This window comes from Streptomyces sp. NPDC002588 (genome assembly GCF_040295925.1).
In the GTDB taxonomy this organism is placed as follows: Bacteria; Actinomycetota; Actinomycetes; order Streptomycetales; family Streptomycetaceae; genus Streptomyces.
This window is the reverse complement of record NZ_JBEOWF010000004.1, coordinates 173,015-229,335: the sequence shown is the minus strand read 5'-3', so window position 1 is coordinate 229,335 and position 56,321 is coordinate 173,015. Positions and strand designations below refer to the sequence as shown.

Here is a 56,321-nt window from a genome sequence, read left to right as displayed (position 1 = left end):
CCTCCAGGCGAAGACCACCTTCTCCTGGCCGCCCACCATGGACCTGCCCGGCTACCGCCCGGTGACCAAGCCGCACGCCAAGCAGATCCGCGAGGCCGCCAAGCTGATCACCGCCGCCAAGCGGCCGATCCTGTACGTCGGCGGCGGTGTCCTCAAGGCCGGCGCCACCGCCGAGCTGAAGGTCCTCGCCGAGCTGACCGGAGCGCCCGTCACCACCACGCTGATGGCGCTGGGCGCGTTCCCCGACAGCCACCCGCAGCACCTGGGCATGCCCGGCATGCACGGCTCGGTGGCCGCCGTCACCGGTCTGCAGAAGGCCGACCTGATCGTCGCCCTCGGCGCCCGCTTCGACGACCGCGTCACCGGCAAGCTCGACAGCTTCGCGCCGTACGCCAAGGTCGTCCACGCGGACATCGACCCGGCGGAGATCGGCAAGAACCGCGTCGCGGACGTGCCGATCGTGGGGGACGCCCGAGAGGTCATCGCCGACCTGATCCAGGCCGTGCAGAAGGAGCACAGCGAGGGCCAGCCCGGCGACTACACCGCTTGGTGGAAGGACCTCGACCGCTGGCGCGAGACCTACCCGCTCGGCTACGACCAGCCCGCCGACGGCTCGCTCTCCCCGCAGCACGTCATCGAGCGCATCGGACAGCTCGCCCCCGAGGGCACGATCTTCGCCGCGGGCGTCGGCCAGCACCAGATGTGGGCCGCCCACTTCATCCAGTACGAGAAGCCCGCCACCTGGCTGAACTCCGGCGGCGCGGGCACCATGGGCTACGCCGTCCCGGCCGCGATGGGCGCCAAGGCCGGCGCGCCCGCGCGGACCGTCTGGGCGATCGACGGCGACGGCTGCTTCCAGATGACCAACCAGGAACTCACCACCTGCGCCCTGAACGGCATCCCGATCAAGGTCGCGGTCATCAACAACGGCGCCCTCGGCATGGTCCGCCAGTGGCAGACGCTGTTCTACAACCAGCGCTACTCCAACACCGTGCTGCACTCCGGCCCGAACGACGTCAACCCGGAGGCCCGCGGCACCCGCGTCCCCGACTTCGTGAAGCTGTCGGAGGCCATGGGCTGCTACGCGATCCGCTGCGAGTCGCCGGACGACCTCGACAAGGTCATCGAGGAGGCGAACTCGATCAACGACCGCCCCGTCGTCGTCGACTTCATCGTCCACGGGGACGCGATGGTGTGGCCTATGGTCGCCGCGGGCACCTCCAACGACGAGATCATGGCCGCGCGCGACGTCCGCCCGGACTTCGGCGACAACGAAGACGACTGAGCGAGAGAGACCACACAGACATGTCCAAGCACACGCTCTCCGTCCTGGTGGAGAACAAGCCGGGCATCCTGGCCCGGATCGCCGCCCTGTTCTCCCGCCGCGGCTTCAACATCGACTCGCTCGCCGTCGGCGTCACCGAGCACGCCGACATCTCCCGCATCACGATCGTGGTGAGCGTCGACGCCCTGCCGCTGGAGCAGGTCACCAAGCAGCTCAACAAGCTCGTCGAGGTGCTGAAGATCGTCGAACTGGAGCCGTCGCAGGCCGTCCACCGTGAACTCGTTCTGGTGAAGGTGCGCGCCGACAACGAGACGCGCTCCCAGATCGTCGAGATCGTCCAGCTGTTCCGCGCCAAGACGGTGGACGTCTCCCCGGAGGCCGTGACCATCGAGGCCACCGGCGGCAGCGACAAGCTGTCCGCGATGCTCAAGATGCTGGAACCGTACGGCATCAAGGAACTTGTCCAGTCCGGCACCATCGCCATCGGCCGCGGCGCCCGCTCCATCACGGACCGCTCGCTGCGCGCGCTGGACCGTTCCGCGTAAGGCTGGAAACGGGCGGCCGACGTCTGCCGGCCGCCCGTATACCGAGACCCCGAAACTTCTCGTCGTCCCGCCGTCATACGGTGGGACGCAAAACCTGCACCCAAGGAGAGAAACCAAAGTGGCCGAGCTGTTCTACGACGCCGACGCCGACCTGTCCATCATCCAGGGCCGCAAGGTCGCGGTCATCGGTTACGGCAGCCAGGGCCACGCCCACGCGCTGTCGCTCCGTGACTCGGGTGTCGACGTCCGCGTCGGTCTGCACGAGGGCTCCAAGTCCAAGGCGAAGGCCGAGGAGCAGGGCCTGCGCGTGGTGACGCCCGCCGAGGCCGCCGCCGAGGCCGACCTCATCATGATCCTGATCCCGGACCCGATCCAGGCCCAGGTCTACGAGGAGTCCATCGCCCCGAACCTGAACGACGGCGACGCGCTGTTCTTCGCGCACGGCTTCAACGTCCGCTTCGGCTTCATCAAGGCCCCGGCCGGCGTCGACGTCGCCCTGGTCGCCCCGAAGGGCCCGGGCCACCTGGTCCGCCGCCAGTACGAGGAGGGCCGCGGCGTCCCCGCGATCGCCGCCGTCGAGCAGGACTCGACCGGCAGCGCCTTCGCGCTGGCCCTGTCGTACGCCAAGGCCATCGGCGGCACCCGCGCCGGTGTCATCAAGACGACCTTCACCGAGGAGACCGAGACCGACCTGTTCGGTGAGCAGGCCGTCCTGTGCGGTGGCACCTCGGCCCTGGTCAAGGCGGGCTTCGAGACCCTGGTCGAGGCCGGCTACCAGCCGGAGATCGCCTACTTCGAGTGCCTGCACGAGCTGAAGCTGATCGTCGACCTCATGTACGAGGGCGGCCTGGAGAAGATGCGCTGGTCGGTCTCCGAGACCGCCGAGTGGGGCGACTACGTCACCGGCCCGCGCATCATCACCGACGCCACCAAGGCCGAGATGAAGCAGGTCCTCGCCGAGATCCAGGACGGCACCTTCGCCCAGAACTGGATGGACGAGTACCACGGCGGTCTGAAGAAGTACAACGAGTACAAGACGGCCGACTCGGAGCACCTGCTGGAGACCACCGGCAAGCAGCTCCGCAAGCTGATGAGCTGGGTGAACGAGGAGGCGTAAGCCTCAGGTGATGGGGCCGGAGCGGTTCGCTCCGGCCCCATCGGCCATCCCGTCCGGTCACGGACGGGTGATCCTTTCGCGGAGGCGCGAGACGGTCTCCGTCGCGGCACTACACTGCTGTTACATACGCGTTCAGGCCCACAGCGTCGTGCGTCTTCCACGCGGCTAGCCCCTCCTCCGCATGCGGCCGTCGGGACGGCCGTCCGCACGCTATGGACTTGTGAGGACTCACGTGAGCTCGAAACCTGTCGTACTCATCGCTGAAGAGCTGTCGCCCGCGACCGTGGACGCGCTCGGGCCGGACTTCGAGATCCGGCACTGCAACGGCGCGGACCGGGCCGAGCTGCTCCCCGCCATCGCCGATGTCGACGCGATCCTGATCCGCTCGGCCACCAAGGTCGACGCGGAGGCCATCGCGGCGAGCCGTCGTCTGAAGGTCGTCGCACGAGCCGGCGTCGGCCTGGACAACGTCGACGTCTCCGCCGCCACCAAGGCCGGCGTGATGGTCGTCAACGCCCCCACCTCCAACATCGTCACCGCCGCCGAGCTGGCCTGCGGTCTCCTCCTCGCCACCGCCCGTCACATCCCGCAGGCCAACGCCGCGCTGAAGAACGGCGAGTGGAAGCGCAGCAAGTACACGGGCGTCGAGCTGGCCGAGAAGACCCTCGGTGTCGTCGGTCTCGGCCGCATCGGCGCGCTCGTCGCGCAGCGCATGTCCGCGTTCGGCATGAAGGTCGTCGCCTACGACCCCTACATCCAGCCCGCCCGCGCCGCCCAGATGGGCGTGAAGGTGCTCTCGCTGGACGAGCTGCTCGAGGTCTCCGACTTCATCACCGTGCACCTGCCCAAGACCCCGGAGACCGTCGGCCTGATCGGTGACGAGGCGCTGCGCAAGGTCAAGCCGACCGTGCGGATCGTCAACGCCGCGCGCGGCGGGATCGTCGACGAGGAGGCGCTGTACTCGGCGCTGAAGGAGGGCCGCGTCGCCGGCGCCGGTCTCGACGTGTACGCGAAGGAGCCCTGCACGGACTCCCCGCTGTTCGAGTTCGACCAGGTGGTCTCCACCCCGCACCTCGGCGCCTCCACCGACGAGGCCCAGGAGAAGGCCGGTATCGCCGTCGCGCGGTCGGTGCGGCTCGCCCTCGCCGGTGAGCTGGTCCCCGACGCGGTGAACGTGCAGGGCGGTGTCATCGCCGAGGACGTCAAGCCGGGCCTGCCGCTGGCCGAGCGCCTCGGCCGGATCTTCACCGCGCTCGCCGGCGAGGTCGCGGTCCGCCTCGACGTCGAGGTCTACGGCGAGATCACCCAGCACGACGTGAAGGTGCTGGAGCTGTCGGCGCTGAAGGGTGTCTTCGAGGACGTCGTCGACGAGACGGTGTCGTACGTCAACGCGCCGCTGTTCGCGCAGGAGCGCGGTGTCGAGGTGCGCCTCACCACCAGCTCCGAGTCCGCCGACCACCGCAACGTCGTCACCGTGCGCGGCACGCTCTCGGACGGCGAGGAGGTGTCGGTCTCCGGCACGCTGGCCGGTCCGAAGCACATCCAGAAGATCGTCGCGGTCGGCGAGTACGACGTCGACCTCGCCCTCGCCGACCACATGGTCGTCCTCAAGTACGAGGACCGTCCCGGTGTCGTCGGCACGGTCGGCCGGATCTTCGGCGAGGCGGGCATCAACATCGCCGGCATGCAGGTCGCCCGCGCGGCGGCCGGCGGCGAGGCGCTGGCCGTTCTGACGGTGGACGACACGGTGTCCTCCGGGGTGCTGGCCGAGGTCGCCACGGAGATCGGGGCCACGTCGGCCCGTGCGGTGAACTTGGTCTGACCGTTCGTTTCCGGTGACCGTCGGCTGCGGTTGCCGTCCCTGGGGGCTGCCGCCCCCAGGCCCCCGCTTCGGCCCTGAAAGGGCCTCGTCCTCAAACGCCGGACGGGCTGAGATGATCAGCTCGTCCGGCGTTTCAGGGTTGCCGCCACCGCCGCCGCCCCTGCCAGCACCACCGCCCCCGCGATCGCCGCTCCCTGCATACCGCTGGTGAACGCCTCCCGCGCCGCCGTGGCGAGGCCGGGGACCCGGTCGGCCACCGCCAGCGCGCCGCCCAGGGTCTCCCGGGCCGGAGCGGGGGCCGAGGACGGGATCTCGTGGCGGTAGATCGCCGTGCCGATGGATCCGAGGACCGCCATTCCCAGGGCGCCGCCGAACTCCGCGCCGGTCTCGAGGAGGGAGGAGGCGGAGCCCGCCCGCTCGGCCGGGGCCGCGCCCATCGCCAGGTCCGTCATCTGGGAGATGACCATGACGATCCCGGAGGCGAGGACCCCGCAGGCGATCAGCACGAGCCACATGGAGTCGGTGCCGGCGAGGGCGAGCAGGCCGTAGCCGGCCGCGGCGATCGCGAAGCCCGCCGTGACGACGTAGGCCCGGTTGACGCCCTTCTGGACCAGGGAGGTCGCCAGCGGCGCCGCCATGCCGATCGGCACCGAGGGCAGCAGCGCCCACAGGGCCGCCTCCAGTGCGCTCTTGCCGAGGACCGACTGCAGGTACTGCGTGGTGAAGAAGGCCGAGCCCATCATCCCGAACGAGGAGACGAGGTTCAGGACGACCGCGGGGGCGAAGCCGGGGCCGCGGAACAGGGCGGGGGAGATCATCGGGTTCGCGGCCGTGCGCTGGCGGTGGACGAAGAGGGCCGCGAAGAGCAGGCCGACGGTGATCGAGACGACGTACCGGGTGTGCCAGCCCTCGGAGGGGATCTCCTTCAGGCCGTAGATCACGGGGAGCACGGCGGCCATCGAGAGCGGGACGCTCGGCCAGTCGAAGCGGCCGGGGGCCGGGTCGCGCGACTCCGGCAGCAGGACCGGGCCGAGGACCAGCAGCAGGGCCATCGCGGGCAGGTTGACCAGGAAGACCGAGCCCCACCAGAAGTACTCGACCAGGACCCCGCTCATCACCGAGCCGAGTGCGACGCCGGCCGTCATCACCCCGGACCACAGGCCGATCGCCTTCGCCCGCTGGGCGGGGTCGGTGAACATCGTGCGGACCAGGGCCATCGTCGAGGGCATCAGGGTCGCCCCGCCGACGCCGAGGAGCGCGCGGGCCGCGATCAGGGTCTCGGCGCTGTTCGCGTACGCCGCGAGGAGCGAGGCGGCGCCGAAGGCCAGGGCTCCCGCGAGCAGCAGCCGGCGGCGGCCGATGCGGTCGCCGAGCGAGCCCATCGTCATCAGCAGTCCGGCCAGGACGAACGCGTAGATGTCGAAGATCCACAGCTGTTGGGTGCCGCTCGGTTCCAGGTCCGCGCTGATCGCCGGGATCGCGAAGTACAGGACCGAGACGTCCATCGAGACCAGCAGCAGCGGCAGCATCAGCACGCCGAGGGCGGTCCTCCCCCAGAGGGGGGACCCCCAGCGGCGCCCGGCCCGGGCGGCCGGGGGTGTGGTGGTGCTCGTCGGGTTGCTCGTCGGGTTCGTCATGACGGTGACTGTACGAGCGTATTAAACGATTGTCTAGAACGAACGTGTAATTCGGTTGTCTGGGACGGTTGTATGGATCCTGGGGTACGCTGAAGGGCATGGGACACCGAGAAGACCTGCTGGAAGGCGCCAAGCGCTGCCTGATGGAGAAGGGGTTCGTGCGCACGACGGCACGCGACATCGTGAAGGAGTCGGGTACCAACCTCGCCTCGATCGGCTACCACTACGGCTCGAAGGACGCGCTCATGGCGCAGGCGTTCGTGGAGCTGGTGCAGGAGTGGGGCGAGAAGTTCGACCCGGCCGACCGGCGTGACACGGAGGACGGCGGCTCGGTGGAGCGGTTCCGGGACGTGTGGGCCCGGATGCTGGAAACCCTGGACGAGTCCAGGCCCGTCTGGGCGGCCAGTCTGGAGGTCGCCACCCAGGGCGAGCGCCTCGCCGAGCTGCGGAAGCTGATGGCGGCCGCCCAGATCGAGGGGCGATCCGGGCTCGTCGCCATGTTCACCGGCCGGGACGAGGCCACGCTCGACGAACACACCGTCCGCACCCTCGGCGGCTTCTATCAGGCCCTGCTCAACGGCCTGATGGTGCAGTGGCTGTTCGACCCGGCGAGCGCGTCCACGGCCGACGACCTGACAGCGGGCCTGCGCCAGGTCATCGAGGCGGCCGCACCCGAAAAGTGAACCCCCCGGGCACCGCCCTGATTTGGGGACTCGGGGGTGCGCGCGGGAAGATCGGCGGATGGGCGGGGACACGCGACTTCGCATCACGCTGCTCGGCGACTTCCAGGCGTCTCGCGGTGACACCGCCCTGCCCGTTCCGGGTGCGCGGTTGCAGGGTCTGGTCGTACGGCTCGCGCTCGCCGGCGGTCGCGCGGTCGCGCAGGACGTTCTGATCGACGCGATCTGGGCCGAGGACCCTCCGGCCGGTCCCGCCCACGCCCTGCAAGCCCTCGTCTCGCGGGTGCGCCGGGCTTTCGGCTCGGCCGGCGACGTCGCGCAGACGGCGGGCGGCTACCGGCTGGACGTGGACGCGCCCGACGTGGACGCGCTGCGGTTCGAGCAGCTCGCCGCCGCCGGCCGTGACCGCCTGCGCGCCGGCGACCCGCACGCCGCGGCCGCCGTGCTCGGCGAGGCCGTGGCCCTGTGGGGCGATCACCCCGGCGCCGAGCCCACGGCCGTCGCCGCGGTGGCGCCCGCCGCCGCGACCCGGCTGGCCCACGCCTCGGCCGAGGCGGTCGCCGACCTCGCCGACGCCGAGCTGTCCCTGAACCGTGCCGACGCGGCCGCCGCCCGCCTGACCGCCCTGCTCGCCGAGCACCCCCTCCACGAGCGTGCGGCCGCGCTGCTCATGGACGCGCTCGACGCCCAGGGCCGCCAGGCCGAGGCCCTGGCCCTGTACGAGCGGGTCCGTGAAACCCTGGCCGACGACCTCGGCACCGACCCGGGCGCCGCCCTGCGCGAGCGCCACCTGCGCCTGCTGCGCGCCGAGCGGCCGGCCCCGGACCCGGCACGGACCGGACCGGGCAACCTGCCCGCGCCGCTGACCAGCTTCATCGGGCGCGACGACGACCTCGTCCGGATCGGCACCCTGCTCGCCGCCGGGCGCCTGGTCACCGTGCTCGGTCCCGGCGGCGCCGGCAAGACCCGGCTCGCGGTCGAGGCCGCCCGCCGCCACCGCCACGAGTACCGCGACGGCGCCTGGATGATCGACCTCGCCTCCGTCACCGAGCCGGCCAAGGTCGGCGGGGCCCTGCTCGCCGGGACCGGGCTGCGCGGCGGCGCGATGTTCGAGGCCCGGACGCGGGTCGAGGGCGACGAGCTGGACATACTCGTCGACCGGCTCGGCGGCCGGGAGAGCCTGCTGCTCGTCGACAACTGCGAGCACCTGATCGACTCCGTGGCCCACCTCGTCACGGCACTGCTGTCCCGCTGCTCCGGGCTGCGCGTGCTCGCCACCAGCCGCGAACCCCTCGCGGTCGACGGCGAGACGCTCGTGCCGCTCGGTCCGCTCGCGCTGCCCGGACCGGACGACGGCGTCGAGCGGGCCCGGCGGGCGGCGTCGGTACGCCTGTTCACCGAGCGGGCCGCGGCCGTGCGCCCCGGCTTCGAGGTCGACGAGACAACACTGCCCGAGGTCCGGCAGGTGGTCCGCGGCCTGGACGGGATGCCGCTGGCCCTCGAACTGGCCGCGGCCCGGCTGCGGACGCTGTCGCTGCCCGAGCTGGCCGACGGGCTCTCCGACCGGTTCCGGCTGCTCACCACCGGCAGCCGCACCGCGCTGCCCCGGCACCGCACACTGCGCGCGGTCATCGCCTGGAGCTGGGAACTGCTGAGCGAGCACGAGCGAACGGTCGCCGAACGCGTCTCGATCCTGCCGGGCGGTGTCACACAGGGCTCGGCCGCCGCGGTCTGCGCGGGCACCGCGGTGCCGGCCGCCGACATCCCCGAGCTGCTCGCGGGCCTGGTCGACCGGTCGCTGCTGCAGCTCGCGCCCCACCCGGGCCGTCACCGCATGCTGGAGACGCTGCGCGAGTACGGCACCGACCGCCTCGCCGAGAGGGGCGACCTCGGCACCGCCCGCGACCTGGCCGCCGACTACTTCGCCGAGCTGACGGCCCGCCACGACCCGCAGCTGCGCGGCCCCGGCCAGCCGGCGGCCATGCGCGTGATCAGCGCCGAGTACGACAACGCACTGGCCGCCCTGCGCCGGCGATGCGACACCGGTGACGCCCCGGGCGCGCTCGCCCTCGCCCTGAATCTGGCCTGGTACTGGCAGATGTGCGGCCGGCACACCGACGCGGCCCACTGGCTGGGCGAGGCACTGGCGGTGCCCGGCGGCGGGCCGACGCCCGACCGCGACTGCGCCCACGCGATCTTCCTGTTCAACCGGGTCGCCGTCTGGCCGGGGACGACCGCGGAGGAGACCGCCGACGACCGGGCCGGGATACGCGAGCTGGCCGACCGGCTGCTCGCCTACCCGGAGCTGCCCGGCCCGTACGGCGCGCTCACCCCGGTCCTGCTCGCGATCCTGCGGGAGGAGAGGACCACGCTCGCGACCGTCGAGCACCTGGCCGACGGCGACGACGTGTGGCTGTCCGGGCTGGCCCGTATGTTCCGGGCCCAGTTCGCCGAGAACGCGGGCGAGCTCGACACGATGCGCACCGACGTGGAGGCCGCCCTGGCCTGCTTCCGGCAGGCCGGTGACCGCTGGGGCCAGGCCAACGCGCTGCCGATGCGCGCCCAGCTGCGGCAGTACGACGGCGACCTCGACGGCGCACTGGCCGACCTGCGCGAAGCCCGGTCGCTGGCGGGCGCGTTCGGCTCGCTCAGCCTCGGCGACGAGGTGTTCGCCGACCTGCGCTGGATCGACCTGCATCTGCGGCGGGGCGACACCGACCTGGCGATCGCGATGATCGACTCGGCCCGGGAGCGGGCGCGGCGCGCGAACGCGCCGGAGATGCTGTTCCTGGTCGACGGCTGGGAGGCCGTCTTCCGGGTGCGGCTCGGCGACCTGGACCGGGCGCGGGAACTGCTCGACGGAGCCGAACGGGGTCTGCACGGCGACACCTCGTTCCCCGGTGACCACGCACGGACGCTGGTGGGCAGCGCCCGGGCCTCGCTCTGCCTGGAGACGGGCGACCCGGCCGGCGCGGAGAAGGCGCTGGCGAAGGCGTACGCGGCGGCGCTGGAGACCCGGGACCTGCCGATGCTGTCGCTGGTGGCGGTGAACACGGCGGCGCTCGCCGGTGCGTACGGGCGTCATCACGAGGCCGCCTTCCTGCTCGGCGCCGCCTCCCGGCTGCGCGGCGCGGACGACCGCACCGAACGGCAGGTTCGCGACCTCACCCGCCGAGGGCGGGCCGCGCTGGGCGAGGAAGCCTTCGCCGCGGCGTACGGGAAGGGGTGGAAGCTGGACGGGAAGACGGCCATGGCCGAGGCCGATCCCGCCCGGCTGTCCCGGGAACCCGGGCCGGCCCGCCCGGATCCCGGGTGAGCCCGGGGCGCCTCAGAGCCGGGCCGTCTTGAGGGCCATGTGCAGCAGCAGGCGGTCCTCCCCGTCGTCCAGGTCGAGGCCCGTCAGCTTCTCCACCCGGGAGAGCCGGTAGTACAGGGTCTGGCGGTGGACCCCCAGCTCGGCGGCGGTGCGGCCGGCCTGGCCCGCGCAGTCGAGATAGACCTCGGCGGTGCGGGCGAGGTCCCGGTGGGCGGGGGCGAGAAGGGCCCGCACGGCCGGGTCCTGCGCGGCGGCCGGGGGCAGTGCCGTGAGCATCCGGTACGGCCCCAGGGACGCCCACCGGGCGACCGGCCCGAGCCGGGGCTCGGCGAGCGCCGCCCGCGCGGCCCCCACCGCCTCCTGCCAGGCCGCACCCAGTTCGCCCAGGCCGGGCCTGCCGTCGGCGACCCCCGCGGCCGCCCGGTCCGACCCCTCAAGCAGCCGGCCCGCCGCGGACACCGCCGGGGCCGGCACCCCGTCCGAGCGCAGCCGGACCAGGACCGCCAGACAGAAGGCCGTCGTCCCCCACGGCACAGTGCACAGCGCCGTCGCCCCCGGCAGGGTGCGCACGGACGGGGTGCCGGCCGGCCAGGGGGCCACGCAGATCACCGTGTGCGGGGCGTCCGCGCGGGGGCCGAGGGCCGTGCGCAGTTCCGCCGTCGCCATGTCCCGGGGCCAGCCGGGCTCGGCGGTCAGCACCGCCCGCAGTTCCCGGGTCAGGTCGGCGCCGTGCCGGGCCTCGTCCGCGAGGAGCGCGCCGATGCGGGCGGTCACCTCCATGGCCGCGGTCAGCTGGGCGTCCGAGGGGCCCGGGTCGCCGTCCAGCAGCCACACATAGCCGAGGACGACTCCCCGGTGCCGTACCGGAAGGCAGACCCGGCCCCGGTGGACACCCGCCTCCGGGGTGGGCGGGATACGGACCGGTCCGGTCGCGCGGGTGATGCCGAAGCCCTCGAACCAGGTACGCACGGCCGCCGTGGACCGCCGGGTCAGGATCGAGCGGGCCCGCACCGGGTCGAGGGCGGAGGCGTCGAGATCGCCCTCACTGTCGTACGCCCCGAAGGCGATCAGCTCGAAGTCCCGGTTCTCCAGGGTCGCCGGGACCCCGAGGAGCTCCGAGACCTCGTCGACCAGCTCCTGGTAGTCGCCTTCGTAATCGCCTGCCACCCGGGCATTCTCGCGCATTTCCGCAGGGCCTTCATACATCTGTCTGAGATCTGCGGCACGGATGCGTGACAGCTGTCGATGGCAGACGATCGGGGGGATTCTTAGATTTCACGGTGGTTCTGTCCGCTGTCTTAGGACTGCTGGTCTGTGGAGGTGCCCCGTGCTGGGTTCCGTGATTCTCGCCGCGTCGCGCAGCGACCGGATGCGCCGGCTGATCTCGGCGGCCCCGGTGACGAAGCAGGTCGTCGACCGCTTCATCCCGGGCGAGACGGTCGACGACATCGTGCCGGTCGTCGAGGAGCTCACGGGCCGGGGCCTGGAGCTGACGATGGACGTCGTCGGCGAGGACATCACCACCCCCGCCCAGGCCGTGGCCGCCCGGGACGCCTACCTCCGGCTCGTCGAACGGCTGAAGCCGCTGGAGCTGGGTACGCGGGCCGAGATGTCGGTGAAACTGTCGATGTTCGGCCAGGCCCTGCCCGGCGGCCACGACCTCGCGCTGGCCAACGTCCGGCCCGTCGTCGAGGCCGCCGCCGCGATCGGCACCACCGTCACCCTGGACGCCGAGGATCACACCACCCTGGACTCGATGTTCGCCGTGCACGAGGAACTGCGCCGGGACTTCCCGCAGACCGGGTGCGTCATCCAGGCCTACCTGCTGCGCACCGAGGCCGACGCCCGCCGCCTCGCCGCGGCCGGCAGCCGGGTGCGGCTGGTGAAGGGCGCGTACAACGAGCCCGCCGAGGTCGCGTACCAGCAGAAGCACGAGATCGACAAGGCGTACGTCCGGGTCCTGCGGACGCTGATGGAGGGCGAGGGGTATCCGATGATCGGGTCCCACGACCCCCGCCTCATCTCCATCGGCCAGGAACTCGCCCGCAGGGCCGGCCGCAAGCCCGACGAGTACGAGTTCCAGATGCTCTACGGGATCAGGAGCGAGGAGCACCTGCGCCTCGCCGCCGAGGGCCACCGGATGCGCGTCTACACCGCCTACGGCACCGACTGGTACGGCTACTTCATGCGGCGCCTCGCGGAGAAGCCGGCCAACCTGCTGTTCTTCGCCCGCTCGACCCTCACCAAGGGCTGAGACCCACAGACCGGAACCCAGGGCCGGAACCCAGGGCTGAAACCGAACACCCGCTCACGTACAAGGAGTTACGGACACCATGGACGCTGTGACCCAGGTCCCCGCCCCCGTCAACGAGCCGGTGCACGGCTATGCCCCCGGCTCGGCCGAGCGGGTGCGGCTCGAGGCCAAGCTGAAGGAGCTGGCCGACCACCCCATCGACCTGCCCATGACCATCGGCGGCGAGCAGCGGATGGGCGGCGGCGAGGAGTTCAAGGTCGTCCAGCCGCACAACCACCGGGCCGTCATCGGCACCCTGCGCCACGCCACCCGGCAGGACGCGCAGGACGCGATCGACGCGGCCCTCGCCGCCGCGCCCGCCTGGCGCGCGATGTCCTTCGACGACCGCGCCGCGATCATCCTGCGCGCCGCCGAACTGCTGGCCGGTCCCTGGCGGGAGACGATCGCCGCCTCCACCATGCTCGGCCAGTCGAAGACGGTCCAGCAGGCCGAGATCGACACCCCTTGCGAGCTGGTCGACTTCTGGCGCTTCAACGTCCACTACGCCCGGCAGATCCTGGCCGAGCAGCCCCCGGCCAACTCCCCGGGCGTGTGGAACCGCCTCGACCACCGCCCGCTGGAGGGCTTCGTCTACGCGATCACGCCGTTCAACTTCAGCGCCATCGCGGGCAACCTGCCAACCGCGCCCGCCCTCATGGGCAACGTGGTGGTGTGGAAGCCGTCCCCGACCCAGACCCACGCCGCCGTCCTGCTGATGCGGCTGCTGGAGGAGGCCGGACTCCCCAAGGGCGTCATCAACCTCGTCACCGGCGACGGCATCCAGGTCTCCGAGGTCGCCCTCCAGCACCGCGACCTCGCCGGCATCCACTTCACCGGCTCCACGAAGACCTTCCAGTACCTGTGGAAGACGGTCGGCGCCAACATCGAGAAGTACCGCTCCTACCCGCGCCTGGTCGGCGAGACCGGCGGCAAGGACTTCGTCGTCGCCCACCCGAGCGCCGACCGCGCGGTCCTGAAGACCGCCCTCACCCGGGGCGCCTTCGAGTACCAGGGGCAGAAGTGCTCCGCGACCTCACGCGCCTACATTCCCGCCTCCATCTGGAACTCCGGCTTCAAGGAGGAGTTCGCCGCCGAGGTCGACCACCTGGCCATGGGTGACGTCACCGACCTGTCCCACTTCGTCGGCGCCGTCATCGACGAGCGGGCGTTCGCCAAGAACAAGGCCGCCATCGACCGGGCGAAGCAGGACCCCACCTGCACGATCGTCGCCGGCGGCTCCTACGACGACTCGGTCGGCTGGTTCGTCCGCCCGACCGTGATCGAGTGCACCGACCCGGAGAACGAGGTCTTCACCACCGAGTACTTCGGCCCGATTCTCGCCGTGCACGTGTACGACGACAGCTCGGCCGAGAAGTACGACGAGATGCTGACCCAGATGGAGTCCGTGTCCGCCTACGCGCTGACCGGCTCGGTCGTCTCGGGCGACCGCGCCGCGACCGCGTACACCATGGAGAAGCTCCGCTACGCGGCCGGCAACTTCTACATCAACGACAAGTCCACCGGCGCCGTCGTCGGCCAGCAGCCCTTCGGCGGCGGCCGGGCCTCCGGCACGAACGACAAGGCCGGCGCCCCGCAGAACCTCACCCGCTGGACGCTGACCCGCGCCATCAAGGAGACCCTGGTCGCGCCGACCGACTACACCTACCCGCACATGGGCTGAAAACCGCCGGGGCCGAGCGGACCGGGTCTGACACGGGCCCGGTCCGCTCGTCATGCTGACCGCCATGACAACGGTGATCACGGACGACGGTGTACGGCTGTGGACGAGCGTGTCCGGCCGTGGTGTGCTCCTGCTGCTGTGCCACGGGGGACCGGGGCTGTGGGACATGTTCGGCGACGTGGCCCCGCTGCTGGCCGGCGCCGCCAAGGTCGTCCGCTTCGACCAGCGCGGCTGCGGCCGCTCCGAGGGGCGCGGCGGGCCGTGGACCACCAGACGGTTCGTGGCCGACCTGGACGCCGTACGACGCCACCACGGCCCCGGCCGGGTCGCGCTGCTCGGCCACTCGTGGGGCGCCCAGCTGGCCCTCTCCTACGCCCTCGCCCACCCGGAGTGGGTCCGTGCGCTGATCTACGTGGCCGGGACGGGCATCGGGCCGGACCGGGACTGGCACCCGGCATATCGCGAGAACCTCCGCGCCCGGCTCGCGGACCCGCCCGAACGGCTCGCCCGTTGGCAGGAGTTGACGGATCGCGCCGAACTCACCGACGACGAGGCCCGGGAGCGGGCCGTGCTCCAGTGGTCGGTCGAGTTCGAGGACCGGGCCCGGGCCGTGGAACTCGCCGGACGCATGGCCGGTCCCTGGTTCGGGATCAACACGGAGTGCGGCCGGGCCCTCAACGCGGAACGGAGATCGGCCTGGGGCACCCCCGCCCTGTATGCCGCCTGCCAGGCCCTCGACGTGCCCGTGCTGATCGTCGACGGCGCCCACGACATCCGCCCCCGTTCATCGGTCGACTCCCTGGAGGCGGCGCTGCCGAACGTACGGCGGGTGATCCTGCCCGGCGCCGGACACCACCCGTGGGTGGAGGATCCGGCGGGATTCCGGACCGCGGTGACCGGTTTCCTGGCCGGCGCCGTCTCAGATGGTAGGAAGTCCGAGTAATTGTGGAGACAGGCGCGCGCTCCTCCCTTAGCTTTGTAGGAGCCGAACGTTTTCGCTCGATCCAGCGATTGGCGGTCGTGAGCCGGGCCCGATGCAGGCAATCCCTGCGGCCCACGGCTCTCCGCCCTCCGGCGTCTCGTAACCCTTTCCGCTCCCTGGGCTTCATCGAAGGAGTCGATTCCCCATGGCCGAGACGACCGTCCGCCGCCGAGTCCGCCACATCTCCCGCACGAGCGAGTCCGACCGCAAGAACGCCGCCGCGGCCCTCCAGCGCGCCCTGGACCGCCGCGACAACGGCGGCGAGACCGGCCACTGAGCCACCCGCCCCCGCAGTCCGGGAGCCGCACCCGCACGGGGCGCGGCGTGGGGTCCGAACGGGACTTCAGGCCCCGCGCCGCACCTCGAAACGGTCGATGCGCGCCCCGTCCTCCGCCAGCGCCGACACCGTGAGCTTCGCCGACGGTCCGGCGACCGCCTCCACCGTGAGGCAGGAGAAACCCCGGTAGCGCACCCGCGACCACTCCACCGTCTCCGGTGTGTTCTCGCCGCCGCGCGTCCAGTGGAAGGTGTCCACCGACTCGCGGCCGTGGACCTTCCCCTCGTAGCTCTCGGGCACGCCCGCGGGGAAGCCGTACAGATCGCGGCCGCCGCCGCCCGCCGTGACGTAGACCGTTCCGTCGCGCGTCGGATCCGTGGAGCCGCCGACGGGTACGGCCCTGCCGACCCGTCCGCCCTTCAGGGCGTCCGTCCGCTCGTAGACGTGGTTGTGGCCGTTGATCACCAGGTCCACCTGGTACCGGTCGAACAGCGGCTGCCACTCGGCGCGCACCCCGCCGTCGGAGGCGTGCGTGGAGGTCGAGTAGGCGCAGTGGTGGAAGAAGACGACGACGAAGTCGACGTTCTCGTCGGCCCGCAGCCCGCTCAGCGTCCGCTTCAGCCACGCCGTCTGCCGCCCCCCGGTGTATCCCAGGTTGGCCCGGATCTCGTACGACACGTCGTTGGCGTCCAGCGCCACCACCCCCACGTTGCCGTACCGGAAGGAGTACACCCCCGGGGCCGTGCGCGGGTCGAAGCCGTTGTCCGGGAGGGAGAAGCGGGCGAGCTGGCCGCCGTAGCCGTCGGGTGAGTACCAGGCCTCCATGTCGTGGTTGCCGGTCGTCACCATCCACGGCACCGACCGCGCCACCGGCTCGGTCTGCCGCAGGAACGCGTCCCAGGCGGTCGGGTCGTAGCCGTCGCTCTTGCGGCCCTGCCCGCTGCCGTCCGCATAGCAGATGTCGCCCGCGTGGAGGTGGAAGGCCGGCGCGGTGCGCAGCACCTGCCGGTTGACGGCGGTCGCCGCCCGGCCGACGCCCTGGTCGCCGAACGCGGTGAACACGAACCGCTCGGCGCCCGCGGGTGCCGTACGGAAGGACGCGATCGTGGCCCGGCGGGCGGAGTCCGTCGGGTCTGCCGGGTCGAAGCCCTCGTGGCCGACGCCGTAGTAGTACGTCGTCCCGGGCAGCAGGCCGTCCACGGCCGCGTGCACGTAGTACTGCTCCAGCGCGCTGCGCACCCCCTGGACACCGGGCGTGTGCAGCGCCCGCACCTCGGCCCTCACCTTGCCGCCCAGCTGGTCCGGGCGGGTGCCGATCCGGACGTAGGGCGCGCGCACGGCGGCCGGGACCTGCCAGGAGATCCGCATCCCGGTGCGGGGGTCGGCGCCGAAGGCGAGATGGCGGCCGAAGGGGGTGACGGAGGAGCCCGCCGCGGACACCGAGGGACTCGCCGTGGACGCGGTCCGGCCCGTCGGCGCCTTCGATTCGCCCGCGCAGCCCGTGAGCAGGCCGCCGGCCACGGCCCCCGCCGTGACCAGCGTCCGGCGCCGGACCATCCGCGTGCGCAGGTACTCGTACTGCTCCGCCATGCTCATCCCGCGGGCGAGCCGAGGCGGAATGCCGACGTCCGGCACGGGGGGTCCGGGAGGTGTCCCCCTGGGAGGCACTGTCATGTCGCCGAACCTTCCCTGATGTTCCAACGGCCGTCCTGCGTCCGGGTGAACGGGGCGCGAAGGGCGGGCACCGTCCCGCCGCCCGGGTGTCCGCATGCCGGACGGTGCGTGTCATCCCATGGGACCAGGAGTACGGTGCCGACATGTCGCGCAGCATCAATCTCGCAGTGATTCCCGGTGACGGTATCGGCCAGGAGGTCGTGACCGAAGGTCTCAAGGTCCTCTCCGCCGTCCTCCCGCAGGATGTGAAGCTGGAGACGAAGGAGTACGACTTCGGCGCCCGGCGCTACCACGCCACCGGTGAGACCCTCACCGACGCCGACGCGGAGGCGCTCAAGCAGCACGACGTCATTCTGCTCGGCGCGATCGGCGACCCGAGCGTCCCCTCCGGTGTCCTGGAGCGGGGCTTCCTGCTCAAGCTGCGCTTCCTCTTCGACCACCACGTGAACCTGCGTCCGTCGAAGCTCCTCCCGGGCGTCGCGACCCCGCTGGCCGGCCAGCCCGAGATCGACTTCGTCGTGGTCCGCGAGGGCACCGAGGGCCCCTACACCGGCAACGGCGGCACCATCCGCAAGGGCACCCCGCACGAGGTCGCCACCGAGGTCTCCGTGAACACGGCCTTCGGTGTCGAGCGCGTGGTCCGCGACGCCTTCGCCCGCGCCCAGGCCCGCCCCCGCAAGAAGCTCACCCTCGTCCACAAGAACAACGTGCTGGCCTTCGCCGGACACCTGTGGACGAACATCTTCAACAAGGTGGCCGAGGAGTTCCCCGAGGTCACCACCGACTACATCCACGTCGACGCGGCCACCATCTACCTGGTCACCGACCCGGGCCGGTTCGACGTCATCGTCACCGACAACCTCTTCGGCGACATCATCACCGACCTCGCCGCGGCCGTCTCCGGCGGCATCGGCGTCGCCGCGAGCGGGAACATCAACCCGAGCGGCGAGTTCCCGTCCATGTTCGAACCCGTCCACGGTTCGGCCCCGGACATCGCGGGCCAGGGCAAGGCGGACCCCACCGCCACCGTCCTGTCCGTGGCCCTCCTGCTGCGCCACCTCGGCTACGAGACCGAGGCCGGCCGCATCGAGGACGCCGTCTCCGCCGACCTGGCGGAGCGCGGCGGGCTGCCCGCCCGCAGCACGTCCGAGATCGGTGACGCGCTGGCCGTACGAGTAGCCGGCTGACCCGAGCTGCCAGAAGCCGTCGGGTCGCTCGCGCGCCCGGCGGCTTCCGCATGTCCCCCGCCGGGTGCAACCATCAATCCCGGGTCGCATTCACGCCGTTTTCTTCCCTGGACCCCGCTTGCGATAATCGAACGCGGAGCCGCGGAATGAGGCAATGCTCGGACGTCCCAGCACTGGCCACTGGCCGTACGGGCGTACCTGCGGCCCGTCACTACAACCGGTGAAGGACAACCACTCATGACGACGCCCACGATCGAGCTCAAGCCCTCGGCCTCGCCACTTTCCGACGCGGAGCGCGCGGCGATCCTGGCGAACCCCGGGTTCGGCCGCCACTTCACCGACCACATGGTGACGATCAAGTGGACCGAGGGCCGCGGCTGGCACGACGCGCAGCTCGTTCCGTACGGGCCGATCTCCCTCGACCCCTCCACGCACGTCCTCCACTACGGCCAGGAGATCTTCGAGGGCCTGAAGGCCTACCGGCAGGCCGACGGCTCGGTGGCCGTCTTCCGGCCCGAGGCCAACGCCCGCCGCTTCCGTAACTCCGCCCGCCGCATGGCGATGGCCGAGCTGCCCGAAGAGCTGTTCATCGCCGCCCTCGACGCGCTGCTCGCCCAGGACGCCGACTGGGTGCCGGCACACGGCGGCGAGGAGTCGCTCTACCTGCGTCCGTTCATGTTCGCCACGGAGGCCGCGCTCGGCGTCCACCCGGCCAACGAGTACCTGTTCATGCTGATCGCCTCCCCGTCCGGCGCCTACTTCGCCGGTGGCGTCAAGCCGGTCACCATCTGGGTCTCCGAGGACTACGTCCGCGCCGTCCCCGGCGGCACCGGCGACGCCAAGACCGGCGGCAACTACGCGGCCTCCCTGCTGCCCCAGGCCGAGGCGGCCCGCAACGGCTGCGACCAGGTCGTCTACCTCGACGCCGTGACCCGCACCAAGGTCGAGGAGTCCGGCAGCATGAACATCGCCTTCGTCTACGGCGACCGTATCGTCACCCCCGCCCTGACCGGCTCGATCCTCGAGGGCATCACCCGTGACTCCCTCCTCCAGGTCGCCCGCGACCTGGGCTACACCGCCGAGGAGGGAGTCGTCACCCTCCAGCAGTGGCGCGAGGACGCCGCCTCCGGCGCGCTGACCGAGGTCTTCGCCTGCGGCACCGCGGCCGTCGTCACGCCCATCGGCCACGCCAAGACCAAGGACGCGGCCTGGAGCCACGGCGACGGCGAGCCGGGCCCGGTCACCCAGCGCCTGCGCGAGGCCCTCCTCGGCATCCAGCGCGGTGTCAGGGAGGACGAGCACGGCTGGATGCACAAGCTCGGGTAGCCGTCGCCGAGATCGTTCTGCTCGCATCCTGAGACACTCCGTGAGCACGGGGGCGGCTTGTGCCAAACTGCCCCCGTGCTCTCGTTCGCCACGATTATTGGCAGCAGGCGCGCCGGTCCGCAGTGACCGCCACGTACGACCAGGTACGGGTGGCCACCGTCGTCCTCGACCCGCGCGCAGACCTCTCGCACCCGCGAGAGGTTTTTCGCTTTTCTGGCCCACCCGCAGCCGGGAGAGAGCGCACGAGGGACCATGGGGACGGTGGAGCCGGTCATTCCGGTAAGACCGAAGATCCACAACAGGAGCCTTGAGACATGACCGCGACGCACACCAGCGAGCTCGACGACTCGTTCCACGTCTTCGACACCACCCTGCGCGACGGCGCCCAGCGGGAGGGCATCAACCTCACCGTCGCCGACAAGCTCGCGATCGCACGGCACCTGGACGAGTTCGGCGTCGGTTTCATCGAGGGCGGCTGGCCCGGCGCCAACCCGCGCGACACCGAGTTCTTCGCCCGCGCCCAGCAGGAGATCGAGTTCAGGCACGCCGAGCTGGTCGCCTTCGGCGCGACCCGCCGGGCCGGCGCCAAGGCGGCGGAGGACCCGCAGGTCAGGGCGCTCCTGGAGTCCGGCGCGGCCGTCATCACCCTCGTCGCCAAGTCCCACGACCGCCATGTCGAGCTCGCCCTGCGCACCACGCTGGACGAGAACCTGGAGATGGTCCGGGACACGGTGTCCTACCTGCGAGAGCAGGGACGCCGGGTCTTCGTCGACTGCGAGCACTTCTTCGACGGCTACCGGGCGAACCCGGAGTACGCGAAGGCGGTCGTGCGGGCCGCCTCGGAGGCCGGCGCGGACGTGGTCATCCTCTGCGACACCAACGGTGGCATGCTGCCCGCGCAGGTGCAGGCGGTCGTCGCCACGGTCCTCGCCGACACCGGCGCCCGCCTCGGCATCCACGCCCAGGACGACACCGGCTGCGCGGTCGCCAACACCCTCGCCGCGGTGGACGCGGGCGCGACCCACGTCCAGTGCACGGCGAACGGCTACGGCGAGCGCGTAGGCAACGCCAACCTCTTCCCCGTCGTCGCGGCCCTGGAGCTGAAGTACGGCAAGAAGGTGCTGCCCGAGGGCCGGCTGCGCGAGATGACCCGGATCTCGCACGCCATCGCCGAGGTCGTCAACCTCACCCCCTCCACCCACCAGCCCTACGTCGGCGTCTCCGCCTTCGCCCACAAGGCCGGCCTGCACGCCTCCGCGATCAAGGTGGACCCGGACCTCTACCAGCACATCGACCCCGAGCTGGTCGGCAACACCATGCGCATGCTGGTCTCCGACATGGCGGGCCGCGCCTCGGTGGAGCTCAAGGGCAAGGAGCTCGGCGTCGACCTCGGCGGCGACCGCGAGCTGGTCGGCCGGGTGGTGGACCGCGTCAAGGAGCGCGAACTCAAGGGCTACACGTACGAGGCGGCCGACGCGAGCTTCGAGCTGCTGCTGCGCACCGAGGTGCAGGGCGGCAAGCCGCTGCGCTACTTCCAGGTGGAGTCCTGGCGGGCCATCGTCGAGGACCGCCCCGACGGCACCCACGCCAACGAGGCCACGGTGAAGCTGTGGGCGAAGGGCGAGCGGATCGTCGCCACGGCGGAGGGCAACGGCCCGGTCAACGCCCTCGACCGCACCCTGCGCGTCGCGCTGGAGAAGATCTACCCCCAGCTGGCCAAGCTCGAGCTGGTCGACTACAAGGTCCGCATCCTCGAGGGCGTCCACGGCACCGAGTCCACCACCCGCGTCCTGATCTCCACGACGGACGGGGCGGGGGAGTGGTCCACGGTCGGCGTGGCGGAGAACGTCATCGCCGCCTCCTGGCAGGCCCTGGAGGACGCCTACACGTACGGGCTGCTGCGGGCGGGCGTCACCCCGGCGGAGTGACCCACGCTCAGGGGGCCCGCCAGACGTTGTCGAAGGCGGCGTCCTCGATGCGCCGCCGCTGGCGCACACCCTCCAGCTCGGTCAGCGCGCCGTTGACGGCGGCCAGCACGGTCGCCGTCGGATCGTCGGCCGGGTCCGCCGGCTCGTCGGCCGCCCCCTCCGGGATGTCGAGGGCGGCGGCGAGACCGGCGAGGGCGGGTTCGCGCGCGGCCCAGCGTTCGGCCGCCTGGCGCCGGGCCGGTGACGGCTCGGATCCGGTGGCGGCCGGACGCCGGCTCCACAGTGCCGTCCGGCTCTTCCGCGCACCGCCGGCCCGCGCCTCCGCCCCGAGCGCGGCGGCATAGGCCGAGGCCAGGCCGTCCCCCCGGCGCCACAGCCAGTCCTCCACCGACTCGTACGGGGGCTGCCGGACGAGCGCGTCCCCGGCCCGGTCCAGCAGCGGGTCACCCGTGGCCGGCACAAGGCCGGGCACGATGCGGTCGTCCTCCAGCGTGACGGCCCCGCCGGCCAGCAGGTCGGACAGCTCGGCACCCGCGAGGGCGAGCGACAGATCGCCCCGTTCGACGGGCCGGCCGGACGGCACGTCCAGGGAGACGAAGAACAGGTCCCGCGCTGTGGTCATGTCCCACTCCAGTGCCGTGACGGTTTCCTCCATGCTCCACCCGACCCGCCGCCCCCGCCGAACGACTTGCACAGCCTTGACGGGGGCGGGATGGTCGCATGGAGTGACCGATTTAGTAGAGCTTCGGGTAGTTTCGAAGCATGAAGGGTGTCGTACGGCCCCGAAGCCTCCCGGTGCTCCTGGCGGCCCTGGCGTTGGCGTTCCTCACCGTGCTCGCGCCCCGGGCGGCCGCCGAGACCAGCGTGTCGAGGATCGCCGACGCCCTGCGGGAGAGCCCGGTCTACGTCGATCCGGCCGCCTCGGCCCAGCTCTCCCAGGCGGACGCGCACGCACTCCAGCGGCGGATCGAGGGCGCCGACAAGCCGCTCTTCGTCGCCGTCCTCCCGGCCGGCTATCCGACCGCGGACCTCTTCACGGACCTCCGCACGGCCACCGGCGTCACCGGCCTGTACGCGATCCGCCTGGGCGACCGCTTCGACGCCCGCGCCGACTCCTCCGTCCTGCCGCGGACGGCCGTGCGGAACCTGGTCCGCAGCGTCCAGGGCGAACGGGACGCCGGCGCCCAGCTGGCCGACTTCACCGACCGGGCCCTGGCGAACATGGGCGGCTCGGCACCCTCGTCCTGGGGGTCGTCCGACGGTGCCGGGGTCTCCACGGCCGCGCTGGTCACCGCGGGCGTGGTGCTGGTCGCGGGCGGCGCGGGCGCGTACGCCGTGGTCCGCCGCGGCCGCCGCCGGCACGCGGAGGAGCGGCGGGCCGCGCTGGAGCGGCTGAGGGTGGTCGTCGACGAGGACATCACCGCCTACGGCGAGGAACTGGACCGCCTGGACTTCCACCCGGCCGAGCCGGGCGCCGACGACGCGATGCGCGCCGACTACGAACGTGCCCTGGACGCCTACGAACAGGCGAAGACGACGATGGCCGCGGCCACCAGGCCGGAGGACGTCCGTCCGGTCACCCGGACCCTGGAGGACGGCCGTTTCTCGCTGGCCCTGCTCGCCGCCCGCCGCGAGCGCCGCCCGCTCCCCGAACGCCGTCCGCCCTGCTTCTTCGACCCGCGCCACGGCCCCTCCGTCACCGACGCCGCCTGGACCCCGCCCGGCGGGTCCCCGCGCGAGGTCCCGGTCTGCGCGGCGGACGCCACCCGGCTGGCCGACGGCCGCGACCCGGTGATCCGCGAGGTCGACAGCGACTACGGCCGCCGGCCCTACTGGGAGGCCGGCCCCGCCTACGGCCCCTGGGCCGGCGGCTACTTCGGCGGCGGCCTGCTCCCCGGCCTCCTCGTCGGCACCATGCTCGGCGGCCTCATGTCCGCCCCGTCGTACGCGGCCGACTACGGCACCGGCTACGGCGACTTCGGCGGGGGCGGCTACGACGGCGGTGACGTCTCCGGCGGCGACTTCGACCCGGGCGACTTCGGCGGAGGTTTCGGCGACGGCGGCGGGGGAGGTGACTTCGGGGGCGGCGGTGACTTCGGCGGCGGTTTCTAGTGCCGCGGCAGGCAACGTCTGCCCGTCGAGGAGCGGCGTCCGGCGCGTGCTCTCGGCGTGGCGGGTGCAAGCCCTCGTACTGGATGTACTTGGGCTTGTGCCCGGTGCGGCGGTGGGGGCCCCTCCCGCTCGAGCGAAGTCGAGAGTGGGGGAGCGTGCCGGGCGTCGCGACGGGGCGAACGTCGCCTGCTGCGGCACTAGCGCTGTGACCGGGCCTGGCCAGGCCCGGGTACGGGCACGGGCCCGGCGCGGTGCGTCGCCGGGCCCGTGGATCTCGGATGCGTCAGGGAGCCGGGATCCCCGGCGTCAGAGGGAGGCCGCGGCGGACGCGATGGCCGAGGCGAAGGTGGACACCTCGGAGTAGACGCCGGGCGCGTTGGGGCGGGCGCAGCCGATGCCCCAGCTCACGATGCCGACCTGGATCCACTCGTTGTTCGCGTCCCGGCGGAACATCGGGCCGCCGGAGTCGCCCTGGCAGGTGTCGACGCCGCCCGAGGCGTACCCGGCGCAGATCTCGTCGCTCGCGACCAGCCCGCTGTAGCCGCTGTACGCCCGGCAGGTCGCGTCGCTCACGAACGGCACGGTGGCCTTGAGCAGGTAGCGCTGCTGGGCGCCGCCCTCGGTCGCCGAGCCCCAGCCGGCGATGGTGAAGGTGCCGGTGTTGTACTGCGTGGTGGTGGCGATCTTCAGCGTCGGCAGGTTGATGGGCGCGGCGAGCTTGATGAGCGCCCAGTCCTTGCCGGCGCCGTTGTATCCGGGGGCCCGGTAGACGTAAGTGGACTTGACCTGGACCCGGCCGGTGGTGGACTGCAGGTCCACGACGCCGGCGGTGGCGGTGATGCCGGTGTTGGCGCCGGTGCCGCTCACGCAGTGCGCGGCGGTCAGCACGATCTGCTGGGTGTAGAGGGCGCCGCCGCAGCCCATGGAGAGCCGGACCATGAACGGGAACTCGCTCTGTGCGGCGCGGGTTCCGCCGACGACGGGGGAGGGGGCGGCCTGCGCGGCGGAGACCGGCTGGAGGCTCGCGATGGCGAGGGCGGTCGCGCCGGCGGCCGCGAGTCTCCTGAGGGCGGTGAGGAGCTTCTTCAAGGTCTGCCTCCGTGGGGGGTGGAGAGTGTGTATGACGTGCCCATGTCAGATCACACGGCAAAGAAAATCCCATGCGCTGGCATGGTCGGGTCAAATCTGTTGCTGGATTATGTGAACCCTGTGAGCCCGTGCACAAGGGGGGTGATTCGGCCACGCACGGAGGGACGGGGCCGAGCGAGTGGCAAACGGCCGCGCAGGCCGACGAGTTCACGAACGGCGGCGGGTTCCTCGGCCGCGCGCCGCCGCCGAGCGCCCGGAAACCGCCCCCGCTCCCGCGCCGTACCGGCCACATGCAGGGCGAGGGCGGTCTTGCCGACTCCGGCTCCGGGACCCCGCCCCGGAAGTCCGGTGCCGGCGGGGAAGCGAAGGGGCAGGCGTCAGTCCTGCGCCGCCGACTTCGCGAAGTCGATCAGGTCCTGGAAGTCGATCGCGCCGGGATCACCGTGTTCGTTCTCCGGGACGTGCATGTGCCCGCACACCCCCTTGAACGCGTTCCACCGCGCGTGGCTCATCCGCTGCCCGCCCCCGTTGCCCACGGACTTCGGGTACGCGGGCCACAGCGCCGGTCCGCGCAGTGGCACGTCGTGGTGGATGTGCATCCACGCCAGGTACTGGGCGACCGCGCGCAGGGCCCACTCGGGGGCCTTGGGCCAGTAGACGTGGGCCAGGTCGCTCGTCTTCCACTTGGTGTGCAGGCGGGGGTCGCAGGTGCCGACCAGCTCCACCTGGCAGACGTTCAGGGTGTTGGTCTCGACACCGCCGTGCAGGTTGACCAGCGCGCGTGAGGAGATGTCGATGTCGAAGTGCTGATACCACCTCAGCCGTCTGGCGGCGAAGTCGGGCACCGCGGTCAGGTTCGGCGCGCTCGCCCCGCCCTGGTAGTCGGGGAGTGAGCGGCCCTCGGTGGTGTGCAGGACGACGGCGTTGACCTCCATGCGGTCACCGCCGAACCTGCTCTGGTACCAGTGGTCGCGGTTCGCGCCCGGGTAGTGCTGGGGTCCGGTCATGGTGCTCATGACCGCGACTGTGGCACAGGTCACAGGGTAGGGGTCGGTGATGGAATGATTCCGACCCCTATACGCCTGTTTCCGCTGGTTCCTGTCCCTTTCGGGCCTCAGCTCACGCGTTCTTGATCGCCGAGATGTCGAAGTTCAGCTTGATCTTGTCGGAGACGAGCACACCGCCCGTCTCCAGCGCCGCGTTCCAGGTCAGACCCCACTCGGAGCGGAGTATCTCCGCCTTGCCCTCGAAGCCGACGCGCTCGTTGCCGAACGGGTCCTTGGCGGCGCCGTTGAACTCGAGGTCGATGGTGAGGGCCTTGGTGACGCCGAGGAGGCTGAGTTCACCGGTGATGCGGTAGTCGTCGCCGCCCAGTGCCTCGGCGGAGGTGGAGCGGAAGGTCATCGTCGGGAACTCGTCGGTCTTGAAGAAGTCCGAGCTCTTGAGGTGGCCGTCGCGGTCCGCGGATCCGGTGTCGATGCTGTCCATCGTGACGTCCACCGTGGCGGTCGACAGGGACGGGTCGGCGCCGTCCAGGTGAAGAGCGCCGGTGAAGTCGCCGAACTTGCCCTTGACGTTGGTGACCATCGCGTGGCGGGCGACGAAGCCGATCGTCGAGTGGGCCGGGTCGATGGTGTAGTCGCCGGTGAGGGCGGCGAGCTCGGGGTTCACGGCGGTGGCCGTGGCCTCGGTGGCCTCGGTGCTGTCCTTGCGGCCGAAGATGCCCATGGTGTGCTCCTTGAGGACGGGGAAGATCGTTGACGTTGAATCTTCAACGATGTCAACGTGGGTAACGATAGGCCTATTCCGTCCCGCGGCCCATGAGGCTCGCCGCGTCACTCCGACGGCGGAACCCCGAGGGCGCGCCCACCCCCCGATGTGAAGCGGGTCTCACCCTCGGCCTTTGTGAGACCCCTACAACGGGCAGGCGGTCTGACCAGTCAGAACGGCTGCATGCCCCTGGGGTTCTGTTCAGTGGTACCAGGAAAACGCACCGGAGACTGTACGGAGTCGACGTCTCGCTTTCCTTGGTGCTCTTCGTAAGGTCGCTACATGACCGTTTTGGAAGAGACGACGGGTGAGCCGACCGCGGAGCCTGTGGAGCCCACGGACGCGCGCGGGCGGGTGTCCGAGCTGCACGAGATCCGTGCGCAGGCGCTGGCCGGCCCGAGCGAGAAGGCGACCCAGGCGCAGCACGCCAAGGGCAAGCTGACCGCCCGGGAGCGCATCGAGCTGCTTCTCGACCCGGGGTCCTTCCAGGAGGTCGAACAGCTGCGCAGGCACCGGGCGACCGGGTTCGGCCTGGAGGGCAAGAAGCCGTTCACCGACGGTGTCATCACCGGCTGGGGCACGGTGGAGGGCCGTACGGTCTTCGTCTACGCCCACGACTTCCGCATCTTCGGCGGCGCCCTGGGCGAGGCCCACGCCACGAAGATCCACAAGATCATGGACATGGCCATCGCGGCCGGCGCGCCGCTGGTGTCGCTCAACGACGGCGCCGGCGCCCGTATCCAGGAGGGCGTCTCCGCCCTCGCCGGCTACGGCGGCATCTTCCAGCGCAACACCCGGGCGTCCGGGGTCATCCCGCAGATCAGCGTGATGCTCGGCCCCTGCGCGGGCGGCGCGGCCTACAGCCCCGCCCTCACCGACTTCGTGTTCATGGTCCGCGAGACCTCGCAGATGTTCATCACCGGCCCGGACGTCGTCAAGGCGGTCACCGGCGAGGAGATCACGCAGAACGGCCTCGGCGGCGCGGACGTGCACGCCGAGACGAGCGGCGTGTGCCACTTCGCCTACGACGATGAGGAGACCTGCATCGCGGAGGTGCGCTACCTCCTGTCGCTGCTGCCGCAGAACAACCGCGAGAACCCCCCGCGGGCCGAGTCGAGCGACCCCGCCGACCGCCGCGGCGACGTCCTGCTCGACCTGGTCCCGGCGGACGGCAACCGGCCGTACGACATGACCAAGGTCATCGAGGAGATCGTCGACGACGGCGAGTACCTCGAGGTCCACGAGCGCTGGGCGCGCAACATCATCTGCGCGCTGGCCCGCCTCGACGGCCAGGTCGTCGGCATCATCGCCAACCAGCCGCAGACGCTGGCGGGCGTCCTGGACATCGAGGCCTCGGAGAAGGCCGCGCGCTTTGTCCAGATGTGTGACGCTTTCAACATCCCGATCGTCACGTTCCTGGACGTCCCCGGGTTCCTCCCGGGTGTCGACCAGGAGCACGGCGGCATCATCCGCCACGGCGCGAAGCTGCTCTACGCCTACTGCAACGCGACCGTGCCGCGGATCTCGCTGATCCTGCGCAAGGCGTACGGAGGTGCCTACATCGTCATGGACAGCCAGTCCATCGGCGCCGACCTCACCTACGCGTGGCCGACGAACGAGATCGCCGTGATGGGCGCCGAAGGCGCGGCCAACGTCATCTTCCGACGCCAGATCGCCGGCGCCGAGGACCCCGAGGCCATGCGGGCCCGCATGGTCAAGGAGTACAAGTCCGAGCTGATGCACCCGTACTACGCGGCGGAACGCGGCCTGGTCGACGACGTCATCGACCCCGCACAGACCCGCGAGGTGCTGATCCGGTCCCTGGCGATGCTCCACTCCAAGCACGCCGACCTGCCCTCCCGCAAGCACGGCAACCCCCCGCAGTAACCCGGCGGACTTTCCGCGACACCCCTGCGGAAACCTCTCTCACGGAGACTGACACCCATGAACACTCCCGACATCCGCGTCGAGAAGGGCCACGCCGAGCCCGAGGAAGTCGCCGCCATCACGGCGATCCTCCTGGCCCGCGCCGCCGCCCGCACCTCCGAGCCGACCTCCGCCCACCGAGGGCGCGTCAAGGCGGGCTGGCGCCGCCTCGAGCGCGAGGGAGGCTTCCGAGCCCCCCACAGCTGGCGCTAGGCTGCGCCGCAGAGCCATTGAAGGGCCCCTCCGCCGAGAGGGGCCCTTCTCGCATGCGGGGAGGGACCGTGGCCTTGCCGGCGGAACTCGTGGACCGGGTGGGGCGGATCGACGCCTTGCTGAGGCCCATCGCGCAGCGACCGGTGGACACCGCCGACCCCGGCTGGGAGACCCGCATGCGCGAGGGGCCGCGGCCGCTGGACGAGGCGGACGTCCGGGCGGAGGCCGAAGCCGCACTGCGCGAGCTGCTCACCCTTTACCGGCACGGCGACGAACAGGACCGCGCCGCCGTACGCGCCCTGCTGGACCGCTGCTCCTCGTTCCGGTGGGCGACGCACCTGCCGTACGAACACACCCCCGACGGGTTCCGGCAGCAGCTGCTCCATCTGTCCGCCCGGGACCACGGGAACGACACCCGCGACGAGCTGGTCGAGCTGCACGACCTGTGCGCCGAGGCACGGCGGGCCGGGGTCGACATCCGGCCACTGCTGCTGGAGGTGGCCGAACTCTCCAGCACCGAGGACAAGTACGGGATGGGGTCCCTCCAGGCGCTCCTGCGGGCCGCGGGGTGACGTGAAACGGCCCCTGCGCCCTCCCCGAGGGAGGCGCAGGGGCCGTTTCACGCCGGAGACCTACCGCAGGCGCGCCATCAGGGCGTGCTCCACGAGAGTGATGAGGGCCGACTTGGCGTCCGCGCGGTGGCGGGCGTCCGTCGTGATGATCGGGGTGTCCGGGCCGATCTGCAGGGCCTCGCGGACCTCGTCCGGGTTGTACGGCTGGTTGCCGTCGAACCCGTTGAGAGCGATCACGAAGGGAAGACCCGAGTTCTCGAAGTAGTCGACCGCGGGGAAGCAGTCGGCGAGGCGTCGGGTGTCCACCAGGACGATCGCGCCGATCGCGCCGCGCACCAGGTCGTCCCACATGAACCAGAAGCGGTCCTGGCCGGGCGTACCGAAGAGGTACAGGATCAGGTCCTGGTCCAGGGTGATACGGCCGAAGTCCATGGCCACCGTGGTGGTGGTCTTGTCTCCGGTGTGGGTGAGGTCGTCGATGCCTGCCGAAGCAGACGTCATGACGGCCTCGGTACGCAGCGGGTTGATCTCCGAGACGGCCCCGACGAACGTGGTCTTGCCCACGCCGAAGCCACCCGCCACCACGATCTTCGCCGAGGTGGTGGAGCGGGAAGGACCGCCGCTAGAGCTTGCGAAGTCCACTGAGCACCCTTTCGAGCAGTGTCACGTCTGGCTGGCCGCCGGCGCTTTCGTCGCCGCCGGGCTGATGGATGGCGACCAGTCCCGCCTCCGCCAAGTCGGCGACGAGGATCCTGGCCACGCCGAGAGGGATTGTCAGGAGGGCCGAGATCTCGGCTACCGACTTGATCTCACGGCAGAGGTTGCAGATCCGCTGATGCTCGGGCAACTGGCCCTGCATCTGGTGCGGCTGCGCAGTGGTGTGCACCAGCGCCTCGATGGCGAGCTGGTAGCGCGGGCGGGTCCGGCCGCCGGTCATGGCGTACGGACGCACCAGGGGGTTGTTCGACGCCCCGGCGGGCGACGGCTCGGGGGTGCGGCGATGCGGCTGTACGGGCTGGATGCGCGGGGCCGGCGGCTGGTCGTACGGCGACGGACCGGGACCCTGGGGGCCCTGTGTGTACGGCCGCTGCTGGCTGGGGGCGGAGGGGAAGTTGTAACGGTTCGGGTTCTGGGAACCGTCGCCCGGGCCCTGGGGAGGACCGTACGACCAGTTACCCGAATGTGAACCGCCTGGGGGTGTTGCCACTTTCTCCTCCTCCGACTGTGCCGGGCACCCATCAATGTGGAGCCGCGTCCCGAAACACTACGGCCTCGGGACGCCAAAACGCACCGTCCGACTGTTAGTTGAGAAGGCTCCCTTGGAGCTCCGCACGAAGGTCGGGCGTCAGAACCGTGCCGGCACGGTCCACCAGAAGCGCCATCTCGTACCCAATGAGGCCGATGTCCGCCTCCGGATGAGCGAGAACCGCGAGGGACGAACCGTCGGAGATGGACATGATGAACAGGAATCCCCGCTCCATCTCCACAACCGTCTGGTTCACGCTGCCGCCCTCGAAGATCCGGGAGGCGCCTGCCGTCAGTGACGTCAGACCGGAGGCGACGGCCGCGAGCTGGTCGGCGCGGTCGCGGGGGAAGCCTTCGGACATCGCCAGAAGGAGTCCGTCGGCGGAGACCACCACCGTGTGGGACACCCCCGGGGTGTTGTCCACGAAGTTGGTGATCAACCAGTTCAGGTTCTGTGCCGCCTGGCTCATCGGGCTCACACTAACGCTCCTGGTTGTAGGTGCTGTCAGGACCGAAGCCCTGGCCGTTCGTTTCACTGCTGCCTGCGCTGCGTCCTCGTTGGACGCCCCGGCGCAGGTTGCTCAGCCTGCCCCGGACGTCCTCCGGAGCGCGGGAGACCTGTGGGCCTCCCTGAGGGGTGCTCTCGGCGGCGCCCTCGACCAGGTTGGCCTTGGGCACCCGCCGCGGCAGACCGGACGAGGTGACCCCGCCTGCCTTGGGTTTCCGGAGCGCCGAGGCCTGCTGCCAGCGCTCGTCGTTCGCCGAACGCCAGGAGCCGGTGCCGTTGCTCTCCGGGGTGGGGGCCGGCGTTTCCTGGTTCGCGGGCCGCACGGCGCCGTTCGAACCGCTCGCCGCGGTGGATCCACGGCGGGGAAGCCCGGCGTCGGTCAGCGCGTGGACGGCGGAAGGGGCCGGTCCCGGACGGTCGAAGCCTACGCGGTCCTGCTCACTCGCGTCAGCGGCCTTCGTGGATTCCGCTTCCGGAGCGTACTGGTCCGGGTAGCCGTTCTGGTAACCGGTCTGCTGGGGCCAGTCGTCCTGGTAGGGCTTCTCCTCGTACGCCTGGTAGCCGTCGGCCGCGTTGGCGTGCGCGGGCGGGTGCTCCTCCTGAGCGGGCTCCGCATACGTGGGGTCCGGGTAGCCGCCGTTCGAGGAGAAGGACTCGCCCTGCGGCAGGCCGGCGTTCGGCGCGAAGTACTGGTCGTCGTACGCCGGGCGCTGCTGCTCCTCGTACGGCGCCTGCTGCTGCTCCTCGTACGGCGTCCCGCCGTGCTGACCGTTCTGGCCGTGCAGACCGTCGAAGCCGCCGGGCTGCTCGACGTAGGACGTCCCGCCGCTGTCGTAGCCGGTCGGGGCCGGGTCGAAGCCGTTGTCGTACGAGGGCTGTGCCTGCGGGGCGGCGTCGAAGCCCTCGGTGAACGCGGGGATCTCCTGCGTCTGCTGAGGGTGGCCGGACTGGGACTCCAGGGCCGCCTTGCGCTCCTCGCGCATCAGCGAGCGGCCCACCGGGTCCAGGTCGCGCAGGTCGTCGGGGACGTCGTAGCGGCTGTCGTCGAAGCCGAGTTCGGCGGCCGTGCGCATCGGCAGACCGTTGTTGAAGTCCTCGCCCGGGAGCTGCTGCTCCGGGATGATCTGCGAGACCGTGAACTCGTCGCGCTCCGGGTGCTGCTGCTGCTCGCCGCCGCCACCGTGGGTGATGGCGTCCGGGAGCATGACCAGCGAGGTGGTGCCGGCCTGCTCGCCCGAGGGACGCAGCTGGACGCGGATGCCGTGCCGGTCGGACAGCCGGCCGACCACGAACAGACCCATGCGCTGCGAGATCGCGGCGTCCACGGTCGGCGGGTTGGCCAGCTTGTGGTTGATGTCCGCGAAGTCCTCGGCGGTGAGGCCGATGCCCTTGTCGTGGATCTCGATCATGACCCGGCCGTCGGGGAGACGGGTGGCCGTGACGCGGACCTTGGTCTGCGGGGAGGAGAACGTCGTCGCGTTCTCCAGCAGCTCGGCGAGCAGGTGCACGAGGTCGGTGACCGCGCGGCCGTGGATCTCGGCCTCCGGGACGCCCGACAGCTCGATGCGCTCGTACTGCTCCACCTCGGAGGAGGCGGCGCGCAGCACGTCGACCAGCGGGACCGGCTGGTCCCAGCGGCGGCCGGGCTCCTCGCCGGCGAGGACCAGGAGGTTCTCGCCGTTGCGGCGCATACGGGTCGCGAGGTGGTCCAGGCGGAAGAGGTTCTCCAGCTGGTCCGGGTCGGCCTCGTTGTTCTCCAGGTCGGTGATCAGGGTCAGCTGGCCCTCGATCAGCGACTGGTTGCGGCGCGAGAGGTTGGTGAAGATCGCGTTGATGTTGCCCCGCAGCAGGGCCTGCTCGGCGGCGAGCCGGACGGCCTCGCGGTGGACCTGGTCGAAGGCCCGCGCGACCTCGCCTATCTCGTCCCTGGTGTTGATCGGGATGGGCTGGACCCGGGTGTCCACCCGGCCTGGGTCGGTGCGCGAGAGCTGGTCGACCAGCATCGGCAGGCGCTGCTCGGCGATGCCGAACGCGGCGTTGCGCAGCTGGCGCATCGAGGTGCTCATCTGGCGGGCCATGAGCGAGGCGATGATGAACGCGGCCAGCAGGGCGATGATGACGATCGCGCCGTTGACGATGGCGTCGCGCTGGGCGTCGGAGGCGATCTGTCCGGCCTCGTCCACCGCACGGTTGATCATCTCGGTCTCGACCTGGTTGTAGCCCTCGAACTTCAGCGTCGCGGCAGACATCCACGTGGCGGCCGTGATGCCCTGCGCGGCCAGCTGAGACGGGGTCTGGCCGCTGGCGATCGCCTGGATCATCTTGTCCATCGTGGGCGGCGCGGTGAAGTTCTGGCCGGCGGCCTCCGCCTTGGCCTTCGCGGCGGCGACCTGCTGCTTGCCCTCCGCGGCCTTCTCGGTCATGACCGCGGTGAGCCGCGCCTCGTCCTGGGGGGTACCACCGGAGACGTACTCCTGCATGGCGATGCCCTCGAGGTACGCGTACGAGGTGAAGGCGGTGAGCTGCTGCCGGTAGACCTTCTCGTCGGGGCTGGGCCGGACCAGCAGGTGCATGCCGATCGCGCGCTGCAGCGACTCGGCGCCCTTGCCGAGGGCGAGCGCGTACACCGAACGGCCGTACGCGGTGATGTTGCCGGTGCCGAGGCCGAGTTCGTTGGAGAACTCCACGAGCAGGTGCTCGACGGCGACGTAGCCCTCCTCGGTCTGCACCGGTTCCATCGCCTTGCTGTAGGCGGCCGCGCGGATCTTCGTCAGCGTCGGCTCTGCCTCGTCGACCAGCTTCAGGCGGCGCTTGAGGCCCTCCTTGTCCGGCATCCCGACGGTCTCCTGGTGGAAGGCGGCAGCCTTCTCATCGGTGACGGCGCGGGCCTGCTTGACGATCGAGGAGTCCTTCTTGCTCTCCAGCAGCGGCTCCGCGGAGACGTCCCGCTCGTTGAGGAGCGCCTGGGCGTACTCACCGGCCGCGGCCACGATCTTCGCGACCTTCTCGGCGTCGCGGGCCTCCTGCCAGGTGTCGATCGAGCCCTTCACCTGGAAGCCGCCCATGACCAGGCCGACCAGCACGGGTATGAGCAGGATCGCGTTCAGCCTGGTCGGCACGCGCCAGTTGCGTGGGGACAGCCGTCCGCCGCTCTTGGCTGGTGGGGCCGGAGGCTCCGCGCCGGATACGGGGGCGGGCGCCGCTCCGCGCGGCGGCGGCGTGAAGTTGCCCCGGGCCGCAGGCTCGGGACTTTTCTTGCTTCGCCTCACTCGACCAACAACCTCTCGGCGGTCGGCACCTTTCCGTGCCGCGGTTTCTCAGAGCCCGGTCAGCCATCGACCATCAGTACGTCATTGACTATTGGGCAGTTCAGGCATTCCAGCATGACGACCTGCGCTCATCCAAACATGGAGAAGTGCTGGTTCGAAGTGATGTAAGCCCCAGATAAAACGGTCAAAAAGAACGAGCCCCGCCAAAAGGCGGGGCCTTCGTGCGCACAGCGAGACCGAGTGACCGCGATACGTTGCCATACCACCCGATTCCTCTGCCGAAACGTTATGAACACCGGAGCCGACCGTGTCAAAGGCCACAGTCGGCTCCGAAGTGTCTACGACAACTGCCGTACGGCACCGGGTATTTGAAAGTTACCGCAGTCGGGCCATCAGCGCGTGCTCGACCAGCGTGATCAGCGCGCTCTTGGCATCCGAGCGGTGCCGGGCGTCCGTCGTGATGATCGGGGTGTCCGGACCGATCTGCAGCGCCTCGCGCACCTCTTCGGGCTGGTAGGGCTGCTGACCGTCGAAGCCGTTGAGGGCGACGACGAACGGCAGACCGCTGTTCTCGAAGTAGTCGACCGCGGGGAAGCAGTCGGCGAGCCGGCGCGTGTCCACGAGCACCACCGCGCCGATCGCACCGCGCACCAGGTCGTCCCACATGAACCAGAACCGGTCCTGGCCCGGCGTACCGAAGAGGTACAGGATCAGGTCCTGGTCGAGCGTGATACGCCCGAAGTCCATCGCCACCGTGGTGGTGGTCTTGTCCCCGGTGTGGGTGAGGTCGTCGATGCCCGCACTCGCGGACGTCATGACGGCCTCCGTGCGCAGCGGGTTGATCTCGGAGACCGCTCCCACGAACGTGGTCTTGCCCACGCCGAAACCGCCCGCCACCACGATCTTCGCGGAAGTGGTGGCCCGGCCCCCGTCAGAGCTTGCGAAGTCCACTGAGCACCCTTTCGAGCAGCGTCACGTCCGGAGCGCCGCCGTTGTTCTCGTCGCCGCCCGGCTGGTGGATGGCCACCAGGCCGGCCTCGGCGAGGTCCGCGACCAGGATCCGCGCCACCCCCAGCGGCATGGCCAGCAGCGCCGAGACCTCGGCGACCGACTTGACCTCGCGGCACAGGTGGCAGATGCGCTGGTGCTCGGGAAGCAGCCCCATGAGCGCTGCCGGGTCGGCCGTGGTGCTGATCAGCGCCTCTATGGCGAGCTGGTAGCGCGGCCGGGTCCGGCCACCGGTCATCGCATACGGACGCACCAGCGGCTGGTCGCCCTCATCCCCGTACGGCTCCGCGTACGGATCATGATGGGCGGTGGGCGGGGTCATGGATCCTCCGGGCGGGACAGCATTCTCGGTCAGTCGTGCCGTCCGTCGAGGCCGGTGGGGGGATTGTGTCGGCCGGACGGTGATGTTGTGAGACGGGTGGTGCGGGGGCGGGTCAGTGGAGCAGACTGCCCTGGAGCTCGGCGCGCAGGTCCGGGGTGAGGACCGCGCCCGCGCGGTCGACGAGCAGCGCCATCTCGTAGCCGACGAGGCCGATGTCGCACTCGGGGTGCGCCAGCACGGCCAGGGAGGAGCCGTCCGAGACGGACATGAGGAAGAGGAACCCTCTTTCCATCTCGACGACGGTCTGGGCGACACTGCCGCCCTCGAAGATCCGCGAGGCACCGGCCGTGAGCGAGGTCAGCCCCGACGCGACCGCCGCCAGCTGATCGGCACGGTCGCGCGGGAAACCCTCGGACATCGCGAGCAGGAGCCCGTCGGCGGACACTACGACGGTGTGGGACACCCCAGGGGTGTTGTCCACGAAGTTGGTGATCAACCAGTTCAGGTTCTGTGCCGCCTGGCTCATCTGGCTCAACTAACGCTCCTGCGGGTGAGTGGGGCTCGGGAAACTGCCGGTCGAGCCGTTGCCGGCCTGACGACCCTGTGCGATGCCCCGACGAAGATTGGTCAGCCGGCCACGTACGTCGTCAGGCGCACGCGAGACCTGCGGACCGGTTTGGTGCTGTTGCTGCTGAGCCGTGCCCGGGACGAGGTTCGCCCGCGGTACCCGGCGCGGCAGGCCGGAGGTGGTGACGCCGCCCGCGGCCGGCTGCCGGACGCGCTCGGCCTGTCGGACGAGCTCGTCGTTGGGCGAGGTACGCCATGAGGCGCCGGTCGCGCCGGCCGCGGCGGCCGGACGCTGGGGGGCGGCCGGAGCCTGCGGCGGCGTCTGCGGAGCCTGAGAGCTCTGCGGAGCCGGAGCCTGCTCGCCCGCCTGCGGACCGCCGTGGAACCAGTTGGTCTCCAGCGTGTCGTACAGCGGGGTGCGTCCGTCGCCCGGACCCGCGGCCGGCGGCAGCGCCCAGTTGTCGTTGTCGTCGGGCCGTGCGGCGCTCCGGCTGTCGGGCGCGGGACGGCCCACGGGCCGCGGCGGAACCGGCGGCTGCGCGGAGCCGTAGCCGTTGGTTCCGTTGATCTGGGGACGCTCGAACTGTCCCGTCGAGGACGGGTCCTGGCGGCCGGGCAGCGAGTGCCGGCCGGTGGTGGAGCCGTTGAGGTCGGGCGTGGCGAACTGGCCGGTCGAGCCGTTGTCGAACGCCTGCGGAGCGAACTGGTTCGGCGCCGCCGGCGTGTTCTGCCCGGACGGGGTGCCGAAGACGTCGGAGCGGGTGAAGCCGCCGGCGTCGGGCCGGCTGGTACCGGGGCGCTGGAACTGTCCGGTGTCCTGACGGCCGCCCTGGCCCGTCCCCTGGGAACCGCCCACGGACGGGAACTGGCCGGTGCTCTGCGTACCGTTCGCGCCGCCCCGGCCGAAGTCGGCGGGACCCTGGCGCTCCTCGAAGCGGGGTATCACCGGCATCTCCGCGGTGGCGGCGGGACCCTGGCGGTCGTCGAAGCGGGGCATCCGGGAGGTCTGCGCGACGTCCGGCTCCTCGTGGCCGCGCGGGGCGTCCAGCGGGGTGCGCGGGACCGGCGGCTGGGCGTTCTCGTCGCCCCAGCTGGTCACCCGCGGCTGCGGGTTGCCGCCCGGCAGCTCGGCGCGCGGTCCACCGCGCGGCGGGAGCTGCGGCTGACGGCCGCGGCCGCCCTGCTCGGCGGTGCTGTTCCCGCGCTGCGGCGGACGTCCGCCGCCGAAGAGATCCTGGCCCTGGCCGTTCGTGCCCGAGCTCTGCAGACCCTGCGGCGAGGCCGGCGCCTGGCCGAAGCCGGCGCCCGCACCTGCCGGAGCCGGACGGCCCTGCTGCGGGGGAAGCGGAGGCTGCGGCCCGCGCGGCGGCTGGCCGCCGGGACGGCCACCGCCGTCCCGGCCGGGCAGTGCGGCCCGGGGACCCTGGCCCGCCGCGAGCCGGCCGCCGTTTCCGGGACCCGCGCCGAGAGCGCCGCCACCGGCCGGGGCACCGGCGCCGAGGGCGCCGCCCTGCTGGCCGTTCTGGCTGCTCTGACGACGGGCCGCCGCGGCACCGGCGGCGGCCTGCGCGGCGGCGGGACCGCCCGCGCTGCCGCCCTGACCGGGCTTGGGCTGCGGCTTCTTGCCGCCCTGGGCGACGTCCACGGGCAGCATGACCAGCGCGGTCGTACCACCGGAGTCGGACGGGCGCAGCTGGATGCGGATGCCGTGCCGCTGCGACAGACGACCGACCACGAAGAGGCCCATGCGCCGGGAGACGGAGACGTCCACGGTGGGCGGCGAGGCGAGCCGCTCGTTGATCGCGGCGAGGTCCTCGGGGGAGAGGCCGATACCGGTGTCGTGGATCTCGATCAGCACCCGGCCGTCGGGCAGGGCGTGACCGGTGACCTTGACCTTGGTCTGCGGCGAGGAGAACGAGGTGGCGTTCTCGAGCAGCTCGGCGAGGAGGTGCACGAGGTCGTTGACGACCCGGCCGGCCACCTCGGTGGTCGGCACGGAGGCCAGTTCGATGCGCTCGTACTGCTCCACCTCGGAGGCGGCGGCGCGGAGCACGTCGACCAGCGGGACCGGACGGGTCCAGCGGCGGCCGGGCTCCTCACCGGCGAGGACGAGGAGGTTCTCACCGTTACGGCGCATACGCGTCGCGAGGTGGTCGAGCTTGAAGAGCGAGGACAGCTGGTCCGGGTCGGCCTCGCGGGACTCCAGTTCGGAGATCAGCGACAGCTGGCGCTGGATCAGACCCTGGGAGCGGCGCGAGAGGTTGGTGAACATCGCGTTGACGTTGCCCCGCAGCAGGGCCTGCTCGGCGGCGAGGCGGACCGCCTCGCGGTGCACGTCGTCGAAGGCCGCGGCCACCTGGCCGATCTCGTCCCGGGAGTGCACACCGACCGACTCGACGGAGGTGTCGACGTCCTGCGGGTCGGACTCGGAGAGCTGCTTGACCAGCTCGGGCAGCCGGTCCTGGGCGACCTTGGTGGCGGTCTCCTGGAGCCGGCGCAGCGAGCGGATCATGGACCGGGCGACGACGAACGCGCCGACCAGCGACACACCGAGGACGAGCAGGATGAGCGCACCCGAGATGATCGCTTCGCGCTCGGCCTCGGCGCGCAGCTCACGCGCCTTCTGCTCCATCTGCTCGAGCAGCGTGTGCTCGATGTTGTTCATCTGCCGGATCTTGGTCGTCGAGTCGTCGACCCAGTCCTGGTACGACCGCTTGTCCTGCGAGGTCAGACCGCTGGCGGAGCTGAGGGCGCGGGAGGCGTAGGTGTCGGACTCCTCGATGACCGCGTTGTTCGACTCGATCGGGCTCAGCAGTTCCTCGGCGCCGTCGTCGCCGTAGATGCTGCGGAAACTCGAGAGCTCGGAGTCCTCGTTCTCGAGCGCGGCCTCGGCGTACTGCCGGTCGTTGTCCGAGAGGGAGCCGTAGTCCGTGTTGTTCGCGGGCAGCGCCGCGGCGAGCACGGCGCGCTGGACGGAGGCGTACTCCTTGGCGGAGGAGAAGGCGGCCAGCGCGCGGGTGCGCTGGATCATCTCCGGGTTGCTGGTGGCCTGCGCCATGTCCTGCGAGAGGTCCAGCAGACCCGTGATGAGGCGGTGGTAGGCGTCGACCGTCTGGGAGGAGTTCCTCTTCTCCACGTAGGCGTTCGCGCGGACCTTCTGGAGGTTGGTCAGGTCGGCGAGCAGACCGATGAGGCTGTCACGGACGCCCTGGAGGTTGCCGTCGCTGGTCGCGCCGTTGATCTCCTCCGAGGCGTCCTGGAAGGCGGTCACGGCCCGGTCCGTCTTGGTCCGGTAGCCCTTGATGCCGTCCTCGGTCGCCTTGGTGCCGTGCGCGAGGGGGCCGGCCGAGCGGTCGCGCTCCTCCTGGAGGGCGACGGCGAGCTCGGTGGCCTGCTTCGTCATGTCCGTCAGCAGCTTCATGTTGTCGAGCTGCTTGATGTCGTCCATGGACTGGTTGATGCGCAGGGCGCCCAGCGAGGTGGCCGCGACCACCGGCAGGGTCAGCAGGGCCACCAGTCGTGTCGAGATGCGCCAGTTGCGCAGCGCCACACGTGAGCCGGGGCCGACGGGGCCGGCCGGCGGCTTGACCGCCGGTACCGGAGGAAGGGAGCTCGGCGAAGCGGACGCGCCGGGGCGCCCTGGGCGCTCACCGCCGTCGCCGGACGGGGCCGGGCCCGGGTTCTGGGCGTGCTGGGGCGAGGAACCGCGGTCGGTCCCGCCGTGCGGCTCCGGCTCCGCCGAAGCACTGCCATCCCTCTTGAAACGTCCCTGCACTAGCGTCGCAACCTCTGGACCAGGCGCCCTTCCGGGTGAACGGAAGGACGGTGTCGGCGTGTTGAGGGGACGCCCTGAATTGCGCCCCTCGAAACGGTCTGAGTGACCGGCTTACCGGCGCTGGCTCCCCCAATCTCGCCGCCACTCGGCGCTGGTGCGCCCCCTGTGCGCCGGCTCGATCCTGCGGCGGTCCGTGAGATTCCAGCACAGTGCCGGATCTCCAACAAGGTGTGTTGGCCGGGCTGTGACATGCGTGACAGTTTGTGAGGCCCAGGTTACGGGGCGTAGAAAGTGATCCCGAGTAAAGCGGGCATAAGGGTGCGAAGCAATGGGGGGTGGTGCGTGTCCCAGTCGCCATGATCAGGAGCGGAATGAGTGCTTCAGGGGGTCAATGTCCGTTTCGCGGCGGCCGATCGCCAGCCTGAATTGACCGGAATGACCCTCAACGCGTGAGGAAACTCACACGGTGATCATGCCACCTTCACGCGTTCACCGGGAATGGCATGTTTAGCCTGAGCCTTTACAGAAATGGCAAATCCGACAACCCGGCGCCCCGACGAGACAAGGCCTAGAACAACGGTGAAGACGACGCAGATGTTCCACAAGATCGCCAACCCGCGGCGCACGACGCTGGCGCACCTTCAGGACGCCGACGAGCTCCGGCTCCCGGAGCAGCCCGAACACTCCGCCGATCTTCCCACGCAGACTGCCAACCCCAGGCGCACCATCCTCATGGAAGCCCCGGTCGCGGCCTCCGTCACGGAGTAGATACGCCGGACGGCCGCCGAATGCTCAAGGCGGCCGCCGCAGGATGTCAAGGGCGTCCCCGGCCGGGGACGCCCTTCCGCGTTAGCCTGGAGCGTCACACTCCAGCCAGCTCAGCAAGGGGCCAACCAACCCGTGCGCATCGCCAGGTTCTCCATCGACGGCAACGTCGCCTTCGGCGCGGTCGAGGGCGACAAGCCGGACGAGCTCGTCCTCGACATCATCAAGGGCATCCCGTTCGCGGAATTCGAGCTCTCCGGCACGAAGGTGCCGCTGAGCAAGGTCCGGCTGCTCCCGCCCGTCCTGCCCAACAAGGTGGTGGCCTTCGGCCGCAACTACGCCGAGCACGCGCGCGAGCTGGGCAACGAGGTGCCCGACGCCCCGTTCGCCTTCTTCAAGCCGTCCACCTCGGTGATCGGCCCCGGAGACGACATCCAGTACCCGCCGTTCTCCGAGGAACTGCACCACGAGGCCGAGCTCGCGGTCGTCATCGGCCGGATGTGCCGCGAGGTCCCGCGCGAGCGCGTGGCCGACGTGATCCTCGGCTACACCTGCGCCAACGACGTCACCGCACGCGACGTGCAGAAGCGCGAGAAGCAGTGGGCGCGGGCCAAGGGCTTCGACACCTCCTGCCCGCTCGGCCCCTGGGTGGAGACGGACCTGGACCTGGCGACCGCCTCCGACCTGACGATCCAGCTCACGGTCAACGGCGGTCAGCGCCAGCTCGGCCGCACCAGCGAGATGATCCACTCGATCGAGGATCTGATCGTCAACATCACCGAGGCCATGACGCTGCTCCCCGGCGACGTGATCCTCACGGGCACCCCGGCAGGGGTCGGCCCCCTGGCTGTCGGCGACGAGGTCGCCGTCACCATCGAAGGCATCGGCACTCTCACCAACAAGGTTGTCAAGCGTGGCTAGCGCATCCGCCCCAGCAGTCCGTGTCCGTTTCTGCCCCTCGCCCACCGGCAACCCCCATGTGGGCCTGGTCCGCACCGCCCTGTTCAACTGGGCGTTCGCCAAGCACCACCAGGGCACGCTGGTCTTCCGCATCGAGGACACCGACGCGGCGCGCGACTCGGAGGAGTCGTACCAGCAGCTCCTGGACTCGCTGCGCTGGCTGGGCTTCGACTGGGACGAGGGCCCCGAGGTGGGCGGCCCCCACGCGCCGTACCGCCAGTCGCAGCGCATGGACATCTACCGGGACGTCGCCGAGAAGCTCCTCGCCGCCGGCCACGCCTACCGCTGCTACTGCTCCCAGGAGGAGCTGGACACCCGGCGCGAGGCCGCCCGCGCCGCCGGCAGGCCGTCCGGCTACGACGGCCACTGCCGCGACCTCACCGAGGCGCAGGTCGCGGAGTACCAGGCGCAGGGCCGTACGCCGATCGTCCGCTTCCGTATGCCCGACGAGACGATCACGTTCACCGACCTGGTCCGCGGCGAGCTGACGTTCACCCCGGAGAACGTGCCGGACTACGGCATCGTCCGCGCGAACGGCGCTCCGCTCTACACGCTGGTGAACCCGGTCGACGACGCCCTGATGGAGATCACCCACGTCCTGCGCGGCGAGGACCTGCTCTCCTCCACCCCCCGCCAGATCGCCCTGTACAAGGCGCTGACCGAGCTGGGCGTCGCGAAGTCCGTGCCGGCCTTCGGGCACCTGCCCTATGTCATGGGCGAGGGCAACAAGAAGCTGTCCAAGCGTGACCCGCAGTCCTCGCTCAACCTCTACCGCGAGCGCGGCTTCCTGCCGGAGGGCCTGCTCAACTACCTCTCGCTGCTGGGCTGGTCGCTCTCCGCGGACCAGGACATCTTCACCCTCGACGAGATGGTCGCGGCCTTCGACATCGCGGACGTCAACCCCAACCCGGCGCGCTTCGACCTGAAGAAGTGCGAGGCGATCAACGCCGACCACATCCGGCTGCTGGACGTGAAGGACTTCACGGAGCGCTGCCGGCCGTGGCTGAAGGCGCCGTTCGCCACCTGGGCGCCGGAGGCCTTCGACGAGAGCAGGTGGCAGGCGATCGCCCCGCACGCGCAGACCCGCCTCAAGGTCCTCTCGGAGATCACCGAGAACGTCGACTTCCTCTTCCTGCCCGAGCCGGTCTTCGACGAGGCCTCGTGGACGAAGGCGATGAAGGAGGGCGCCGACGCGTTGCTCCGCACGGCCCGCGAGAAGCTCGAGTCGGCCGACTGGACGTCCCCCGAGTCCCTCAAGGAGGCCGTCCTGGCCGCCGGGGAGGCCCACGGACTCAAGCTCGGCAAGGCCCAGGCCCCCGTCCGCGTCGCCGTCACCGGCCGCACGGTCGGCCTGCCCCTCTTCGAGTCCCTGGAGATCCTGGGCAAGGACAGCACGCTGACGCGGATCGACGCGGCCCTGGCCAAGCTGGCGTGACACATGCGAGAGGGGCGGTACCCGGGCTTCCGGGTACCGCCCCTCCGGCGTTCGTCTCAGCCGGCGTCGTTCTCGTCGATGAGGTAGGCGAACTCGTCGAAGATCTCCAGTACGACGACGACCATGACAGCCCCCGCGACCATGTACTCCAGCATCACGCCGGCTGCCACGTAGGCCTTTCGCAAGTGCTCGTCGGGGCCGAGCTGGGCCGTCGCGACCTTCCGGAAGGGGTCGCGTGCCAGTATCCGCACAGCCTTGTCCAGCTGGGCTCGACGCTCGCTGGGCAGACCGTCGTACGCCGCACGGGCCTCGACGGTGAACTGGACTCGGTACTCGCTCATGCCCCCAGTGTGCCAGCCCGCGATACCGTCGGGGACATGAGCATTCGCGCCGTGGTCTGGGACGTTGACGACACTCTTTTCGACTACACGACCGCGGACCGCGAGGGGATGCGGGCGCATCTGGTGACCGAGGGGCTCATGGCCGGCTTCGGAACCGCGGAGCGGGCCCTCGACCGGTGGCGGGAGGTCACCGACCAGCAGTGGGCGCGGTTCGCCGCGGGGGAGGTCACCTTCGAGGAGCAGCGGCGCGACCGGGTGCGGGTGTTCCTGGGGGAACGGCTGACCGACGACGAGGCCGACGACTGGTTCCGTCGCTACCGCACGCACTACGAGGCCGCCTGGGCCCTCTTCCCGGACGTCCTGCCCGTCCTGGACACCCTCGCCGCCAGCCACCGGCACGCGGTGCTCTCCAACTCCAGCCTCCATGTGCAGGACCACAAGCTGCGCGTCCTCGGGGTGCACCACCGCTTCGAGACGATCCTGTGCGCCGCGGAACTCGGCGTCTCCAAGCCGGAGGCCGCCGCCTTCCTCGCCGCCTGCGAGGCGCTCGGTCTGCCCCCGCACGAGGTGGCGTACGTCGGCGACCACCCGGAGATCGACGGACGGGGCGCCGCCGACGCCGGCCTGCTGTCGGTGTGGATCGATCGGCACGGCGCCGCGGCGGCCGTCGAGCTGCCGTCCGGACGGCACCGGATCGCCACCCTCGCCGAACTGCCCGCGATCCTTGGCCCGGATACCCGTTTTGGAGCGCAGTCCACCTTCGGGTAATGTTCTTCCTGCGCCGCCGGGGAGCGGGCCGAAAGGCCGGAGACCGGGGGAGCGAACTAGAACAAGATCCCCTCAGGGGTTGGCGTTCCAGTGGCCTATGGTGTAATTGGCAGCACGACTGATTCTGGTTCAGTTAGTCTTGGTTCGAGTCCAGGTAGGCCAGCTCGCAGAGCTCATCTGCGTCGTGGAGAACATCCACAAAGCCCCCGTTGTGTAGCGGCCTAGCACGCTGCCCTCTCAAGGCAGTAGCGCCGGTTCGAATCCGGTCGGGGGTACTGGTTCCGATCATCTCGGAGCCGCTAGGGCCCCCGTTGTGTAGCGGCCTAGCACGCCGCCCTCTCAAGGCGGTAGCGCCGGTTCGAATCCGGTCGGGGGTACTGACTGGTCTAAACCACATTGGTCTATGGTGTAATTGGCAGCACGACTGATTCTGGTTCAGTTAGTCTTGGTTCGAGTCCAGGTAGACCAGCTCGGACCTGCGGAAACGCAGGCTCCACGCCCCCGTTGTGTAGCGGCCTAGCACGCCGCCCTCTCAAGGCGGTAGCGCCGGTTCGAATCCGGTCGGGGGTACAGAATCGCAAGGCCCTCCGCTTCGGCGGGGGGCCTTGGCGCTTTCCGGGCTCACTCGAAGCCGTACCGTCGTGCCGACTCCTCCTCCTGCGCCAGCCGGTGCAGCGCCCGCAGGATCGGCTCGACCAGGACCGCCCCCAGCACGGCGGTCTCCACCCGCTCCGCCTCCGACTCCCGGGTCTCCACGAAGTCCAGGTCGAGGACGGCCGCCCGGTGCATCAACCGGGCGTAGGACACGAGCAGTTCGGCGTCCCAGTCGTAGCCGAGGCGGCGCAGCGCGGCCACCGCCACGACGAGCGAGCGGTACGCGGGCGAGATCGTGGTCAGCAGGCGGGCGTTCGCCCAGCCCAGGGTGCCCAGCAGGGCGTCCGTCTCGGTCTGCGCGGCCCGTACGTGCTCGTCCTCCACGTCCGGCTCCGGGACCTGCGGCAGCGCCCACAGGGCCGCGCCGAGCCGGACCGTACGGCCCAACGAGTCGTCGTCGACATGCCCGAGCACCTCCCGGACCGTCGCCACCGGGATCCTGCCCACCTGGATCATCGCCCGCACCAGCCGCAGCCGGCGCAGATGCTCGTCGTCGTACTCGGCGGTCGTCGCGTTGACCTGGCGGCCGGGCGGCAACAGGCCCTCGCGCAGGTAGTACTTGATCGTCGCGGTGGCCACTCCGCTGCGCCTGCTCAGTTCGGCCAGTCGCATGTCTTGCGCGCCTCCTTGGTCAGCGGCACTATCCAAGCATGACTCCAGCCACCCGCACCACCGCCGACGCGCACGGTGACGTGGTCGTCCTGCTCATCGGCATGCGCGTCAACCACTTCTGGGCCGTGCACCAGTGGATGCCGGTCATGCTGGCGATGTTCCGCATGCTGGCCGAGCTGAAGAAGGACCCCGGGCGGGGTCTGCTCTCGCGCGTGCTGCTGACGGCCTCCCCGCGGACGTACTACGTCGTCCAGTACTGGGAGTCCAAGGAGAAGCTGTACGCGTACGCGAGCGCGCCCGACGCGTTCCACCACCGGGCGTGGGCGAAGGTCAACCGCCTGGAGAAGGGCGGGAAGGTGCGCGGCCACGTGGGGATCTGGCACGAGGCGTACGTCGTGCCGGAAGGGTCCTACGAGGCGGTCTACGGGGACATGCCGGCGTTCGGACTGGCGGCGGCGCACGGACAGATACCGCTGGCGGAGCGGGGGCGGTACGCGAAGGACCGGTACGCGTACCGGTCGGAGCAGAAGGCCTGAGCGGTCCCGGAGAGCCTGCCGCGGCGTTGAGGCCGGCTCCGGTGCGCGGACGCGCTCGCGAGGGGGCGGGTCAGCCCGTCCTGCGCAGGGCCTCCGACAGGCGGGCCGCCGCGTCGATGACCGCCTGGGCGTGCATACGGCCCGGATGGCGGGTCAGGCGCTCGATGGGGCCGGAGACGGACACGGCGGCCACCACACGGTTGGAGGGGCCGCGAACGGGCGCGGAGACGGACGCGACGCCCGGCTCGCGCTCGCCGATGGACTGGGCCCAGCCCCGGCGCCGCACGCCCGACAGGGCCGTCGCCGTGAAACGGGCGCCCTGGAGGCCGCGGTGCAGCCGCTCCGGCTCCTCCCAGGCCATGAGGATCTGCGCGGAGGAACCGGCCTTCATCGTGAGCGTCGAGCCGACCGGAACCGTGTCCCGAAGGCCGGACAGCCGCTCCGCCGCGGCCACGCAGATGCGCATGTCGCCCTGGCGGCGGTAGAGCTGCGCGCTCTCGCCCGTCATGTCACGCAGGTGCGTGAGCACCGGGCCCGCCGTCGCGAGGAGACGGTCCTCGCCGGCGGCCGCGGCCAGCTCGGCCAGCCGGGGCCCGAGGATGAAACGGCCCTGCATGTCGCGTGCCACCATGCGGTGGTGCTCCAGGGCCACGGCCAGTCTGTGGGCCGTTGGTCGTGCGAGCCCGGTGGCCGCGACCAGTCCCGCGAGGGTGGCCGGACCGGACTCCAGGGCGCTCAGGACAAGGGCCGCCTTGTCCAGAACGCCCACGCCGCTACTGTTGTCCATGAAACGATATTCCCGTCTCACTCTGTGAAACGCAAGTTCATTTTTCCGTGAGACGCGCAACCCTTGAAGGCATGGCGGCCCGGAGAGCAGCGGGCCTGGCGGCGGGTGCCCGGAAACGCCGAGGAAGCAAGCCCGAGGGAGCCGTCTCCACAAGATCTCTAGTTGGGCCGGTGCGTCATTGCCGGCCGGAGGGAAAGCGATGGGTAGGACACTCGCGGAGAAGGTCTGGGACGACCACGTCGTCCGGCGCGCCGAGGGCGAGCCCGACCTCCTCTTCATCGATCTGCACCTGCTGCACGAGGTGACCAGCCCCCAGGCCTTCGACGGCCTCCGTCAGGCGGGGCGTCCCGTGCGCCGTCTCGACCTCACCATCGCCACCGAGGACCACAACACCCCGACCCTCGACATCGACAAGCCGATCGCGGACCCGGTCTCCCGCGCCCAGCTGGAGACGCTGCGCAAGAACTGCGCCGACTTCGGGGTGCGGCTGCATCCGCTCGGCGACGTCGAGCAGGGCGTCGTGCACGTCGTGGGCCCGCAGCTCGGCCTGACCCAGCCCGGCACGACCGTGGTCTGCGGTGACTCGCACACCTCCACGCACGGCGCCTTCGGCGCGCTGGCGTTCGGCATCGGCACCTCGCAGGTCGAGCATGTGCTGGCCACCCAGACGCTGCCGCTGGCCCGCCCCAAGACCATGGCGATCACCGTCGACGGCGAGCTGCCCGACGGCGTCACCGCCAAGGACCTGATCCTGGCGATCATCGCCAAGATCGGTACGGGCGGCGGCCAGGGCTACATCCTGGAGTACCGCGGCTCCGCCATCGAGAAGCTCTCGATGGAGGCCCGGATGACCATCTGCAACATGTCGATCGAGGCCGGTGCCCGCGCGGGCATGATCGCCCCCGACGAGACCACCTTCGCCTACATCGAGGGCCGCGCCCACGCGCCCGAGGGCGCGGACTGGGACGCGGCGCTCGAGTACTGGAAGACCCTGAAGACGGACGAGGACGCGGTCTTCGACGCGGAGGTCGTCATCGACGCCGCCTCGCTCTCGCCGTTCGTCACCTGGGGCACCAACCCCGGCCAGGGCGCGCCGCTTTCGGCGGACGTCCCCGACCCGGCTTCGTACGAAGACGCTTCGGAGCGCCTCGCCGCCGAAAAGGCCCTGGAATACATGGGGTTGGAGGCCGGCCAGCCGCTGCGTTCCATCAACGTGGACACCGTCTTCGTAGGTTCCTGCACCAACGGACGGATCGAGGACCTGCGGGCCGCCGCCGAGCTGCTCAAGGGCCGCAAAGTCGCCGACGGCGTACGGATGCTGGTCGTCCCCGGCTCCGCCCGGGTCGGTCTGCAGGCCGTCTCCGAGGGCCTGGACGTCGTCTTCAAGGAGGCCGGCGCCGAATGGCGGCACGCGGGCTGCTCGATGTGTCTGGGCATGAACCCCGACCAGCTGGCCCCCGGCGAGCGCTCCGCGTCCACCTCCAACCGCAACTTCGAGGGCCGACAGGGCAAGGGCGGTCGTACGCACCTGGTGTCGCCGCAGGTCGCGGCCGCCACGGCCGTCCTGGGCCACCTGGCCTCCCCGGCCGACCTGTCCGCCACCGCGCCCGCTGGAGTCTGATCAGTCATGGAAGCATTCACCACGCACACCGGCCGGGCCGTCCCGCTGCGCCGCTCCAACGTCGACACCGACCAGATCATCCCTGCTCACTGGCTCAAGAAGGTCACGCGGGACGGTTTCGAGGACGGGCTGTTCGAGGCCTGGCGCAAGGACGGGAAATTCATCCTCAACCAGCCCGAGCGGCAGGGTGCGACCGTCCTGGTCGCGGGCCCCGACTTCGGCACCGGCTCCTCCCGTGAGCACGCGGTGTGGGCGCTGCAGAACTACGGCTTCAAAACCGTGATCTCCTCCCGCTTCGCCGACATCTTCCGCGGCAACTCGCTGAAGAACGGCCTGCTCACGGTGGTTCTGGAGCAGAAGACCGTGGACGCGCTGCAGGAGCTCACCGAGAAGGACCCGCAGGCCGAGATCACCGTCGACCTCGAGGCCCGCGAGGTGCGCGCCGAGGGCATCACCGCCTCCTTCGAGCTGGACGAGAACGCCCGCTGGCGGCTGCTGAACGGGCTGGACGACATCTCCATCACCCTCCAGAACGAGGCCGACATCTCGGCGTACGAGTCCAAGCGCCCGTCGTACAAGCCGAGCACGCTCCAGGTCTGAGCGGCCGGGGCCGATAGGGCCCGGCCGCCCCCGGGCAAGTCGAGTTTCGGCCAGCCCGACACCCCTCCTGTACCCCCGATCGGCCCGATCGGGGGTACAGCCGTGTTCGGGGCCGTATCGCTTCCCGAACCTTCGCCGTTCCTCCCAACTTCCCACGTTAGGACCGTTGTTGCCGGGGTACGCGCACGGTGTGGACGTGACCTCCGTCGGTGCCCGGACGGCCGTTTGAGGCGGCAGTTGCCCCCTGGGCGGGCGACAACTCGCCCCAGATGGCACAATCTGTGCATGGAACACGACGGCCAACTCGAGCTCTATACGGCGGTCGCGAACCAGCTCAAGGAAGCGCACGCAACAGTGCGCGCACTGCAAGTCCCGGAGGGCGTACGGATGGCGCTGACCCGGAAGCTGCTGGTCATTACGGCCGCGGCCAAGCACGATCTCGCCGATGCGACAAGGCGTCTGGAGCGGTTCATGACGGACCTCGACGAGGGGCGAATGCCCGAAGAGGACCGTTGATCGCGTCCCGGAGCAGCCGAGTTCGTTGCGGCACAAGGGTGATTAGCCCGTTTCGTGTTTGATTTGCGGTATATATCTGCCTAACGTGCGAAAAAGCTTGAACACTTTCGTTCTGGCGATGTCTCCGAAGGGGAAGACGTGAACAAGGCGCAGCTCGTAGAAGCGATTGCCGACAAGCTGGGCGGCCGCCAGCAGGCCGCCGACGCGGTCGACGCGGTCCTGGACGCCATCGTCCGCGCGACCGTCGCGGGGGACCGGGTCTCGGTCACCGGCTTCGGATCGTTCGAGAAGGTCGACCGCCCGGCCCGTTACGCTCGCAACCCCCAGACGGGCGAGCGGGTTCGGGTCAAGAAGACGTCCGTGCCGCGGTTCCGCGCCGGCCAGGGCTTCAAGGACCTGGTGAGCGGCTCCAAGAAGCTGCCGCGCGGCGGCGAGGTCGCCGTCAAGAAGGCCCCCAAGGGCAGCCTGACCGGCGGTGCCTCGGCGACGGTCAAGAAGGCCGCCGCGAAGAAGGCCACCACCAGGGCGGCCGCGGCGAAGAAGACCACCCCCGCGAAGAAGACGACGGCGGCCGCGAAGAAGACCACGGCCACCGCCAAGAAGACCACCGCGAAGAAGGCCGCCACCAAGACGACGGCGGCCGCCAAGAAGACCACCACCGCCAAGTCCGCCGCCGCCAAGAAGACGACGGCGAAGAAGGCCCCGGCCAAGAAGGCGACGGCCAAGAAGGCCCCGGCCAGGAAGTCGACCGCGCGGAAGACCACCGCCAAGAAGGCCACCGCCGCCCGCCAGGCGTAAGCAGCAGCCAGCGCAAGGCGGCAAGGGCACTCACGCGCCGGGCCGGACTCCCTCTCGGAGCCCGGCCCGCGGCGTGTACCCGGTCTGCCTCAGGAGGCCCGCCTCACGGCCGCCTCAGAACGTTTGCAGCGTCACGAGGGTGATGCGCCGGGCGTCCCCGTCGCCCTCGGTCTCGATCCGCACCCGCTGCCCCGGCCTGAGCAGCCGCAGCCCGCCCGCGTCGAACGCCGGCGCGTCGAAGGGCACCGGGGTGCCGTCGTCCAGCAGCACCTGCCCACTGCGGCTGTCGGGGTCGTACGTGTACGCGGTCGCCTGCATGGCCGCAGCCTACTGGCCGATCCCCAGCAGCCGCGCGGCCGCCGCGGCCGTCCGGGGGCCCACGCCGAGGGCCAGGGCGGCGCGCAGGTCCTCGCCGGTGTCCACGTCCTGGCGGACCGAATCCACGGCCGCGACACGGAGTTCCTCGGCTCCCGAGGAGCGATGGCGGGCCCGGGAATCCGTGCCGAATGCGGGGAGCAATTCACGGCCCGCGGCGACCGCGAGAAGTGTCGTGCCGATTGCGGCCGCGTCCGGGAGAAAAGAACGCGGAAATTCCGCCGCCGCATCCAGGACCCGGGCCAATTCCAGCGGGCGCAGGGCCGGCAGATCGGCGTTCACGGCCGCCACCGGACTCTCGGGACGTGAACCCCGTACGACGCCCGCCGCGTGCTCCAGGGCCGCGTTCAGGCCCGCGCGGGGCTCGTCCGGGACGATCCGGGCGCCCAGGGCCGCCAGGGCGTGCCCGGCCAGCGCGTCGTCCGTGACGACCGCCACATCCCTGACGGCGGCGCAGGCCAGCGCGGCCGCCACCGTGTCCTCGGCGAAGGCGAGGGCGAGGCCCGGGCGCAGCCCGTCCGCGGCGGTGTCCGCGAGCCTGCTCTTGGCCAGCGCCAAGGGCTTCAGGGGTATGACCAAGGTCCACTGCACCGGCGTACCGTCCCTCTCTCCTCGCGACCTCCTCGCGGCCATTGTCACCCGGTCCATCCGCCGGTCGGGCGGGCGGGCGTACCGTGTTCTCGACAGACCGGCGACAGGGGGCGACACTTGTGCGGCTCACTTGCTCCGGAGCGAAGTCCTAGAGGGAAGGTGTCCGCGTGCCCCGCCGCAGAATCGGCTTCTGGTACCGCTTCGCAGCGGTCCTGTGCAAACCCTGGCTGGTGGTTCTGATCAAGCGGGACTGGCGCGGAATGGAGCACATTCCGGCCGACGGCGGATTCATCACCGCGGTGAACCACAATTCCCACGTCGATCCCTTCGCGTACGCGCACTACCAGTACAACACCGGGCGGGTGCCGCGATTCCTCGCGAAGAGCGGGCTTTTCAAGAAGGGCTTCGTCGGCGCCGCGATGCGCGGCACCGGCCAGATCCCCGTCTACCGCGAGTCCACCGACGCGCTCAGCGCCTTCCGGGCCGCGATCGAGGCCGTGGAGCGCGGCGAGTGCGTCGCGTTCTACCCCGAGGGCACCATCACCCGCGACCCGGCCCAGTGGCCCATGACCGCCAAGACCGGTGCCGCGCGCGTCGCCCTGCAGACCAGGTGCCCGGTCATCCCGGTCGCCCAGTGGGGCGCGAACGAACTGCTGCCGCCGTACGCCAAGAAGCCCAACCTCCTTCCGCGCAAGACCCACCACGTCCTCGCCGGCCCGCCTGTCGACCTGACGCCGTTCTACGGCCAGGAGATGTCCCCGGAACTCCTGAAGGAGGCCACCGAGGTCATCATGGCCGCCATCACCCGGCAGCTGGAGGAGATCCGCGGCGAGAAGGCGCCCGAGACGCCCTACGACCCGCGCCGCGAGCGGATCGAGCAGCGGCGCCGGACCGAGGCGGAGACGAGCCCGCAGACCGGAGTGCAGACCGGTGCGCAGCCCAGTCACGAGGGGGAGAAAAGCAAGTGAGCAAGCCCGTCAAGGCGGCCGTCTTCGGCACCGGATCCTGGGGCACCGCCTTCGGCACGGTCCTCGCCGACGCGGGCTGTGAGGTGACGCTCTGGGCGCGCCGCGCCGAACTCGCCGACGCGGTCAACTCCACCCGGACCAACCCCGACTACCTCCCCGGTGTCGAACTCCCGGAGAACCTCCGCGCCACCGCCGACCCCGCCGAGGCGGCCCGGGGCGCCGACTTCACCGTCCTCGCGGTCCCCTCCCAGACCCTGCGCGCCAACCTCGCCGAGTGGACCGGGCTGCTCGCCCCGGACACCGTCCTCGTCTCCCTGATGAAGGGCGTCGAACTCGGTACGACCATGCGGATGAGCGAGGTCATCGAGGACGTCGCCAAGGTCGGCCCGGGCCGCGTCGCCGTGGTCACCGGACCCAACCTGGCCCGGGAGATCGCCTCCCGCATGCCGGCCGCGGCCGTGGTCGCCTGCACCGACGAGGCCGTCGCACGGCGGCTCCAGACCGCCTGCCACACCCCGTACTTCCGCCCGTACACCAACACCGACGTGGTGGGCTGCGAGCTGGGCGGCGCGGTGAAGAACGTCATCGGCCTCGCCGTGGGCATCGCGGACGGCATGGGCCTCGGCGACAACGCCAAGGGCTCCCTGATCACCCGAGGCCTCGCCGAGACCACCCGCCTCGGCCTCGCGATGGGCGCCGACCCGCTCACCTTCGCCGGACTGGCGGGCCTGGGCGACCTGGTGGCGACCTGCTCCTCGCCGCTCTCCCGCAACCACACGTTCGGCACCAACCTGGGCAGGGGCATGACCCTGCAGGAGACCATCGCGGTCACCAAGCAGACCGCAGAGGGCGTCAAGTCCTGCGAGTCCGTGGCGGATCTCGCCCGCCGGCACGGCGTCGACATGCCCATCACCGAGACGGTCGTGGACATCGTCCACGAGGGCAAGCCCCCCGTGGTCGCCCTCAAGGAGCTCATGTCGCGCAGCGCGAAGCCCGAACGACGCTGAGCGAACAACGGCGGGTGGACACTGACTCCCGGCCCTACCACCGGGTACTCTCAGGCCGATGAGCACCGAGAACCTCTCCCAGAACCCCGAGCAGCCGCCGCGCAAGCCGCGTGTGGCCGTCGTGTCCGGCGGCCGCAGCTCCGAACACGGGATCTCCGTGGTCACCGCCGGCGCCGTGCTGAAGGCCATCGACCGGACCAAGTACGACGTCCTGCCGATCGGGATCACCCGGGACGGCCGCTGGGCCCTCATCGACGACGACCCGGAGCGCATGGCGATCACCGACCGCCGTACGCCCGAGATCGAGGAACTCACCGAGCTGCGCGACGGCGGTGTGGTGCTCCCCGTCGACCCCGCGAGCCGCGAAGTCGTCTACAGCGAGCCCGGTTCGGTGCCCAAGGCGCTCGGTGAGGTCGACGTCGTCTTCCCCGTCCTGCACGGCCCCTACGGCGAGGACGGCACCCTGCAGGGCCTCCTCGAGCTCTCCGGCGTCCCCTACGTCGGCTCGGGCGTGCTCGCCTCGGCCGTCGGCCAGGACAAGGAGTACATGAAGCGGGTGTTCACCTCCTTCGGGCTCAAGGTCGGCCCGTACGCGGTGATCCGGCCGCGCGAGTGGCAGCGGGACGAGTCGGCCGCCCGCAAGAAGATCGTCGACTTCGCCGGCGAGCACGGCTGGCCGCTCTTCGTGAAGCCCGCGCGCGCGGGTTCGTCGATCGGCATCACCAAGGTCGACGACCTCGCCGGACTGGACGAGGCGATCACCGAGGCCCAGCGCCACGACCCGAAGATCCTCATCGAGGCGGCGCTGCGCGGCCGGGAGATCGAGTGCGGCGTCCTGGAGTTCGAGGACGGGCCGCGGGCCTCCGTCCCGGCCGAGATCCCGCCGCCGGACGCGCACGCGTACTACGACTTCGAGGCGAAGTACATCGACTCGACCCCGGGGCTCGTCCCGGCCCCCCTGACCCCCGAGGAGACGGCGGAGGTCCAGCGGCTGGCGGTGGACGCCTTCGAGGCGGCCTCCTGCGAGGGCCTGGTCCGCGCGGACTTCTTCCTCACCGAGGACGGCGAGTTCGTCATCAACGAGATCAACACGATGCCGGGCTTCACCCCGATCTCGATGTACCCGGCGATGTGGCAGGCGAGCGGCATCAGCTACGAGGAACTGGTGGACCGCCTGATCCAGGCGGCCCTGCGCAGGTCAACGGGACTGCGGTAGTTCTCGACCGGTGGTGGTTCTCAGTCGGCGATCCCTTCGGGGATCGCCTTCTTGATGGCCGACGCCAGATCCACCAGCGGCCCCGCCCCGTCCCCGCCGGGCAGCGTGACCTCGACATACGCCAGACGCAGAGCGGTGGTGCACCGGTACCGTCCGTCCCTCTGCTTCTCCATCAGCCACGCCACCCCGTTCACCTCCCCGGAGTCGGCGAGCGAATCGCTCATCTTCGCGGGCCGCTCCACACCGCAGCGCAGTATGATCGCCGCGTCCCCCCAGCCCGCGGTCAGCGCGGAGGCGGGCTCGGGATCCCGGCGGCCCTGTCCGTCCACCTTCGACGGCAGTGCCGCGTCCAGGTTCCGGCACAGTTTCGCGGCCTTCGCCGCGGGACTGGGAACCGCCGCCGACGCACGGTCGTCTGCCGATGAGCAGCCCACGGCGGCGCAGAGCAGAACGAGGGCGGGCAGACACTTGAGCCGGTGACGGAGAAAGTTCACCGGCCAAGCGTAGACGGGGGCTACAGATGTACGACCGGGCAGGTCAGGGTGCGGGTGATCCCGTCCACCTGTTGAACCTTGGCGACCACCATCCTGCCGAGGTCGTCCACCGTGTCGGCCTGGGCCCGCACGATCACGTCGTACGGGCCCGTCACGTCCTCGGCCTGGACCACGCCAGGAATCTTGCTGATCTCCTCGGCGACGGTCGACGCCTTGCCGACCTCCGTCTGGATCAGGATGTACGCCTGTACCACGGAACCTCCAGGGCGGCCACGAGGATCATGTGGGGAAAAGGAACGCCACGGTATCGCGTAGCCGTGCGCCACGGGGAGACCCGCGAGGAGCGCGGGCGCCGTGCCGGGGTGCAGGTGGGGCGCAAGCTCACGGTCACGTCGGCCGTACCGGTCGGGCGGGCCGTGTCGGCCCCTTCGACCGTATCGAGGACACTGGTCCTGCGCGACCGGGCACGGACAGGGACAGAAGGGGCGAAAGGGCAATGAAGGGCACTGTTGGTGAGCTCGGGGAGTTCGGGCTCATCAGGGAGCTCACCTCCCGTCTCACCACCACCTCGGCGGTGCGGGTCGGTCCCGGCGACGACGCCGCGGTGGTGGCCGCGCCCGACCGCAGGGTCGTGGCCAGCACCGACATCCTCCTCGAGGGCCGGCACTTCCGCCGCGACTGGTCCACCGCCTACGACGTCGGCCGCAAGGCCGCCGCCCAGAACCTCGCCGACATCGCCGCCATGGGCGCGGTGCCGACCGCCCTGCTGCTCGGTCTCGTCGTGCCCGCCGAACTGCCGGTGACCTGGGCGAGCGAGCTGATGGACGGCCTTCGCGACGAGTGCCAGGTCGCGGGCGCCTCCGTGGTCGGCGGCGACGTCGTACGCGGCGACACCATCATGGTCTCGATCACCGCGCTCGGCGATCTGCGCAACCAGGAGCCGGTCACCCGGGCCGGCGCCCAGCCCGGCGACCTGGTCGCGGTGACCGGCTGGCTGGGCTGGTCCGCCGCCGGGTACGCGGTCCTCTCCCGCGGCTTCCGCTCGCCGCGCGCCTTCGTCGAGGCCCACCGCCGCCCCGAGCCGCCGTACCACGCGGGCCCGGCCGCCGCGGCGCTCGGCGCGACCGCGATGTGCGACGTCAGCGACGGCC

At 71.0% G+C, this 56,321-nt stretch carries 52 protein-coding genes and 5 tRNA genes (2 of these 57 running past the window's edge); 35 read left to right on the top strand and 22 right to left on the bottom strand.

What is annotated here, in order from left to right; translation table 11 throughout:
* From ABT057_RS06965 to serA, 4 genes are all read left to right on the top strand, one after another.
* Nucleotides 1-1,285 carry the 3' portion of an acetolactate synthase large subunit gene (locus ABT057_RS06965; RefSeq protein ID WP_352341409.1) on the top strand. Its footprint begins 560 nt before the window's first position, so only the last 1,285 of its 1,845 coding nucleotides appear in the window; its start codon lies off the left edge, out of view; it ends in the stop codon at nt 1,283-1,285.
* A 20-nt stretch (nt 1,286-1,305) separates the two neighbouring features.
* The gene (ilvN, locus tag ABT057_RS06960; RefSeq protein WP_352341408.1) at nt 1,306-1,830 is read left to right on the top strand and encodes an acetolactate synthase small subunit; all 525 of its coding nucleotides are present in this window, start codon (nt 1,306-1,308) and stop codon (nt 1,828-1,830) included.
* Nucleotides 1,831-1,948: 118 nt separating this feature from the next.
* Nucleotides 1,949-2,947 (top strand): ketol-acid reductoisomerase, encoded by a 999-nt coding sequence (gene ilvC / locus ABT057_RS06955; RefSeq protein WP_352341407.1) that lies wholly within the window; start codon nt 1,949-1,951, stop codon nt 2,945-2,947.
* A 232-nt stretch (nt 2,948-3,179) separates the two neighbouring features.
* Entirely contained in the window at nt 3,180-4,769 is a 1,590-nt protein-coding gene (serA, locus tag ABT057_RS06950) for a phosphoglycerate dehydrogenase (protein ID WP_352341406.1), read from the top strand.
* A gap of 116 nt (nt 4,770-4,885) precedes the next feature.
* Here serA and ABT057_RS06945 read toward each other — a convergent pair whose 3' ends face one another.
* Entirely contained in the window at nt 4,886-6,406 is a 1,521-nt protein-coding gene (locus ABT057_RS06945) for an MFS transporter (protein ID WP_352341405.1), read from the bottom strand.
* Nucleotides 6,407-6,504: 98 nt separating this feature from the next.
* On the opposite strand from ABT057_RS06945, the gene ABT057_RS06940 reads away from it, so the two are divergent.
* Together ABT057_RS06940 and ABT057_RS06935 are read left to right on the top strand one after the other, a co-directional pair.
* The gene (locus ABT057_RS06940) at nt 6,505-7,089 is read left to right on the top strand and encodes a TetR/AcrR family transcriptional regulator (protein ID WP_352341404.1); all 585 of its coding nucleotides are present in this window, start codon (nt 6,505-6,507) and stop codon (nt 7,087-7,089) included.
* 58 nt (nt 7,090-7,147) lie between these two features.
* Complete coding sequence (locus ABT057_RS06935; protein WP_352341403.1) at nt 7,148-10,402, top strand: ATP-binding protein; 3,255 nt, start codon at nt 7,148-7,150, stop codon at nt 10,400-10,402.
* Between the two features lie 12 nt (nt 10,403-10,414).
* On the opposite strand, the gene ABT057_RS06930 is transcribed toward ABT057_RS06935, so the two are convergent.
* Nucleotides 10,415-11,587 (bottom strand): PucR family transcriptional regulator, encoded by a 1,173-nt coding sequence (locus tag ABT057_RS06930; protein ID WP_352341402.1) that lies wholly within the window; start codon nt 11,585-11,587, stop codon nt 10,415-10,417.
* A gap of 142 nt (nt 11,588-11,729) precedes the next feature.
* On the opposite strand from ABT057_RS06930, the gene ABT057_RS06925 reads away from it, so the two are divergent.
* From ABT057_RS06925 to ABT057_RS06910, 4 genes are all read left to right on the top strand, one after another.
* Nucleotides 11,730-12,656 (top strand): proline dehydrogenase family protein, encoded by a 927-nt coding sequence (locus tag ABT057_RS06925; protein ID WP_352341401.1) that lies wholly within the window; start codon nt 11,730-11,732, stop codon nt 12,654-12,656.
* Between the two features lie 79 nt (nt 12,657-12,735).
* Nucleotides 12,736-14,376 (top strand): L-glutamate gamma-semialdehyde dehydrogenase, encoded by a 1,641-nt coding sequence (gene pruA / locus ABT057_RS06920; RefSeq protein ID WP_352341400.1) that lies wholly within the window; start codon nt 12,736-12,738, stop codon nt 14,374-14,376.
* A gap of 64 nt (nt 14,377-14,440) precedes the next feature.
* Nucleotides 14,441-15,319 (top strand): alpha/beta fold hydrolase, encoded by an 879-nt coding sequence (locus ABT057_RS06915; protein WP_352341399.1) that lies wholly within the window; start codon nt 14,441-14,443, stop codon nt 15,317-15,319.
* A gap of 184 nt (nt 15,320-15,503) precedes the next feature.
* The gene (locus ABT057_RS06910) at nt 15,504-15,635 is read left to right on the top strand and encodes a hypothetical protein (RefSeq protein ID WP_099935881.1); all 132 of its coding nucleotides are present in this window, start codon (nt 15,504-15,506) and stop codon (nt 15,633-15,635) included.
* A 66-nt stretch (nt 15,636-15,701) separates the two neighbouring features.
* On the opposite strand, the gene ABT057_RS06905 is transcribed toward ABT057_RS06910, so the two are convergent.
* Nucleotides 15,702-17,225 (bottom strand): purple acid phosphatase family protein, encoded by a 1,524-nt coding sequence (locus ABT057_RS06905; protein ID WP_352341398.1) that lies wholly within the window; start codon nt 17,223-17,225, stop codon nt 15,702-15,704.
* Nucleotides 17,226-17,452: 227 nt separating this feature from the next.
* On the opposite strand from ABT057_RS06905, the gene ABT057_RS06900 reads away from it, so the two are divergent.
* The 3 genes from ABT057_RS06900 (at nt 17,453) to cimA (ending at nt 21,750) form a co-directional block, all read left to right on the top strand.
* The gene (locus ABT057_RS06900) at nt 17,453-18,496 is read left to right on the top strand and encodes a 3-isopropylmalate dehydrogenase (protein ID WP_352341397.1); all 1,044 of its coding nucleotides are present in this window, start codon (nt 17,453-17,455) and stop codon (nt 18,494-18,496) included.
* Between the two features lie 237 nt (nt 18,497-18,733).
* A complete protein-coding gene (locus ABT057_RS06895; protein WP_352341396.1) occupies nt 18,734-19,822 on the top strand; it encodes a branched-chain amino acid aminotransferase in 1,089 nt (362 codons plus the stop codon).
* Nucleotides 19,823-20,136: 314 nt separating this feature from the next.
* Nucleotides 20,137-21,750, top strand: a complete 1,614-nt coding sequence (gene cimA, locus ABT057_RS06890; protein WP_352341395.1) for a citramalate synthase — start codon at nt 20,137-20,139, stop codon at nt 21,748-21,750.
* Between the two features lie 7 nt (nt 21,751-21,757).
* Here the strand turns inward: cimA and ABT057_RS06885 are convergent, their stop codons facing one another.
* A complete protein-coding gene (locus tag ABT057_RS06885) occupies nt 21,758-22,372 on the bottom strand; it encodes a GPP34 family phosphoprotein (protein WP_352341394.1) in 615 nt (204 codons plus the stop codon).
* A 140-nt stretch (nt 22,373-22,512) separates the two neighbouring features.
* Here ABT057_RS06885 and ABT057_RS06880 point away from each other — a divergent pair, with 140 nt between their 5' ends.
* The gene (locus tag ABT057_RS06880; protein WP_352341393.1) at nt 22,513-23,862 is read left to right on the top strand and encodes a hypothetical protein; all 1,350 of its coding nucleotides are present in this window, start codon (nt 22,513-22,515) and stop codon (nt 23,860-23,862) included.
* Nucleotides 23,863-24,168: 306 nt separating this feature from the next.
* Here the strand turns inward: ABT057_RS06880 and ABT057_RS06875 are convergent, their stop codons facing one another.
* The 3 genes from ABT057_RS06875 to ABT057_RS06865 form a co-directional block, all read right to left on the bottom strand.
* Entirely contained in the window at nt 24,169-24,951 is a 783-nt protein-coding gene (locus tag ABT057_RS06875) for a serine protease (protein ID WP_352341392.1), read from the bottom strand.
* 377 nt (nt 24,952-25,328) lie between these two features.
* The gene (locus ABT057_RS06870; protein WP_352341391.1) at nt 25,329-25,967 is read right to left on the bottom strand and encodes a hypothetical protein; all 639 of its coding nucleotides are present in this window, start codon (nt 25,965-25,967) and stop codon (nt 25,329-25,331) included.
* 103 nt (nt 25,968-26,070) lie between these two features.
* Entirely contained in the window at nt 26,071-26,679 is a 609-nt protein-coding gene (locus ABT057_RS06865; RefSeq protein ID WP_352341390.1) for a YceI family protein, read from the bottom strand.
* A gap of 324 nt (nt 26,680-27,003) precedes the next feature.
* On the opposite strand from ABT057_RS06865, the gene ABT057_RS06860 reads away from it, so the two are divergent.
* From ABT057_RS06860 to ABT057_RS06850, 3 genes are all read left to right on the top strand, one after another.
* Complete coding sequence (locus ABT057_RS06860; protein WP_352341389.1) at nt 27,004-28,608, top strand: acyl-CoA carboxylase subunit beta; 1,605 nt, start codon at nt 27,004-27,006, stop codon at nt 28,606-28,608.
* Between the two features lie 57 nt (nt 28,609-28,665).
* Complete coding sequence (locus tag ABT057_RS06855; protein ID WP_352341388.1) at nt 28,666-28,860, top strand: acyl-CoA carboxylase subunit epsilon; 195 nt, start codon at nt 28,666-28,668, stop codon at nt 28,858-28,860.
* A gap of 68 nt (nt 28,861-28,928) precedes the next feature.
* Nucleotides 28,929-29,432, top strand: coding sequence for a hypothetical protein (locus tag ABT057_RS06850; protein WP_352341387.1), 504 nt, complete (start codon nt 28,929-28,931; stop codon nt 29,430-29,432).
* A 60-nt stretch (nt 29,433-29,492) separates the two neighbouring features.
* Here the strand turns inward: ABT057_RS06850 and ABT057_RS06845 are convergent, their stop codons facing one another.
* The 8 genes from ABT057_RS06845 to ABT057_RS06810 form a co-directional block, all read right to left on the bottom strand.
* Entirely contained in the window at nt 29,493-30,074 is a 582-nt protein-coding gene (locus tag ABT057_RS06845) for a GTP-binding protein (RefSeq protein ID WP_026248371.1), read from the bottom strand.
* The gene (locus ABT057_RS06840) at nt 30,055-30,639 is read right to left on the bottom strand and encodes a DUF742 domain-containing protein (protein ID WP_352341386.1); all 585 of its coding nucleotides are present in this window, start codon (nt 30,637-30,639) and stop codon (nt 30,055-30,057) included. The genes ABT057_RS06845 and ABT057_RS06840 overlap by 20 nt, the downstream gene beginning before the upstream one ends.
* 94 nt (nt 30,640-30,733) lie before the next feature.
* Nucleotides 30,734-31,147 carry a roadblock/LC7 domain-containing protein gene (locus ABT057_RS06835; protein WP_004983065.1) on the bottom strand — a complete coding sequence of 138 codons (414 nt, stop codon included), beginning with the start codon at nt 31,145-31,147 and terminating at the stop codon, nt 30,734-30,736.
* 10 nt (nt 31,148-31,157) lie between these two features.
* Nucleotides 31,158-34,454, bottom strand: coding sequence for a sensor histidine kinase (locus ABT057_RS06830; protein ID WP_352341385.1), 3,297 nt, complete (start codon nt 34,452-34,454; stop codon nt 31,158-31,160).
* 375 nt (nt 34,455-34,829) lie between these two features.
* Nucleotides 34,830-35,405 (bottom strand): GTP-binding protein, encoded by a 576-nt coding sequence (locus tag ABT057_RS06825; protein WP_030793795.1) that lies wholly within the window; start codon nt 35,403-35,405, stop codon nt 34,830-34,832.
* Nucleotides 35,386-35,784, bottom strand: coding sequence for a DUF742 domain-containing protein (locus ABT057_RS06820; protein WP_009190816.1), 399 nt, complete (start codon nt 35,782-35,784; stop codon nt 35,386-35,388). Before ABT057_RS06820 ends, ABT057_RS06825 begins: the two co-directional genes overlap by 20 nt.
* 112 nt (nt 35,785-35,896) lie before the next feature.
* Nucleotides 35,897-36,310, bottom strand: a complete 414-nt coding sequence (locus ABT057_RS06815; RefSeq protein ID WP_003993189.1) for a roadblock/LC7 domain-containing protein — start codon at nt 36,308-36,310, stop codon at nt 35,897-35,899.
* Nucleotides 36,311-36,319: 9 nt separating this feature from the next.
* A complete protein-coding gene (locus ABT057_RS06810) occupies nt 36,320-40,126 on the bottom strand; it encodes a sensor histidine kinase (protein WP_352341384.1) in 3,807 nt (1,268 codons plus the stop codon).
* Nucleotides 40,127-40,705: 579 nt separating this feature from the next.
* Between ABT057_RS06810 and ABT057_RS06805 the strand changes: the two genes are divergently transcribed.
* The 3 genes from ABT057_RS06805 (at nt 40,706) to gltX (ending at nt 43,286) form a co-directional block, all read left to right on the top strand.
* Complete coding sequence (locus ABT057_RS06805; RefSeq protein ID WP_352341383.1) at nt 40,706-40,894, top strand: hypothetical protein; 189 nt, start codon at nt 40,706-40,708, stop codon at nt 40,892-40,894.
* 132 nt (nt 40,895-41,026) lie between these two features.
* Entirely contained in the window at nt 41,027-41,812 is a 786-nt protein-coding gene (locus tag ABT057_RS06800; RefSeq protein ID WP_352341382.1) for a fumarylacetoacetate hydrolase family protein, read from the top strand.
* A complete protein-coding gene (gene gltX, locus ABT057_RS06795; RefSeq protein WP_352341381.1) occupies nt 41,805-43,286 on the top strand; it encodes a glutamate--tRNA ligase in 1,482 nt (493 codons plus the stop codon). Before ABT057_RS06800 ends, gltX begins: the two co-directional genes overlap by 8 nt.
* A gap of 56 nt (nt 43,287-43,342) precedes the next feature.
* On the opposite strand, the gene ABT057_RS06790 is transcribed toward gltX, so the two are convergent.
* On the bottom strand, nt 43,343-43,627 hold the full coding sequence (locus tag ABT057_RS06790; RefSeq protein WP_352341380.1) for a type II toxin-antitoxin system RelE family toxin: 285 nt from the start codon (nt 43,625-43,627) through the stop codon (nt 43,343-43,345).
* A 36-nt stretch (nt 43,628-43,663) separates the two neighbouring features.
* Between ABT057_RS06790 and ABT057_RS06785 the strand changes: the two genes are divergently transcribed.
* The 6 genes from ABT057_RS06785 to ABT057_RS06760 all read left to right on the top strand — a co-directional run bounded on the left by ABT057_RS06785 (nt 43,664) and on the right by ABT057_RS06760 (nt 44,965).
* Nucleotides 43,664-44,395, top strand: a complete 732-nt coding sequence (locus ABT057_RS06785) for an HAD family hydrolase (RefSeq protein ID WP_352341379.1) — start codon at nt 43,664-43,666, stop codon at nt 44,393-44,395.
* A gap of 91 nt (nt 44,396-44,486) precedes the next feature.
* Nucleotides 44,487-44,558 (top strand) — tRNA-Gln (locus ABT057_RS06780).
* A gap of 39 nt (nt 44,559-44,597) precedes the next feature.
* Nucleotides 44,598-44,670 (top strand) — tRNA-Glu (locus ABT057_RS06775).
* A 29-nt stretch (nt 44,671-44,699) separates the two neighbouring features.
* A tRNA-Glu gene (locus tag ABT057_RS06770) sits at nt 44,700-44,772 on the top strand.
* A gap of 20 nt (nt 44,773-44,792) precedes the next feature.
* Nucleotides 44,793-44,864, top strand: a tRNA-Gln gene (locus ABT057_RS06765).
* A 28-nt stretch (nt 44,865-44,892) separates the two neighbouring features.
* A tRNA-Glu gene (locus ABT057_RS06760) sits at nt 44,893-44,965 on the top strand.
* Nucleotides 44,966-45,016: 51 nt separating this feature from the next.
* On the opposite strand, the gene ABT057_RS06755 is transcribed toward ABT057_RS06760, so the two are convergent.
* Complete coding sequence (locus tag ABT057_RS06755) at nt 45,017-45,661, bottom strand: MerR family transcriptional regulator (RefSeq protein ID WP_352341378.1); 645 nt, start codon at nt 45,659-45,661, stop codon at nt 45,017-45,019.
* Between the two features lie 38 nt (nt 45,662-45,699).
* Here ABT057_RS06755 and ABT057_RS06750 point away from each other — a divergent pair, with 38 nt between their 5' ends.
* On the top strand, nt 45,700-46,197 hold the full coding sequence (locus ABT057_RS06750) for a DUF4188 domain-containing protein (RefSeq protein WP_352341377.1): 498 nt from the start codon (nt 45,700-45,702) through the stop codon (nt 46,195-46,197).
* 70 nt (nt 46,198-46,267) lie between these two features.
* Here ABT057_RS06750 and ndgR read toward each other — a convergent pair whose 3' ends face one another.
* Nucleotides 46,268-46,984, bottom strand: a complete 717-nt coding sequence (gene ndgR, locus ABT057_RS06745; RefSeq protein WP_352341376.1) for an IclR family transcriptional regulator NdgR — start codon at nt 46,982-46,984, stop codon at nt 46,268-46,270.
* Nucleotides 46,985-47,183: 199 nt separating this feature from the next.
* Here ndgR and leuC point away from each other — a divergent pair, with 199 nt between their 5' ends.
* The 4 genes from leuC to ABT057_RS06725 all read left to right on the top strand — a co-directional run bounded on the left by leuC (nt 47,184) and on the right by ABT057_RS06725 (nt 50,519).
* Nucleotides 47,184-48,605 (top strand): 3-isopropylmalate dehydratase large subunit, encoded by a 1,422-nt coding sequence (leuC, locus tag ABT057_RS06740; protein ID WP_352341375.1) that lies wholly within the window; start codon nt 47,184-47,186, stop codon nt 48,603-48,605.
* Nucleotides 48,606-48,611: 6 nt separating this feature from the next.
* Nucleotides 48,612-49,205: a 3-isopropylmalate dehydratase small subunit gene (gene leuD, locus ABT057_RS06735; protein WP_352341374.1), complete on the top strand. Its 594-nt coding sequence runs from the start codon at nt 48,612-48,614 to the stop codon at nt 49,203-49,205.
* 285 nt (nt 49,206-49,490) lie between these two features.
* Entirely contained in the window at nt 49,491-49,721 is a 231-nt protein-coding gene (locus tag ABT057_RS06730; protein WP_352341373.1) for an SCO5555 family protein, read from the top strand.
* Nucleotides 49,722-49,859: 138 nt separating this feature from the next.
* The gene (locus ABT057_RS06725; RefSeq protein ID WP_352341372.1) at nt 49,860-50,519 is read left to right on the top strand and encodes an HU family DNA-binding protein; all 660 of its coding nucleotides are present in this window, start codon (nt 49,860-49,862) and stop codon (nt 50,517-50,519) included.
* A 114-nt stretch (nt 50,520-50,633) separates the two neighbouring features.
* Here the strand turns inward: ABT057_RS06725 and ABT057_RS06720 are convergent, their stop codons facing one another.
* Both ABT057_RS06720 and cofC read right to left on the bottom strand, forming a co-directional pair.
* Nucleotides 50,634-50,837: a hypothetical protein gene (locus ABT057_RS06720; protein ID WP_352341371.1), complete on the bottom strand. Its 204-nt coding sequence runs from the start codon at nt 50,835-50,837 to the stop codon at nt 50,634-50,636.
* Between the two features lie 9 nt (nt 50,838-50,846).
* Entirely contained in the window at nt 50,847-51,485 is a 639-nt protein-coding gene (gene cofC / locus ABT057_RS06715) for a 2-phospho-L-lactate guanylyltransferase (RefSeq protein WP_352341370.1), read from the bottom strand.
* A gap of 167 nt (nt 51,486-51,652) precedes the next feature.
* Between cofC and ABT057_RS06710 the strand changes: the two genes are divergently transcribed.
* Genes ABT057_RS06710 through ABT057_RS06700 form a run of 3 tightly spaced genes read left to right on the top strand, consistent with a single transcriptional unit; the run spans nt 51,653 to nt 54,676 of the window.
* Nucleotides 51,653-52,453 (top strand): lysophospholipid acyltransferase family protein, encoded by an 801-nt coding sequence (locus ABT057_RS06710; RefSeq protein WP_352341369.1) that lies wholly within the window; start codon nt 51,653-51,655, stop codon nt 52,451-52,453.
* The gene (locus tag ABT057_RS06705; RefSeq protein WP_352341368.1) at nt 52,450-53,460 is read left to right on the top strand and encodes an NAD(P)H-dependent glycerol-3-phosphate dehydrogenase; all 1,011 of its coding nucleotides are present in this window, start codon (nt 52,450-52,452) and stop codon (nt 53,458-53,460) included. Before ABT057_RS06710 ends, ABT057_RS06705 begins: the two co-directional genes overlap by 4 nt.
* A 58-nt stretch (nt 53,461-53,518) precedes the next feature.
* Nucleotides 53,519-54,676, top strand: coding sequence for a D-alanine--D-alanine ligase family protein (locus ABT057_RS06700; RefSeq protein WP_352341367.1), 1,158 nt, complete (start codon nt 53,519-53,521; stop codon nt 54,674-54,676).
* Between the two features lie 20 nt (nt 54,677-54,696).
* Here the strand turns inward: ABT057_RS06700 and ABT057_RS06695 are convergent, their stop codons facing one another.
* Nucleotides 54,697-55,170: a DUF3515 domain-containing protein gene (locus ABT057_RS06695; RefSeq protein ID WP_352341366.1), complete on the bottom strand. Its 474-nt coding sequence runs from the start codon at nt 55,168-55,170 to the stop codon at nt 54,697-54,699.
* Between the two features lie 20 nt (nt 55,171-55,190).
* Nucleotides 55,191-55,424, bottom strand: coding sequence for an Lrp/AsnC family transcriptional regulator (locus ABT057_RS06690; RefSeq protein ID WP_079659261.1), 234 nt, complete (start codon nt 55,422-55,424; stop codon nt 55,191-55,193).
* A 242-nt stretch (nt 55,425-55,666) separates the two neighbouring features.
* Here ABT057_RS06690 and ABT057_RS06685 point away from each other — a divergent pair, with 242 nt between their 5' ends.
* Nucleotides 55,667-56,321 carry the 5' portion of a thiamine-phosphate kinase gene (locus ABT057_RS06685; RefSeq protein WP_352341365.1) on the top strand. Its footprint extends 311 nt past the window's final position, so only the first 655 of its 966 coding nucleotides appear in the window; its start codon is at nt 55,667-55,669; its stop codon lies off the right edge, out of view.

Coding starts and splice junctions, on each gene's coding strand:
- ilvN (WP_352341408.1), top strand. CDS start 1,306: ATGTCCAAGCACACGCTCTCCGTCCTGGTGGAGAACAAGCCGGGCATC.
- ABT057_RS06945 (WP_352341405.1), bottom strand. CDS start 6,406: ATGACGAACCCGACGAGCAACCCGACGAGCACCACCACACCCCCGGCC.
- ABT057_RS06940 (WP_352341404.1), top strand. CDS start 6,505: ATGGGACACCGAGAAGACCTGCTGGAAGGCGCCAAGCGCTGCCTGATG.
- ABT057_RS06935 (WP_352341403.1), top strand. CDS start 7,148: ATGGGCGGGGACACGCGACTTCGCATCACGCTGCTCGGCGACTTCCAG.
- ABT057_RS06930 (WP_352341402.1), bottom strand. CDS start 11,587: ATGCGCGAGAATGCCCGGGTGGCAGGCGATTACGAAGGCGACTACCAG.
- pruA (WP_352341400.1), top strand. CDS start 12,736: ATGGACGCTGTGACCCAGGTCCCCGCCCCCGTCAACGAGCCGGTGCAC.
- ABT057_RS06915 (WP_352341399.1), top strand. CDS start 14,441: ATGACAACGGTGATCACGGACGACGGTGTACGGCTGTGGACGAGCGTG.
- ABT057_RS06910 (WP_099935881.1), top strand. CDS start 15,504: ATGGCCGAGACGACCGTCCGCCGCCGAGTCCGCCACATCTCCCGCACG.
- ABT057_RS06905 (WP_352341398.1), bottom strand. CDS start 17,225: ATGGCGGAGCAGTACGAGTACCTGCGCACGCGGATGGTCCGGCGCCGG.
- ABT057_RS06900 (WP_352341397.1), top strand. CDS start 17,453: ATGTCGCGCAGCATCAATCTCGCAGTGATTCCCGGTGACGGTATCGGC.
- ABT057_RS06895 (WP_352341396.1), top strand. CDS start 18,734: ATGACGACGCCCACGATCGAGCTCAAGCCCTCGGCCTCGCCACTTTCC.
- cimA (WP_352341395.1), top strand. CDS start 20,137: ATGACCGCGACGCACACCAGCGAGCTCGACGACTCGTTCCACGTCTTC.
- ABT057_RS06885 (WP_352341394.1), bottom strand. CDS start 22,372: ATGACCACAGCGCGGGACCTGTTCTTCGTCTCCCTGGACGTGCCGTCC.
- ABT057_RS06880 (WP_352341393.1), top strand. CDS start 22,513: ATGAAGGGTGTCGTACGGCCCCGAAGCCTCCCGGTGCTCCTGGCGGCC.
- ABT057_RS06870 (WP_352341391.1), bottom strand. CDS start 25,967: ATGAGCACCATGACCGGACCCCAGCACTACCCGGGCGCGAACCGCGAC.
- ABT057_RS06865 (WP_352341390.1), bottom strand. CDS start 26,679: ATGGGCATCTTCGGCCGCAAGGACAGCACCGAGGCCACCGAGGCCACG.
- ABT057_RS06860 (WP_352341389.1), top strand. CDS start 27,004: ATGACCGTTTTGGAAGAGACGACGGGTGAGCCGACCGCGGAGCCTGTG.
- ABT057_RS06855 (WP_352341388.1), top strand. CDS start 28,666: ATGAACACTCCCGACATCCGCGTCGAGAAGGGCCACGCCGAGCCCGAG.
- ABT057_RS06835 (WP_004983065.1), bottom strand. CDS start 31,147: ATGAGCCAGGCGGCACAGAACCTGAACTGGTTGATCACCAACTTCGTG.
- ABT057_RS06820 (WP_009190816.1), bottom strand. CDS start 35,784: ATGACCCCGCCCACCGCCCATCATGATCCGTACGCGGAGCCGTACGGG.
- ABT057_RS06815 (WP_003993189.1), bottom strand. CDS start 36,310: ATGAGCCAGGCGGCACAGAACCTGAACTGGTTGATCACCAACTTCGTG.
- ABT057_RS06790 (WP_352341380.1), bottom strand. CDS start 43,627: ATGAGCGAGTACCGAGTCCAGTTCACCGTCGAGGCCCGTGCGGCGTAC.
- ABT057_RS06785 (WP_352341379.1), top strand. CDS start 43,664: ATGAGCATTCGCGCCGTGGTCTGGGACGTTGACGACACTCTTTTCGAC.
- ABT057_RS06755 (WP_352341378.1), bottom strand. CDS start 45,661: ATGCGACTGGCCGAACTGAGCAGGCGCAGCGGAGTGGCCACCGCGACG.
- ABT057_RS06750 (WP_352341377.1), top strand. CDS start 45,700: ATGACTCCAGCCACCCGCACCACCGCCGACGCGCACGGTGACGTGGTC.
- ndgR (WP_352341376.1), bottom strand. CDS start 46,984: ATGGACAACAGTAGCGGCGTGGGCGTTCTGGACAAGGCGGCCCTTGTC.
- leuC (WP_352341375.1), top strand. CDS start 47,184: ATGGGTAGGACACTCGCGGAGAAGGTCTGGGACGACCACGTCGTCCGG.
- leuD (WP_352341374.1), top strand. CDS start 48,612: ATGGAAGCATTCACCACGCACACCGGCCGGGCCGTCCCGCTGCGCCGC.
- ABT057_RS06730 (WP_352341373.1), top strand. CDS start 49,491: ATGGAACACGACGGCCAACTCGAGCTCTATACGGCGGTCGCGAACCAG.
- ABT057_RS06720 (WP_352341371.1), bottom strand. CDS start 50,837: ATGCAGGCGACCGCGTACACGTACGACCCCGACAGCCGCAGTGGGCAG.
- ABT057_RS06700 (WP_352341367.1), top strand. CDS start 53,519: ATGAGCACCGAGAACCTCTCCCAGAACCCCGAGCAGCCGCCGCGCAAG.